51 protein-coding genes and 2 pseudogenes (2 of these 53 running past the window's edge) are annotated in these 57,671 nt (G+C 62.8%); 33 read left to right on the top strand and 20 right to left on the bottom strand.

Features of this window, described 5'->3' with window-relative positions; translation table 11 throughout:
• Window positions 1-584 carry the 5' end (the start) of an N-methyl-L-tryptophan oxidase gene (solA, locus tag DNK10_RS13170; protein WP_131179276.1) on the bottom strand. Its footprint begins 604 nt before the window's first position, so 584 of the gene's 1,188 nt are visible here — the first part of the coding sequence; its start codon is at window positions 582-584; its stop codon lies beyond the left edge, outside the window.
• A 10-nt stretch (window positions 585-594) separates the two neighbouring features.
• Window positions 595-1,257, bottom strand: a complete 663-nt coding sequence (locus DNK10_RS13165; RefSeq protein ID WP_131179277.1) for an HD domain-containing protein — start codon at window positions 1,255-1,257, stop codon at window positions 595-597.
• Between the two features lie 292 nt (window positions 1,258-1,549).
• Between DNK10_RS13165 and DNK10_RS13160 the strand changes: the two genes are divergently transcribed.
• The 10 genes from DNK10_RS13160 to DNK10_RS13115 all read left to right on the top strand — a co-directional run bounded on the left by DNK10_RS13160 (window position 1,550) and on the right by DNK10_RS13115 (window position 12,114).
• On the top strand, window positions 1,550-3,775 hold the full coding sequence (locus DNK10_RS13160; RefSeq protein ID WP_131179278.1) for a type VI secretion system Vgr family protein: 2,226 nt from the start codon (window positions 1,550-1,552) through the stop codon (window positions 3,773-3,775).
• A gap of 29 nt (window positions 3,776-3,804) precedes the next feature.
• Window positions 3,805-4,266: a DUF6484 domain-containing protein gene (locus DNK10_RS13155; protein ID WP_131179279.1), complete on the top strand. Its 462-nt coding sequence runs from the start codon at window positions 3,805-3,807 to the stop codon at window positions 4,264-4,266.
• Between the two features lie 13 nt (window positions 4,267-4,279).
• Window positions 4,280-5,389, top strand: a complete 1,110-nt coding sequence (locus tag DNK10_RS13150; RefSeq protein WP_131179280.1) for a DUF2169 family type VI secretion system accessory protein — start codon at window positions 4,280-4,282, stop codon at window positions 5,387-5,389.
• Window positions 5,389-6,426, top strand: coding sequence for a hypothetical protein (locus DNK10_RS13145; protein WP_131179281.1), 1,038 nt, complete (start codon window positions 5,389-5,391; stop codon window positions 6,424-6,426). The genes DNK10_RS13150 and DNK10_RS13145 overlap by 1 nt, the downstream gene beginning before the upstream one ends.
• Complete coding sequence (locus DNK10_RS13140; protein WP_131191857.1) at window positions 6,426-7,595, top strand: PAAR-like domain-containing protein; 1,170 nt, start codon at window positions 6,426-6,428, stop codon at window positions 7,593-7,595. The genes DNK10_RS13145 and DNK10_RS13140 overlap by 1 nt, the downstream gene beginning before the upstream one ends.
• A gap of 19 nt (window positions 7,596-7,614) precedes the next feature.
• Complete coding sequence (locus DNK10_RS13135; RefSeq protein WP_131179283.1) at window positions 7,615-8,523, top strand: beta propeller repeat protein; 909 nt, start codon at window positions 7,615-7,617, stop codon at window positions 8,521-8,523.
• Entirely contained in the window at window positions 8,523-9,779 is a 1,257-nt protein-coding gene (locus tag DNK10_RS13130) for a TIGR02270 family protein (protein ID WP_244216251.1), read from the top strand. The genes DNK10_RS13135 and DNK10_RS13130 overlap by 1 nt, the downstream gene beginning before the upstream one ends.
• Window positions 9,780-9,911: 132 nt before the next feature.
• Window positions 9,912-10,406 (top strand): DUF6795 domain-containing protein, encoded by a 495-nt coding sequence (locus tag DNK10_RS13125; RefSeq protein WP_131191856.1) that lies wholly within the window; start codon window positions 9,912-9,914, stop codon window positions 10,404-10,406.
• Between the two features lie 139 nt (window positions 10,407-10,545).
• The gene (locus DNK10_RS13120; RefSeq protein ID WP_244216250.1) at window positions 10,546-10,950 is read left to right on the top strand and encodes a DUF6795 domain-containing protein; all 405 of its coding nucleotides are present in this window, start codon (window positions 10,546-10,548) and stop codon (window positions 10,948-10,950) included.
• 21 nt (window positions 10,951-10,971) lie between these two features.
• Window positions 10,972-12,114 (top strand): lipase family protein, encoded by a 1,143-nt coding sequence (locus DNK10_RS13115; protein WP_131191854.1) that lies wholly within the window; start codon window positions 10,972-10,974, stop codon window positions 12,112-12,114.
• A gap of 42 nt (window positions 12,115-12,156) precedes the next feature.
• Here the strand turns inward: DNK10_RS13115 and DNK10_RS13110 are convergent, their stop codons facing one another.
• The 4 genes from DNK10_RS13110 to purE form a co-directional block, all read right to left on the bottom strand.
• Window positions 12,157-12,690, bottom strand: a complete 534-nt coding sequence (locus DNK10_RS13110) for a DUF3299 domain-containing protein (RefSeq protein WP_131191853.1) — start codon at window positions 12,688-12,690, stop codon at window positions 12,157-12,159.
• A gap of 66 nt (window positions 12,691-12,756) precedes the next feature.
• Complete coding sequence (locus DNK10_RS13105; RefSeq protein ID WP_131179288.1) at window positions 12,757-13,005, bottom strand: GlsB/YeaQ/YmgE family stress response membrane protein; 249 nt, start codon at window positions 13,003-13,005, stop codon at window positions 12,757-12,759.
• Window positions 13,006-13,103: 98 nt separating this feature from the next.
• The gene (locus DNK10_RS13100; RefSeq protein ID WP_131191852.1) at window positions 13,104-14,189 is read right to left on the bottom strand and encodes a 5-(carboxyamino)imidazole ribonucleotide synthase; all 1,086 of its coding nucleotides are present in this window, start codon (window positions 14,187-14,189) and stop codon (window positions 13,104-13,106) included.
• A complete protein-coding gene (gene purE / locus DNK10_RS13095; RefSeq protein WP_131191851.1) occupies window positions 14,189-14,680 on the bottom strand; it encodes a 5-(carboxyamino)imidazole ribonucleotide mutase in 492 nt (163 codons plus the stop codon). Before purE ends, DNK10_RS13100 begins: the two co-directional genes overlap by 1 nt.
• Before the next feature lie 222 nt (window positions 14,681-14,902).
• On the opposite strand from purE, the gene adhP reads away from it, so the two are divergent.
• The 8 genes from adhP (at window position 14,903) to aauR (ending at window position 23,757) form a co-directional block, all read left to right on the top strand.
• On the top strand, window positions 14,903-15,925 hold the full coding sequence (gene adhP / locus DNK10_RS13090) for an alcohol dehydrogenase AdhP (protein ID WP_131191850.1): 1,023 nt from the start codon (window positions 14,903-14,905) through the stop codon (window positions 15,923-15,925).
• A 90-nt stretch (window positions 15,926-16,015) separates the two neighbouring features.
• On the top strand, window positions 16,016-16,813 hold the full coding sequence (locus DNK10_RS13085; protein WP_131191849.1) for a hypothetical protein: 798 nt from the start codon (window positions 16,016-16,018) through the stop codon (window positions 16,811-16,813).
• 284 nt (window positions 16,814-17,097) lie between these two features.
• The gene (locus DNK10_RS13080; protein ID WP_131179292.1) at window positions 17,098-18,006 is read left to right on the top strand and encodes a glutamate/aspartate ABC transporter substrate-binding protein; all 909 of its coding nucleotides are present in this window, start codon (window positions 17,098-17,100) and stop codon (window positions 18,004-18,006) included.
• Between the two features lie 173 nt (window positions 18,007-18,179).
• Window positions 18,180-18,926: an amino acid ABC transporter permease gene (locus DNK10_RS13075; protein WP_131191848.1), complete on the top strand. Its 747-nt coding sequence runs from the start codon at window positions 18,180-18,182 to the stop codon at window positions 18,924-18,926.
• Window positions 18,923-19,591, top strand: coding sequence for an amino acid ABC transporter permease (locus DNK10_RS13070; protein WP_208738819.1), 669 nt, complete (start codon window positions 18,923-18,925; stop codon window positions 19,589-19,591). Before DNK10_RS13075 ends, DNK10_RS13070 begins: the two co-directional genes overlap by 4 nt.
• The gene (locus tag DNK10_RS13065) at window positions 19,588-20,322 is read left to right on the top strand and encodes an amino acid ABC transporter ATP-binding protein (protein WP_131179295.1); all 735 of its coding nucleotides are present in this window, start codon (window positions 19,588-19,590) and stop codon (window positions 20,320-20,322) included. The genes DNK10_RS13070 and DNK10_RS13065 overlap by 4 nt, the downstream gene beginning before the upstream one ends.
• Before the next feature lie 221 nt (window positions 20,323-20,543).
• Entirely contained in the window at window positions 20,544-22,445 is a 1,902-nt protein-coding gene (locus tag DNK10_RS13060; RefSeq protein ID WP_131179296.1) for a sensor histidine kinase, read from the top strand.
• Window positions 22,438-23,757: a two-component response regulator AauR gene (aauR, locus tag DNK10_RS13055; RefSeq protein ID WP_131191846.1), complete on the top strand. Its 1,320-nt coding sequence runs from the start codon at window positions 22,438-22,440 to the stop codon at window positions 23,755-23,757. The genes DNK10_RS13060 and aauR overlap by 8 nt, the downstream gene beginning before the upstream one ends.
• 115 nt (window positions 23,758-23,872) lie before the next feature.
• Here aauR and DNK10_RS13050 read toward each other — a convergent pair whose 3' ends face one another.
• Window positions 23,873-24,775 carry a LysR substrate-binding domain-containing protein gene (locus DNK10_RS13050; protein WP_131179298.1) on the bottom strand — a complete coding sequence of 301 codons (903 nt, stop codon included), beginning with the start codon at window positions 24,773-24,775 and terminating at the stop codon, window positions 23,873-23,875.
• Between the two features lie 177 nt (window positions 24,776-24,952).
• Between DNK10_RS13050 and aspA the strand changes: the two genes are divergently transcribed.
• Both aspA and DNK10_RS13040 read left to right on the top strand, forming a co-directional pair.
• Window positions 24,953-26,410, top strand: coding sequence for an aspartate ammonia-lyase (gene aspA / locus DNK10_RS13045; RefSeq protein WP_131191845.1), 1,458 nt, complete (start codon window positions 24,953-24,955; stop codon window positions 26,408-26,410).
• Window positions 26,411-26,534: 124 nt separating this feature from the next.
• Window positions 26,535-27,302, top strand: coding sequence for a substrate-binding periplasmic protein (locus DNK10_RS13040; RefSeq protein ID WP_131179300.1), 768 nt, complete (start codon window positions 26,535-26,537; stop codon window positions 27,300-27,302).
• Window positions 27,303-27,497: 195 nt separating this feature from the next.
• On the opposite strand, the gene DNK10_RS13035 is transcribed toward DNK10_RS13040, so the two are convergent.
• Complete coding sequence (locus DNK10_RS13035; RefSeq protein WP_131191844.1) at window positions 27,498-28,310, bottom strand: helix-turn-helix domain-containing protein; 813 nt, start codon at window positions 28,308-28,310, stop codon at window positions 27,498-27,500.
• Window positions 28,311-28,636: 326 nt separating this feature from the next.
• On the opposite strand from DNK10_RS13035, the gene DNK10_RS13030 reads away from it, so the two are divergent.
• Window positions 28,637-30,061: an alanine/glycine:cation symporter family protein gene (locus tag DNK10_RS13030; RefSeq protein WP_131191843.1), complete on the top strand. Its 1,425-nt coding sequence runs from the start codon at window positions 28,637-28,639 to the stop codon at window positions 30,059-30,061.
• A 129-nt stretch (window positions 30,062-30,190) separates the two neighbouring features.
• Window positions 30,191-31,180 (top strand): asparaginase, encoded by a 990-nt coding sequence (locus tag DNK10_RS13025; RefSeq protein WP_131179303.1) that lies wholly within the window; start codon window positions 30,191-30,193, stop codon window positions 31,178-31,180.
• A gap of 679 nt (window positions 31,181-31,859) precedes the next feature.
• Here the strand turns inward: DNK10_RS13025 and DNK10_RS13010 are convergent.
• The 6 genes from DNK10_RS13010 to DNK10_RS12985 all read right to left on the bottom strand — a co-directional run bounded on the left by DNK10_RS13010 (window position 31,860) and on the right by DNK10_RS12985 (window position 37,158).
• A complete protein-coding gene (locus DNK10_RS13010; protein WP_131191842.1) occupies window positions 31,860-32,666 on the bottom strand; it encodes an amino acid ABC transporter ATP-binding protein in 807 nt (268 codons plus the stop codon).
• Window positions 32,663-33,325: an ABC transporter permease subunit gene (locus DNK10_RS13005; protein WP_131191841.1), complete on the bottom strand. Its 663-nt coding sequence runs from the start codon at window positions 33,323-33,325 to the stop codon at window positions 32,663-32,665. The genes DNK10_RS13010 and DNK10_RS13005 overlap by 4 nt, the downstream gene beginning before the upstream one ends.
• Before the next feature lie 10 nt (window positions 33,326-33,335).
• Window positions 33,336-33,977: an amino acid ABC transporter permease gene (locus DNK10_RS13000; RefSeq protein WP_131191840.1), complete on the bottom strand. Its 642-nt coding sequence runs from the start codon at window positions 33,975-33,977 to the stop codon at window positions 33,336-33,338.
• A 40-nt stretch (window positions 33,978-34,017) separates the two neighbouring features.
• Window positions 34,018-34,887, bottom strand: coding sequence for a transporter substrate-binding domain-containing protein (locus DNK10_RS12995; RefSeq protein ID WP_131191839.1), 870 nt, complete (start codon window positions 34,885-34,887; stop codon window positions 34,018-34,020).
• A 100-nt stretch (window positions 34,888-34,987) separates the two neighbouring features.
• Window positions 34,988-35,746 (bottom strand): aldolase, encoded by a 759-nt coding sequence (locus DNK10_RS12990; protein ID WP_131176266.1) that lies wholly within the window; start codon window positions 35,744-35,746, stop codon window positions 34,988-34,990.
• A 110-nt stretch (window positions 35,747-35,856) separates the two neighbouring features.
• Window positions 35,857-37,158 (bottom strand): aspartate aminotransferase family protein, encoded by a 1,302-nt coding sequence (locus DNK10_RS12985; RefSeq protein ID WP_131191838.1) that lies wholly within the window; start codon window positions 37,156-37,158, stop codon window positions 35,857-35,859.
• 106 nt (window positions 37,159-37,264) lie between these two features.
• Here DNK10_RS12985 and DNK10_RS12980 point away from each other — a divergent pair, with 106 nt between their 5' ends.
• From DNK10_RS12980 to DNK10_RS12965, 4 genes and pseudogenes are all read left to right on the top strand, one after another.
• Window positions 37,265-38,122 carry a LysR family transcriptional regulator gene (locus DNK10_RS12980; protein ID WP_131191837.1) on the top strand — a complete coding sequence of 286 codons (858 nt, stop codon included), beginning with the start codon at window positions 37,265-37,267 and terminating at the stop codon, window positions 38,120-38,122.
• A 188-nt stretch (window positions 38,123-38,310) separates the two neighbouring features.
• Window positions 38,311-38,433, top strand: a pseudogene (locus DNK10_RS12975) (asparaginase); the annotation flags it as partial.
• A 67-nt stretch (window positions 38,434-38,500) separates the two neighbouring features.
• A complete protein-coding gene (locus DNK10_RS12970; protein WP_131191836.1) occupies window positions 38,501-42,100 on the top strand; it encodes an autotransporter outer membrane beta-barrel domain-containing protein in 3,600 nt (1,199 codons plus the stop codon).
• Between the two features lie 277 nt (window positions 42,101-42,377).
• On the top strand, window positions 42,378-42,773 hold the full coding sequence (locus tag DNK10_RS12965) for a hypothetical protein (protein WP_131179305.1): 396 nt from the start codon (window positions 42,378-42,380) through the stop codon (window positions 42,771-42,773).
• Window positions 42,774-42,839: 66 nt separating this feature from the next.
• Here the strand turns inward: DNK10_RS12965 and glsB are convergent, their stop codons facing one another.
• Window positions 42,840-43,748 (bottom strand): glutaminase B, encoded by a 909-nt coding sequence (gene glsB, locus DNK10_RS12960; RefSeq protein ID WP_131179306.1) that lies wholly within the window; start codon window positions 43,746-43,748, stop codon window positions 42,840-42,842.
• Window positions 43,749-43,953: 205 nt separating this feature from the next.
• On the opposite strand from glsB, the gene DNK10_RS12955 reads away from it, so the two are divergent.
• The 6 genes from DNK10_RS12955 (at window position 43,954) to DNK10_RS12930 (ending at window position 50,232) form a co-directional block, all read left to right on the top strand.
• Window positions 43,954-44,409 (top strand): GNAT family N-acetyltransferase, encoded by a 456-nt coding sequence (locus DNK10_RS12955; RefSeq protein ID WP_207389970.1) that lies wholly within the window; start codon window positions 43,954-43,956, stop codon window positions 44,407-44,409.
• Between the two features lie 252 nt (window positions 44,410-44,661).
• On the top strand, window positions 44,662-45,108 hold the full coding sequence (locus tag DNK10_RS12950) for an Lrp/AsnC family transcriptional regulator (RefSeq protein ID WP_070881064.1): 447 nt from the start codon (window positions 44,662-44,664) through the stop codon (window positions 45,106-45,108).
• 368 nt (window positions 45,109-45,476) lie between these two features.
• Window positions 45,477-46,586 carry a TRAP transporter substrate-binding protein gene (locus tag DNK10_RS12945; protein ID WP_131191835.1) on the top strand — a complete coding sequence of 370 codons (1,110 nt, stop codon included), beginning with the start codon at window positions 45,477-45,479 and terminating at the stop codon, window positions 46,584-46,586.
• Window positions 46,583-47,101, top strand: a complete 519-nt coding sequence (locus DNK10_RS12940) for a TRAP transporter small permease subunit (RefSeq protein WP_131179308.1) — start codon at window positions 46,583-46,585, stop codon at window positions 47,099-47,101. Before DNK10_RS12945 ends, DNK10_RS12940 begins: the two co-directional genes overlap by 4 nt.
• Window positions 47,098-48,423, top strand: a complete 1,326-nt coding sequence (locus DNK10_RS12935) for a TRAP transporter large permease (RefSeq protein WP_131179309.1) — start codon at window positions 47,098-47,100, stop codon at window positions 48,421-48,423. The genes DNK10_RS12940 and DNK10_RS12935 overlap by 4 nt, the downstream gene beginning before the upstream one ends.
• Before the next feature lie 225 nt (window positions 48,424-48,648).
• Window positions 48,649-50,232, top strand: a complete 1,584-nt coding sequence (locus DNK10_RS12930; RefSeq protein ID WP_131191834.1) for a gamma-glutamyltransferase family protein — start codon at window positions 48,649-48,651, stop codon at window positions 50,230-50,232.
• Between the two features lie 277 nt (window positions 50,233-50,509).
• Here the strand turns inward: DNK10_RS12930 and DNK10_RS12925 are convergent, their stop codons facing one another.
• The 5 genes and pseudogenes from DNK10_RS12925 to DNK10_RS12905 form a co-directional block, all read right to left on the bottom strand.
• The gene (locus tag DNK10_RS12925) at window positions 50,510-51,883 is read right to left on the bottom strand and encodes an alanine/glycine:cation symporter family protein (protein WP_207389966.1); all 1,374 of its coding nucleotides are present in this window, start codon (window positions 51,881-51,883) and stop codon (window positions 50,510-50,512) included.
• Between the two features lie 449 nt (window positions 51,884-52,332).
• Window positions 52,333-52,548, bottom strand: a pseudogene (locus DNK10_RS12920) (YeeE/YedE thiosulfate transporter family protein); the annotation flags it as partial.
• A 67-nt stretch (window positions 52,549-52,615) separates the two neighbouring features.
• The gene (locus tag DNK10_RS12915; RefSeq protein ID WP_131191833.1) at window positions 52,616-53,287 is read right to left on the bottom strand and encodes a hypothetical protein; all 672 of its coding nucleotides are present in this window, start codon (window positions 53,285-53,287) and stop codon (window positions 52,616-52,618) included.
• A 250-nt stretch (window positions 53,288-53,537) separates the two neighbouring features.
• Window positions 53,538-55,349 (bottom strand): sodium-extruding oxaloacetate decarboxylase subunit alpha, encoded by a 1,812-nt coding sequence (gene oadA, locus DNK10_RS12910; protein WP_131191832.1) that lies wholly within the window; start codon window positions 55,347-55,349, stop codon window positions 53,538-53,540.
• 10 nt (window positions 55,350-55,359) lie between these two features.
• The gene (locus DNK10_RS12905; RefSeq protein WP_131179314.1) at window positions 55,360-56,775 is read right to left on the bottom strand and encodes an acetyl-CoA carboxylase biotin carboxylase subunit; all 1,416 of its coding nucleotides are present in this window, start codon (window positions 56,773-56,775) and stop codon (window positions 55,360-55,362) included.
• Between the two features lie 187 nt (window positions 56,776-56,962).
• Here DNK10_RS12905 and DNK10_RS12900 point away from each other — a divergent pair, with 187 nt between their 5' ends.
• On the top strand, window positions 56,963-57,671 hold the 5' portion of the coding sequence (locus DNK10_RS12900; protein ID WP_131179467.1) for a LysR family transcriptional regulator. 242 nt of this gene lie beyond the right edge of the window; the window shows 709 of its 951 coding nt (coding positions 1-709); the start codon lies at window positions 56,963-56,965; its stop codon lies off the right edge, out of view.

The raw sequence follows: 57,671 nt of genomic DNA, 5'->3' as shown, positions 1-57,671 counted from the left end.
CTCGTCTGCACACGAACACCCTGACCGACCGACTCGATGGCGGTGACCAGCGTGTTCTTGTGCAGGGTCGCACCCAGGCTCTCGGCCAACCTCAGTTGCACCTCGATGGCCAGCTCAGGCCGTACATACCCGGCCCCCGGTTCGTGATAGCCGACAGCCTGTTCACCGAAACCGCCGAACTGTGGAAAACGCGCGCGAATCTGCGCGGCATCCAGCAGGCTGTGCTCGATGCCGAAGCGCTTGGCCAACGCCGCGGTCTCACCGCCGAAGTCCGGCGTGCCATGGCCACGGGTCGGCGCCTGGCTGCTGCTGAGCATCAGCATGCCGCAGGCCTCGAACAACGATTCACCACTCTGCGCCTCCAACTCGCGCCAGATGCGCTGGGCGTTCAGCGCCAGCGGCACATAAGCCGCGCCCTCGCCCACCGCCTGGCGGGTAATGCGCGTATCGCCATGGCTGGAGCCCTGGTCGTGGGGCGGCGCGTAGCGATCCACGCCGGCCACGCGCACGCCGCGCTTGGCCAGTTGATAAAGGGTGGCGGCGCCCATGGCCCCCATGCCGATCACGATGACGTCGTAGTGCATGCGCAGTCCTCTACAGATTCACAAAAGGCTGGGTTTCCTCGCGAAACGCATCGAGGAAAGCGACCATCCGAGCGTGCCGCTGCAGGGCCAGCCGCGCGCCGCAGGCGGTCTGAAAGCCAGAGGCCAGGCCCAGCAGCTTGGTGCGGAAATGATCCAGGGCGAAGCGCTGATCATCCAGCGGACGCTGCAGCGCATCGATGTCATCGGCGTCGTACAAGGCGCTGCCCAGTCGCCCGGACACATGGAAACAGCGCGCCACACCGATCAAACCAATGGCATCCAGGCGATCGGCATCCTGCAGGATGCGTGCCTCGAGGCTGGTCGGCGTGATCGCCGCGGAAAAGCTGTGCGCTTCGATGGCATGGCATGCGGCGGCAATGCGCTCGGCACGCCACCCCAGCCTGGCGAGCACTTCAGCGGCGCGCGCGGCAGAAAGGCGCGAAGCACTGGCGCGCAGCGGCGAATCCTTCTCCACCGCCACACAGTCATGCAACAGCACTGCCGCCAACAACAGCTCCAGGTCACCGCCCTCTTCCTGCTGCAATAAACGGGTGTTAGCCCAGACCCGCATCAGGTGCGACAGGTCATGGGCGCCGTCGTCGACCGAGGGCGAACAGAGAGCCAGCAATTGGCCGGCCAGCTGCGCAAAGGGAGCAAAACGATCCATGGGCATCGGCAAGAGGCAGTGTGCGGAAGCCGCACCTTAGAGCCAGGCGCCGCGCCTCGCAAGCCAGGCGGCGAAGAATGGCCCCTCGCCATCACTGGACAATATCGCACCGCTTGCGACACCTTTGGTGCTTCGCCGACTCGATCAGGCACTGATACTGACGTGCCCACACCAGCCAGAGCGGAAAACAAAACCAAAGAGGCCGGGCCCGCTCGAACGCACATTCCGAACGGCGTCTCAGCAGGTGACTGCATTCCCGGTTATCTTCGGTACAGGACGGCATCGCAGGGATATGGAAATGGCAATCACACAACAGTCGCGCATGGCCAAGGTCAGCAGCCCGCTCGGCGAAAACGCACTGGTGATGGAGCACCTGAGCGGAACCGAGTCCCTCGGTCGCCTTTTCCAATACGAACTGAGCCTGGCGTCCGAAAATTCATCGCTGAAGCTCAGCAATCTGCTCGGCAAGCCAATGGGCCTTGCCGTGCAACTGGCCGATGGCAGTGATCGCTACTTCCACGGCATCGTCGCCCGCTGCAGCCAGACCGCTCATCGCGGCCAGTTCGCCAGTTACCAGGTCAGCCTCAAGCCCTGGCTGTGGCTGCTGTCGCGCACCTCCGACTGCCGTATTTTCCAAAGCAAGACCGTTCCCGAAATCATCAAGCAGGTGTTCCGCGATCTCGGCTTCTCCGATTTCGAAGACGCCCTCACCCGCTCCTATCGGGAATGGGACTACTGCGTGCAGTACCGCGAGACCAGCTTCGACTTCGTCAGCCGGCTGATGGAACAGGAAGGTATCTACTACTACTTCCGCCACGAGCAGGAGCGTCACGTGCTGGTGCTCTGCGATGCCTACGGTGCGCACAGCACCGCGCCGGGCTACGCCAGCGTGCCGTTCTATCCGCTCGAGGATCAGATGCGCGAGCGTGACCATATCCATGACTGGCACCTGGCGCACGAGGTACAGCCCGGCTCCCTGGCGCTCAATGACTATGACTTCCAGCGCCCCAGCGCGCGCCTGGAAGTACGTTCCAGTATCGCCCGCGAGCATAGCAACGCCGACTACCCGCTCTACGATTACCCAGGCGAATACGTGCAGAGCAAGGACGGCGAGCAGTACGCGCGCAATCGTATCGAGGCGATTCAGGCCCAGTACGAGCAAATTCGCCTGAAGGGCAATGCACGCGGACTGGGCAGCGGCCATCTGTTCAGCCTGACCGACTACCCGCGCGACGACCAGAACCGCGAATACCTGATCGTCGACGCCGACTACACCATCACCCAGGATCTGTATGAAAGCGGCCGCGGCGATGAAGTCTTCCAGTTCGACAGCAACCTCACCTGCATCGACGCCGGCCAGGTATTCCGCCCGCTGCCACTGACCGTGCAACCGATCGTGCAGGGACCGCAGACCGCCATGGTGGTCGGCCCCAAGGGTGAGGAAATCTGGACGGATCAGTACGGCCGGGTGAAGGTGCATTTCTATTGGGATCGCCACGACCAATCCAACGAAAACAGCTCGTGCTGGATTCGCGTGTCGCAGAACTGGGCCGGCAAGAACTGGGGTTCGATCCAGATCCCGCGCATCGGCCAGGAAGTCATCGTCAGCTTCCTCGAGGGCGACCCCGACCGGCCGATCATCACCGGCCGCGTCTACAACGCCGAGCAGACCGTGCCCTACGACCTGCCCGCCAACGCCACCCAGAGCGGCACCAAGAGCCGTTCGAGCAAGGGCGGCACGCCGGCCAACTTCAATGAAATCCGCATGGAAGACAAGAAGGGCGAAGAGCAGCTGTTCATCCATGCCGAGAAGAACCAGGATATCGAGGTCGAGAACGACGAGACCCATTGGGTCGGTCACGACCGCAGCAAGACCATCGACAACGATGAGACTGTGCACGTCAAACACGACCGCACCGAAACGGTGGACAACAACGAGACCATTACCATCGGCGTGGATCGCACCGAGCAGGTCGGCAACAACGAATCCGTCACCATTGGCGTGAACCGCACGGAAAAGGTCGGCAGCAACGAGGCCATCAACATTGGTGCCAACCGTACGGAAACCGTCGGTAGCAACGAAACCATCACCATCGGCGCCAACCGCACGGAAAGCGTCGGCAGCAACGAAACCATCAGCATCGGTGCCAACCGCACGGAAAGCGTCGGCAAGGACGAACGCATCACCATCGGTGCCGACCGCACCGAACTGGTAACCGCCAATGAAAGCGTCTTCATCGGTGCCAACCAGACCATGGCCGTGGGCGGCAGCGAATCGCACTACGTACGCGGTGAGCGCAACACGCGCATCGGCAAGGATGACACCCTCCACGTCGGCAAGAACTTCGTACTCAAGGCCGGTGACTCGATCACCCTGCAGACCGGTGCCGCCAGCATCACCATGAAGAAAGACGGCACCATCGTCATCCGCGGCAAGAACATCAGCATCGACGGTTCCGGCGCGATCAACGCCAAGGCGAGCAAGAACATCGTCATGAAAGGCCAGAAAATCCTGCAGAACTGAGCAAGGCCCACGGCCATGGAGCGATAAGCATGACAGTCCAGCATCACACCTCCGCGTCCCCCGCCGCTACTCGCCTCGACGGCGTGGTCATCGGCGTCCTGCTCGACGTGCCGCAGGCGGCCAGCCCGGTGGTGGCCTTCCCCGGCTGCCCATCGGATACCGGCATCGCCGCGACCACCACCACGGCGCTCAGCCGTGAGGATATCGGTGCTCAGGTAGCACTGATGTTCGTGGCGGGCGACCCGAGCCAGCCGCTGGTGATAGGGCGTATCCAGCGCCTGCCGCAAACGCCGGCACCTGTGCCGGCAGCCGTGGCGCACATGGATGGCGAGCGTCTGGAGCTCAGCGCCGAACGCGAGATCGTGCTGCGCTGCGGCAGGGCCAGCATCACCCTGACCCGCGAGGGCAAGGTGCTGATCAAGGGCACTTATCTATCCAGCCGCTCCAGCGGCGTGAACCGCGTCAAGGGCGGTTCGGTGCAGATCAACTGAAGAAGTCCGTCCCATGGAACTACTCAATGCCACACGGATGGTTGCCGCCTACAACCAGGGCCTGGACGCTGACGGGCGCGAATATCTGGTGGTCATCGTCAAGGGCACCTTCGATCTACCCCTGGATGGCAGCGTGGCCCGCTTGCGGGAAGCCCAGCAGCCGCTCTTGATGAGTGACACCTTCGCAGGCGACCCCGGCTTGTCGGCGCCACTGCGTGAGTTCGACTTCGCGCCGTTCAAACCCCACTGCGACGTGCTGGTGAACGGTAGTGCCCATGCTCCGGGCGGCCGCCCCGTCAGCCAGCTCACCGTCGGCATCCGCGTCGGCCGGGTGAGCAAGGCGTTCAGCGTGTACGGGCCACGCCAATGGCAGCCGGGTGCACTCGGCACCGGCGCCGGTTCGCCACAACCTTTCGTGCGCCAGGATATTTCCTACGCCAGCGCCTTCGGCGGCAGCCACTCGGCTCCCGGTCATCCAGAACAGTTGCTATGCAACCCACGCAATCCCGCCGGCCGGGGCTGGTACCCGCGCAGCCTGGGCAGCGGCACCATCGTCGGCATGCCGCTGCCCAGTACCGAGAAGCTCGGCCAACCCATCGACACACCCCATGGCGATTTCGAACCCATGGCGCTCGGTGCCTTGGGCAAACACTGGCAAAGTCGCGTCGCCTTCGCCGGCACTTACGACCAGGCCTGGCAGGATGAGCAATTCCCTTTTCTGCCGAAGGACTTCGACGAACGCTATTTCCAGGCAGCACCGGCCGATCAGCAAACGGATCACCTCAAAGGCGGCGAAGACGTGTTGCTGCTCGGCCTCACGCCTACCGAACGTGCAGGCTTCCGTGTGCCCAGCGTACGCATGCCGGTGACCTACTTTCTCAGCAAGGGCGGCCACGAAACCGTCGAAGCCGTCATCGATACCCTGCTGGTCGACACTGACGCCGGACATGTGGAAATCACCTGGCGTACCCGCAGGCCGCTGAAGCGCAACATGTTCGAGATAGCCCAGGTGCTGGTCGGTGAGAAATCCCGGGCATGGTGGCGCGCTCGCGAACTGGGCAAGGATTATTACCCCTCGCTGGCCGCGCTGAGTCGCAGCCGCTCGACACAGGATGATGCGTGATGAGCGCCCTCAGCATCCTTTCCTGCGGCATGGTCAGCGCCGTTGGCCTGAGCGCTCCGGCCAGTTGCGCGGCGATCCGCTGTGCTATCGACAATTTTCAGGAAACCCGTTTCATCGACCAGGGCGGCGAATGGCAGATCGCGGCCAGCGTACCGCTGGAGGAGCCCTGGCGGGGCCGCAGCAAGCTGGTGAAGATGGCCGCCCGGGCCATCGCGGAAAGCCTGGAGACGGTGCCTGGCCTGGATTGTGCCGATACACCACTGCTACTCGGGATCGCCGAACTGGATCGCCCTGGCCGCAGCGATGGCCTGGATAACAGCCTGCTGCACGACATCGAGCGGGAGCTGGGTGTGCAGTTCCACGCGGCGTCCACCCTGATCCCCCGTGGCCGGGTAAGCGCTGCAGTAGCACTGCTCAATGCGCGCCGGCTGATCCACGAAGGCGGCCACCGACATGTACTGATCGCCGGGGTCGACTCGTTTCTCAACGCCACCACCCTGTCTGCCTTCGAGCAGCGCCAACGATTACTCACCAGCCGCCACTCCAATGGCTTCATTCCCGGAGAAGGCGCGGCGGCCGTGGTAGTGGGCGCCCCGGCGCGACAGAACGAAGAGCAGTTGATCTGTATCGGCCTCGGCTTCGGCCTGGAAAAGGCCACGGTGGAAGCCGACGACATTCCGTTGCGTGCCGACGGCCTGACCCAGGCCACCCAGGCCGCATTGAAGGATGCCAAGTGCGCCATGGAGCACATGGATTACCGCCTGGCCGATATCTCCGGTGAACAGTACTACTTCAAGGAAGCGGCCCTGGCACTGAGTCGCACCCTGCGCGTGCTCAAGAACGACTTCGACATCTGGCACCCCGCCGACTGCATCGGCGAATGCGGCGCGGCCATCGGCCCGGCGATGCTCGCCGTAGCCCTGACCGCCTCGCGCAAAGGCTATGGCGAAGGGCCGAACGTCTTCTATCAACTGGGCAACGACGCCGGCGAACGCGCCGTCGCCCTGCTCAGCTATCAACGGGTAGGAGCTGCCTGATGGCCAACGAGGTCTACGCCAACAACCGGGAAATTTCCTGCAAATCGGCCAGCGGCAAATCCATCGCGGCCTTTCCCGATGTCTGTTTTACACCGCCACAGACGCCGCCGATGCCCATGGGCATTCCGATTCCGTACCCGAATACCGGCCTGTCCAGCGACACCACCAAAGGCACCCGCACCATCCGCATCACCCGCAAGGAAGTGATGCTCAAGAACAAGAGCTACTACAAGACCAGCTACGGCGACGAGCCCGGCTGCGCACCGAAGAAAGGCATCCTTACCGGCAAAATCAAGGGCAAGGTGTACTTCACGTCCTGGTCGATGGACGTCAAGTTCGAAGGCAAGAACGTGGTGCGGCATATGGATCTGACGACCCATAACCATGGGTCGATGCCGGGGAATACGCCGCCGTGGATCTATCTGAATCAGATGGCGGTAGACACCAGCCAGGGGCAAGTTTGCAAGGACGAGGAACAAGCCGCCAAGGACAAGTGTGCAGACGCTAAGCCTCGCCCCAAACGCAAGACAGCTAAGGGCAACCTCGTCGCCGACGGGCTTGACTGCGACGACGCCTGCAAGAAGGCCAAGGCCTGTGTACTCAAGCCCAAGAAAGACGACAAGGGTTTCTGCTGCCATCCCGAGACCACGGGCCATCACCTGATCGAGGTGCATTGCTTCTCGGTGACAGGGAAACGTGGCACATCTCTGCCCGGCTTCGAGAAATACAACCAGCATGATGCGCCCTGTGTCTGCGCCTCGCAGTCACGCGCAGACGGCACTCACGGCATTCTGCATGCTGTACAGGGACAGATGGAAGCCGCACATAACGACGGTCCGGTGCTCAAGAGCTGGCCGGGAGCAGGTGCGAAGGTAAAAGCCGGAAGTCTTCAGCGACACCCGGCAGAAGCCAAATGGACTTACAAGAATGCACGGGAAGCTGGGACTCTCGCTCATAAAACAGCCTTTCCACACTGCAATGCCCAGTGCGTCAGTAATCAACTGGACGATTACCACAAGGGTTGCGGCATGAATGACAACACGCCGCTGCGCAGCGATCCGGGCTCGGCCAAACGCTCTTCCGGAACGCTAGACAATGCCCAACAAGCGACCGTCACACAGGCGATCATGAGTCAGAAAGCAACAGCAAGCGGCGCCTCAGCGTTCTAGATTTCAGGAACAACATCTCATGTCGAATGAACTTTCATTTCTATCCGGCTTCATGCAAAACCGCAGTATCGGTCGTGCCATTGCACAGATAGACACGCTAAAGGATCAGGGCTCAACTGCCTCAGTACTACTCAAGTGGGATAGAACTCAAGGCATGTGGTTTTATTTCAATCTCGAATGGCATGCCACGCGTGTGTGTTTCGTTGATCGCCCCGAAATGGCAGTGATTGCCATTGGGCCCGATGGATTTGCCTCCATCAGTACTGCAACAGGGGCCAGCGAAGAAGAAATCGATGCATCTCTGGATGGCCCTTCGCGCCGCGGCCCTATTCGTGACTTGCAGATGATCGCGGGTGTTCCCTACGTTACTGGCATGGGCCGTCAGGTCTATCGCCGAGAGGGTGTCGATAACTGGACACGCCAGGATCACGGGGTAGTGCTACCTCGAGGCGAGATCCAACTGTGTGGATTCAACTCGATCGATGGCCTGAGCGAGGATGCTATCTATGCAGTGGGTTTCAACGGCGAAATCTGGCTGCGCAGCCACAACCAATGGCAACAGCAGGACAGTCCAACCAACCTCGTGCTGCATCGGGTCAGGGTCGTACGTGAAGATCTTATCTATGCCAGTGGCCAGATGGGGACTTTGCTACGCAGTGACGGCACCCACTGGGAGATCATCGAACAGGACATGACCTCTGATGATCTATGGGGGATGGAGTGGTTCAAAGACGAACTGTACCTAGCGTGCGATAGCGGACTCTTCAAGCTCGACAGCAAGGACAGATTGATTGAAGTGGATATGCAGCTTTCGCCCAAGCCCAGCTGTCGACACCTCCACGCCGATGATGGCGTGCTTTGGTCATGTGGGCCCAAGCATGTGACCTGGACAGAAGACGGCCAGAATTGGACTGACGTAACGCCATGATGCACATGTCCCTAGGTGAGACGGTTTCAGTCATCCTCGAACAACATAGTGAAGAAGCCAGTTTTCTCGCAGGCCTGCGCAGCTATGCCGTTGGAGCACCGCATTACGACCTGGAGCACCTAGACGACCTAGACAGGCGTATCGAAGCGCATCTGGATGGGCTACAGATCGCCGGGCTGAAGGCTCTGCATCTGGTGCTTGAACAATTGAGCCTGTATTCCCAAGGCGAAGTGTTCGCCGCGGTGGCACTGGCTCTGCGGCTGAGCAACGACGCCGCACTGAACGACCTTTACCGGCACCTTGAAGAAAATCCCGATGGCGAACCATCCCTTGTCGCCGCCCTGGGCTGGCTCGACTGGCAGCAGATAGCCGCCCTGGTCGAACGTCACCTCAATGCGGCAAACACCCGGCAGCGCCGCATCGCCTTGGCGGCTTGTGGCCTGCACCGCCACGACCCTGGCCCGGCGTTGCTGTCTGCCCTGGGCCACGCTGACCCGAGCGTGCTGGCCTGCGCAGCCCGCACCGCCGGCCAGTTGCGTCGCCGTGACCTGCTGCAGGCATTGCGCACCCACCGTCTGCACGGTGATGACAGCGTGCGCTTCTGGATCAACTGGGCCAGCGCACAGATGGGCGACCAGGAAGCCCTCGGTACCCTGCGTCTGTTTGCCGAACAACCCGGTGCCTTTCGCCAGCCGGCACTGGAAGTGCTGCTTGCCTGGCAGCCACGCGAAGTCAGCATCGCCTGGCTACGCGGCCTGATGCAGAGCCCGGAACATCGGCGCATGGTCATTCAGGCTCTTGGGCTGTTCGGTGATCCGCAGACCATCCCCTGGCTGATCCGGCAGATGCACGAGCTGCCCTTCGCTCGCGTCGCCGCTAAAGCCTTCACGCTGATCAGCGGAGCCGACCTCGCGGAACTCGACCTTGAGTTGAGCGTCTATCCCGACTACGACAGCGGCCCGAATGACGACCCGGATGACCCCCATGTGGATATGGATCCGGATACCGACCTGCCCTGGCCCGATCCGCACAAGGTCGAGCACTGGTGGCAAGGCAGACAGCACAGCCTGCAAACGGGCGTGGGTCATCTGTTAGGGCAGCCGTTCAGCGAGCAGCAATGCCTGGCAGTACTGCACAGCGGCATGCAACGCCAACGGTTGGCTGCGGCCTGCCTGCTGGCCCGTTACCGGCCGGCCAGTGCGCTGTTTCCAACGGATGCACCAGCACACCGGCAGAAGCAATTGCTCAATCACTGATCAGCAGGCAAATCGACGGCACAAGGAGAGTGCGAACATGCTCAAACAATTCCCGCAGCACCCCTCGCTATACTCCATGACCTATTCATGGATCGAGCGCGTTGATCGCACTCAATCAGGCCAACGGCCGGCATGAACACCCATCAGAACGCAACCCGCTGGATGCTGGTATTGCTGGGACTACTGCTGCAGGGACAGGCCATGGCATTCACCCAACCGCTGTATCTGTTTTCCGAAGTAGAGGGCATCGTTCTGCTCGACGGGCAGCCGGTCGAAGGCGCCGAGGTGGAGCGGATTTGCCACTGGAAGGACGATTTGAAAACGGAGCGCACGCTGACCGACGCCTCCGGGCGTTATCACTTTCCCGAGATCACAGCCAAATCCCTTTTGTGGTCACTCCTGCCCCACGAACCAGTGGTCTTTCAAACACTACGCATACACCACCAAGGCAAGGTGCACAAAGGCTGGGTCTTTACCAAGCACAACTACGACAACCTGGGTGAAGTGAAGGATCGCCGATTGAAATTTTCCTGCGACCTGAACACCGAGCCTATCGCCCACCGTGAAACGGAAATCTTTGGAATCTGCATCCTGCAGGGTTCGGGGTCAGAAGAACACACTGATTGAGCTCAATTAAAACGCCAGATGCAGATTGCATCTCCACTGATAATTTTGCCTGTAAGCAAACAAGAGGGAAGTGACTGTGTACCGTAGCCTTTCGTGCTGTGCAGTGCTTTTAATCGGACTATTAACACAGGGGCAAGCCATGGCTTTTTCCAAAACGCTTTATCTGTTTTCCGAGGTCGAGGGCACCGTATTGCTCAACGGCCAGCCTGTAGAAGGCGTCGAGGTCGAACAGCAGTATCACTGGCGCTGGAAAGACGAACGCGGAACCAAGAAAACCATTACGGATAAATCAGGACGTTTTCATTTCTCAAAAATAACCGGAAAGTCGATGACTGCAGGCCTGCTACCCCACGAGCCCGTGATTATTCAAAACATCATTTTCCGCTATGAAGGCAAGGAATACGAAGGCTGGTATCAAAGCAAGCGGAACTACGAGGATCTAGGTGAGTTAGGCGGAAAGCCGTTGCGCCTCAGGTGCGAACTAACCGACAAACCCGGGCCTCATCCGGAAAGCAACAGCTACGGTATCTGTACGTCGGACTAACTCAGCTAAAAGGGAAAAAGGATGAACCCCCTATCACCTAAGTACGCAGCACTATTTGCCAGCAACGTTTACGACGCTCAGGATATGAACCCTTCCGCCGTTGCCAAAGGCGCATCAATCAACGGCCTAGGCAACCTTTTCGATATTGAGTCCGCAGTACTATCTTCCGCCACTAGCGGTGCAATTTTCAAAACCCGAACCGGTTTTGCTTACGCAGCCAATGGCGTTGGTGGAAGGCAAGGCGAGGTGCTTCTGGCGTTTCGCGGGACTGACATCATTGCCGACTGGGTGACGGATGCAAATGCTGGCCTGCAGCGTGGCCCTAGCACTTGGCCTGTACACGCGGGCTTCAATGAGACGTTCAAATCTCTGCGTGCCGACATCGATACCTTCATGCGCGGCCGTAATCCCAGTACCGTACATTGCGTAGGCCATAGCCTGGGCGGCGCACTTGCGACGCTAGCGGCCGACCACCTGAGCGAACTAGGCGTCGCCGGTATCAAGCTCTATACCTTTGGCTCCCCACGAGTCGGGATCTCCGGTTTCGCACGCAACGTCAGCAATAAACTGGGCGCAAACAATATTCATCGTGTGTACCACACTGCTGATCCGGTAAGCATGGTTCCCATCTTTCCCTTCAGCCATGTACCCGTCGATGGCAATGTTTGCATGCTTCCCTGGAATGGGGCCCTGCTCAATGGCTCTGCCCATAAGATGGATAACTACATGACGTCCATCGGCGACTCGGCCTGGGCCGGCCTGTACCGCAACCCGGAGCCGCCGCTCGCTCGCGATATCGATATCTGGCTGGAAAGTGCCAGCTACGGCGGCACGATGCATTCCGCCACTACGTTGTGGATGATTTCCAGAGCCATGCAGTATCTGTTGAAAAAGGCCGCCAACGTGGTGATAGGCAGCGTCATCACCACGGGAATGACGATTCTGGATCAGATCGCCGGCATTCTCGTGCAGGGTGCTCAGGTCTGTAAGGACATCAGCGATTCGCTGCGCAACCTGATCGCCAAGATTTTCAACTTTCTGGGGCGTGCCATACCGTCTACGGCGGATATCACCACGGCGTTCCTGCGTTGGGTGCTGGATCTGCTGGCCAGAACGGTGGTCAATATGGCCCGCCAGGCCATGCAACTGGTCTTCCGCGCCTGAGGCAACGAAGAAACGCGGCGCTGCACAGGCGCCGCAGTTCCCTCACAGATCGCTTTCCTCGACCATCCGCGCGCTGCTGGCATCCAGCGCATAGGCCGCATCGGCCAGATCGTTGCTGACCGGTTCGATCTTCAGCGTGCCGTTGACCCAGAGTGGTTCGTAGATATCGGCCAGGGCAATGCCCTTGGGATAGCGCACCAGTACCAACTGGTTGGGCGGTGGTGGTGGTACGTGGATGCAAGCGCCAGGATATGGCACCAGGAAGAACAACGTGCTGCGCCCGGCGTTATCGGTTTCCAGCGGTACTGGATAACCGCCGAGACGGATCTGTTTGCCGTCCATGGCCGGTACTGTCTTGGCCGAATACATGACCGCGGGCAGACCCTTTTCCTGCTGCTTGAGACCACCCTTGCTATCGAAGCTGCCAGCCGCTTCCGGGCCGTCGTGGGTGATCTCCGGCATCTGCTCCAGCGCGCGCTGATCCTCTTCGGGCATCAGCTCCAACCAGTCGGTTTCCGGTAGTTCGGCGCGGGCGATGCCGCAGATCAACAGCAGAACAAGGAGCAGGGAACGCATCGACGGAACTCATGGTGGTAATGGCCAACGGGGAGCAGCCAGTCGTCGATGCGTCCAGCTACCGGTTCAACTCTTCTTGGTGATCACGCCATAGATCACCAGCAGGATGATCGCACCAACCACCGCACCGATGAAACCAGCACCTTCACCTGCTCTGTAGATGCCCAGTGCCTGGCCACCGTAGGTCGCGGCGATGGAGCCACCAATACCCAGGAGGATGGTCATGATCCAGCCCATGCTGTCATTACCAGGCTTGAGAAAACGGGCGATCAAACCCACGATCAGGCCGATTAAGATAGTGCCGATAATACCCATGACGCCCTCCTGAATAGAAAAAAGGCGCCGCACGAATACGGCGCCTTTTATCAGACGCGATCAGCGCTGGAGAGGTTCAACCTCCGAGTCGCCCAAACTCAGGATGCGTCGATCAGCACGCGTACCTGGGCAATGCGGCTATCGAGAGTCGCACGATCGGCGCAGCGCAGTGTGGCATGGCCAACCTTGCGCCCGGCCTTGAAGGCCTTGCCGTAGTGATGCAGGTGGCAGTCGTCGATAGCGGCCACTTTATCCACAGCGGGTACGCTGCCGATGAAGTTGAGCATGGCGCTTTCGCCCACCTTGGCGGTCGAGCCCAGCGGCAGGCCGGCAACGGCACGCAGATGGTTCTCGAACTGGCTGCACTCGGCGCCTTCGATGGTCCAGTGACCGGAGTTGTGCACCCGTGGGGCGATCTCGTTGGCCTTGAGGCCACCGTCCACTTCGAAGAACTCGAAGGCCATGACGCCGACATAGTCGAGCTGGCTCAGCACCCGGCCGACATAATCCTCGGCCAGCGCCTGCAGCGGATGATTGGTGCTGGCAACGGACAGGCTGAGAATGCCGCTGTCGTGGGTGTTGTGCACCAAGGGATAGAAGCGTGTTTCGCCATCACGGCCACGCACCGCCACCAGCGACACTTCGCCGGTAAAGGGCACGAAACCTTCGAGGATGCACGGCACGCTACCCAGCTCGGCGAAAGCGCCGGTGACGTCTTCCGGCTTGCGCAGCACCTTCTGGCCCTTGCCGTCATAACCCAGGGTGCGGGTCTTCATCACGGCCGGCAGGCCAATGTTCGCGGCTGCCGCATCGAGATCGGCCTGGGACTGGATGTCGGCGAATTCCGGCGTGGGGATACCCAGCTCACGGAACATCGACTTCTCGAACCAGCGATCACGGGCGATGCGCAGCGACTCGGCGCCTGGATACACCGGCACGAACTGGGATAGGAAGGCGACGGTTTCAGCCGGCACGCTTTCGAACTCGAAGGTCACCAGGTCGACCTCGTCGGCCAGTTGGCGCAGGTGATCCTGATCGCCGTAATCGGCGCGGATGTGTTCGCCCAGCGCTTGCGCACAGGCATCCGGCGCAGGGTCGAGAAACGCGAAATTCATGCCCAGCGGTGTACCCGCCAGCGCCAGCATGCGACCGAGCTGACCGCCCCCGATTACGCCGATCTTCATTACTGCGCCCTCGGATCCGGGTTGTCCAGCACGGTATTGGTCTGCTCGTCGCGGAACTGCTTGAGCGCCGCGTGGAACTGCGGGTGCTGATGACCGAGGATGCTTGCCGCCAGCAGCGCGGCATTGATGGCGCCAGCACGGCCAATGGCCAGGGTAGCGACCGGCACGCCTGCAGGCATCTGCACGATGGACAGCAGTGAGTCGACGCCCGACAGCATGGACGACTGCACCGGCACGCCGAGTACCGGCAGGTGGGTCTTGGCGGCGCACATGCCCGGCAAGTGGGCAGCGCCACCCGCACCGGCGATGATCACCTGGATGCCACGGCCTTCGGCTTCTTCGGCGTACTGGAACAGCAGATCCGGGGTGCGGTGGGCGGAAACCACCTTCACTTCGTTGGGAATGCCTAATTTATCCAGCATCTCGACGGTATGGCTCAGGGTGCTCCAATCGGACTTGGAACCCATGATCACGCCAACCAGTGCGCTCATCGTCGTGCCTCTCTCGTCTCGGGCGCCTGGCGCCACGGCAGAAACAACAAACCACGCGGAAGGCGTGGTTTGCGGAAACCGGCAATTATACTGCAGTCGTGCGCAAATCGATAATCGGCCGCTCGTCGGAAGCCAGTGCGATAACGGCGACTATTGTCCTGAAGCAATGCGTGGCGTGGCAGACCTTCCATACTGAGGCTCTCCATCAAAGAGGATCGCGCCATGCAACAGACCATGAAAGCAGCCGTCGTGCATGCCTTCGGCGAGGCTCTGCGGCTCGAAGAGGTAAAGGTTCCACTGCCCGGCCCCGGGCAGATACTGGTGAAGATCGAGGCGGCCGGTGTCTGCCATACGGATCTGCACGCCGCCGACGGCGACTGGCCGGTCAAACCCAGCCTGCCGTTCATTCCCGGCCATGAGGGTGTCGGTTACGTCGCCGCCGTGGGCAGTGGCGTAACCCGGGTCAAGGAGGGCGACCGCGTCGGCGTGCCCTGGCTGTACACCGCTTGCGGCTGTTGCGAACACTGCCTCACCGGCTGGGAAACACTTTGCGCCGATCAGCAGAACACGGGCTATTCGGTGAACGGTAGCTACGCCGAGTACGTGCTGGCCGACCCCAACTATGTCGGCATCCTGCCGAAGAATGTCGAATTCGCCGAGATCGCGCCGATCCTCTGCGCAGGCGTCACCGTATACAAGGGTCTGAAAGTCACTGGCGCGCGTCCCGGTCAGTGGGTGGCCATTTCGGGTATAGGCGGCCTCGGCCACGTCGCGGTGCAGTACGCCCGCGCCATGGGTTTGCATGTCGTCGCCATCGATGTGGATGACACCAAACTGGCGCTGGCAAAGAAACTCGGCGCCAGCCTGACCATCAATGCCCGCCATGAAGATCCGGCCATGGTCGTGCAACGCGACATCGGCGGCGCCCACGGCGTGCTGGTCACGGCGGTGTCGAACAGCGCCTTCGGCCAGGCCATCGGCATGGCGCGTCGCGGTGGTACGGTCGCGCTGGTAGGGCTGCCGCCAGGCGATTTTCCGACGCCGATATTCGATGTGGTGCTCAAGGCCATCAGCATTACCGGCTCCATCGTCGGCACTCGCGCCGATCTGCAGGAAGCCCTGGACTTCGCTGGCGAGGGGCTGGTCAAGGCGACCATCCACAGCGACACGCTGGATAACGTCAACGGCATCCTCGAGCAGATGCGCGCCGGGAATATAGAGGGGCGTGTGGTGATGCAATTCTGAGAGCGAGAACCGGCAGCGGGGAACGGAGTCACATCGGCCGCTGTCGGACACCTCTAGAATTCTCGCTACATCCATCAAAAGGACTACGCCATGACACGGCTGTCGCTGCTTATCGCCTCCGTTTTCCTGACTGCTAACGCCAGCGCCCTGGAGCTGGCCAAATATCCCAAGGTCTTCACCACCGGCAAAGGCGTTAGCGTTATCGTCGCGCCCAGCAGCGATGAGGGCCAGGCGCTGGTGCAAGTCCGCGGCATCAACAACCCACTGGACGAGGTGGTGCTGCTGACCGATGTGAAACAACGCGGTCAACAGGAAAGCGACTACGCCACCACCCTCGACGGCAGCGCCTATGTCCTGCTCGGCCAGCGCCAATCCTGGGGCGGTGAGTCCTATCAGCTGTACCTGCCCGGCAACCGGGAACCGCTGTACCTGGGCTTCGACGAGCAAGCCAGCAAGGCCGTCAAGCCCACCGAACTGCTCGCCCTCTACGAAAAACAGAAGAAGGATGGTGTGCAGGACACCCTCGCTCGCTTCGATCACGACAAGCGTCAGCAGTATCACGTCGAGCGCCTGCAGCAGATGGACGCGGAGGCCTCCGCCAGTTGCGGTAGCCCTGTGAAGACCGAGGTGGACTGGAAAGGCCTCGACGAGCAACTGCTGAAGGAGCTGAGCATCTCGGGCTTCTGTGGCGAAGTGGTGAATCAGCTCGGCAACCTGTGCAGCAGCTCCTCCGAGTTCAAGAAGCAGGCCGCCAAACTCAATACCGTACAGTGCAGCTTCGGCTCTGAAATGAAGGTTCGCGAGCAGGACGGCCGCATCGTCTTCACCACCGAGCGCGGGGCCGCTAATCAGGGCGACTTCATCAACGCCTTCCTGCGCAATCGCTGAGTTCAGAAAAACGGGCGGCCAACGCGGCCGCCCGCCCCTCCGCATTCGGAATCCCGAACGCAAAGCTGTCGAAAAACCGAACAACCGAATCCCAAGCGTCTTTCGACAGCTCGCCATAAAAATAAATATGTATATTTATCAAACATTTAGGCATCGACTAGGTATGGACATCTGCCTGGCACACATCCTGCTCCTTATCTGCCCAGGAATGCGATAGCTCTTCCACATAGAGGCACGTACCACGCTGTACGGCTTCGATAACAACAACACCGAGGAATCGACCGATGCGTATTGTCCCCCGCGTACTGGCTGTAGCCATTACCGCCGCCCTGATGTCCACCCCGGCACTCGCCGCCGAACTTACCGGTACTCTGAAGAAGATCAAGGATTCGGGCACCATCACCCTGGGTCACCGCGACTCGTCCATCCCCTTCTCGTATTTCGGCGACACCTCCAAGCAGCCGGTTGGCTATTCCCATGACCTGCAGCTCAAAGTGGTCGAAGAGCTGAAGAAGGAACTGGAGCTGCCCGATCTGAAGGTGCGCTACAACCTGGTAACCTCGCAGACCCGTATTCCACTGGTGCAGAACGGTACCGTGGATCTGGAGTGTGGCTCCACCACCAACAACGTCGAGCGTCAGCGTCAGGTCGATTTCTCCGTCGGCATCTTCGAAGTCGGCACCCGCCTGCTGGCCAAGAAAAGCGGCAGCGTGAACGATTTCGACGACCTCAAAGGCAAGAACGTGGTGACCACCGCCGGTACCACTTCCGAGCGCCTGCTCAAGTCCATGAACGCCGAGAAGAAAATGGGCATGAACGTGATTTCCGCCAAGGATCACGGCGAGTCCTTCCTGATGCTCGAATCCAACCGCGCCGTGGCCTTCATGATGGACGACGCCCTGCTGGCAGGCGAAATGGCCAAGGCCAAGAAGCCGGATGACTGGCACGTGGTCGGTACCCCGCAATCCTTCGAAATCTACGGCTGCATGGTTCGTAAAGGCGACGAAAGCTTCAAGAAGGTGGTCGACAAGGCCATCAGCGCGACTTTCGCATCCGGCGAGATCAACGACATCTACAACAAGTGGTTCCAGCAGCCGGTACCGCCAAAAGGCCTGAACCTCAATTTCCCCATGAGCGACGAGCTGAAAAAGCTGATCGCCGAACCGACCGACAAGTCTGCAGAGCAGATCTAACGGTGTAATGCCGCGCCCCTTTCACGAGAAGGGGCGTGCGCGGGGGAAGGGGAAGCCTGCGGCTTCCCCACCTAATTTCTGACGAAGCCAACGCTCATCCGCCCACGCGGATGCGGGTGACTGTTGCCCGGCAACCGGCTTCGCCGCATGACTCCACCTGAGGGGAAACCCGCATGAACTACAACTGGGACTGGGGCATATTCTTCAAGTCCACCGGCATTGGCAGCGAACTCTACCTGGACTGGTTCATCACCGGTCTGGGCTGGACCATCGCCATCGCGCTGGTCGGCTGGCTGATCGCCCTGTCACTCGGCTCGTTGCTCGGTGTGATGCGCACCATGCCGAACCGCCTGATCTCCGGCATCGCCACGGCGTACGTGGAAGTCTTCCGTAACGTGCCGCTGCTGGTGCAGCTGTTCCTCTGGTACTTCCTGGTGCCGGATCTGCTGCCCGAACCTCTGGAGCTGTGGTTCAAGCAGGATCTCAACCCTGCCACCTCGGCTTACCTGAGCGTGGTCGTGTGTCTGGGCCTGTTCACCGCTGCCCGCGTCTGCGAACAGGTACGCACCGGCATCCAGGCGCTGCCCGCCGGCCAGACCGCCGCCGCCTACGCCATGGGTTTCCGCCTGCCGCAGATCTACAGCAACGTGCTGCTGCCCCAGGCTTACCGGATCATCATTCCGCCACTGACCAGCGAATTCCTGAACATCTTCAAGAACTCCTCGGTGGCTTCGTTGATCGGCCTCATGGAACTGCTCGCGCAGACCAAACAGACCGCCGAATTCAGCGCCAACCTGTTCGAAGCCTTCACCCTGGCAACGCTGATCTACTTCACCCTGAACATGAGCCTGATGATGATCATGCGTGTGGTCGAGCGTAAGGTCGCCGTGCCGGGCCTGATTTCCGTGGGAGGTAAATGATGGACTTCAGTCAGATCATCCCTGCCCTGCCGGGTCTCTGGGAAGGCATGGCCATGACCCTGCAGCTGATGGTCATGGGCGTTATCGGTGGCGTGGTGCTGGGCACCCTGCTGGCCCTCATGCGCCTGTCGAGCAACGTGCTGCTGTCGAAGCTGGCCGCGGCCTACGTCAACTACTTCCGCTCGATCCCGCTGCTGCTGGTGATCACCTGGTTCTACTTCGCGGTGCCGTTCATCCTGCGCTGGATCACTGGCGAAGACACACCGGTGGGCGCGTTCGCCTCCTGCCTGGTGGCCTTCATCATGTTCGAGGCGGCGTATTTCTGCGAAATCGTCCGCGCCGGCATCCAGGCCATTCCCAAAGGCCAGATGGGCGCCGCTCAGGCACTGGGCATGACCTACGGTCAGACCATGCGCCTGATCATCCTGCCCCAGGCGTTCCGCAAAATGACCCCGCTGCTGCTGCAGCAGAGCATCATCCTGTTCCAGGACACCTCGCTGGTGTACACCGTCGGCCTGATGGACTTCCTCAATGCCGCCCGCTCGCGCGGTGACATTCTTGGCCAGCCCCACGAGTTCCTGATATTCGCCGGTCTGGTCTACTTCACCATCAGCTTCGCTGCCTCGCAGCTGGTCAAGCTCCTGCAAAAAAGGTTAGCCGTATGATTTCCATCAAGAACGTCAACAAGTGGTATGGGGACTTCCAGGTGCTGACCGACTGCACCACGGACGTCAAGAAGGGCGAAGTGGTCGTGGTCTGCGGGCCGTCCGGCTCGGGCAAGTCCACCCTGATCAAATGCGTCAACGCCCTGGAGCCGTTCCAGAAGGGCGACATCACGGTCGATGGCACTTCCATCGCCGACAAGAAGACCAACCTGCCCAAGCTGCGCTCGCGGGTCGGCATGGTATTCCAGCACTTCGAGCTGTTCCCGCACCTGACCATCACCGAAAACCTGACCATCGCGCAGATCAAGGTACTGGGCCGCAGCAAGGAAGAGGCCAAGCAGAAAGGCCTGGCCCTGCTCGACCGCGTCGGCCTCAAGGAACACGCGCACAAGCATCCGGGACAGCTGTCCGGCGGTCAGCAGCAGCGTGTAGCCATCGCCCGTGCCCTGGCGATGGATCCGGTGGTGATGCTGTTCGACGAGCCGACTTCGGCACTCGACCCGGAAATGGTCAACGAGGTGCTCGACGTGATGGTGCAACTGGCCCACGAAGGCATGACCATGATGTGCGTGACCCACGAGATGGGTTTCGCCCGCAAGGTCGCTGATCGAGTGATCTTCATGGACGCCGGCCAGATCGTCGAAGACTGCCCGAAGGAAGAGTTCTTCGGTGACGTGAGCGCGCGCTCCGAACGCGCCCAGCAGTTCCTCGCCAAGATCCTGCAGCACTGATGCAACCCTGTAGGAGCGGTGGGGGCGCCTAGCCTTGCTGGCGATAGCGATGGCAAGGTTCATGGCGGTATCACACCGAAACCCGCATCGCTGGCAAGCCAGCTCCTACAGTCCGCAGGATGGCGACATCCATATTGCGCAACGGGTATAGCGGGTTCAATCCCAGCGAAGCCCCACGAACACCTCGCCGCCCCACAACTGGCCAGCCCCGGAGGACTGTGATGCAATGCGCTCCCGCCAGTCTTCGTGTGGTGTCGCCCGCCTTGTCCGCCAAACCGCGCTACGCCCGTCACCTGCTGCTGACCCTGCTGATGCTGATTCTGGTCGCCGCTTGCGGCTACGCCGGTTATTACCTCAGCGAAAAGACCGGCATCCGAAACCTGATCGAGAGCGGCGAACGCCAGCTCGAGCTCAACGCCCGGGCGGTGGAAAGCGAAATCAACAAGTACACCTACCTGCCCAGCCTGCTGGAGCTCGAATCCAACGTCAGCCGTCTGCTGCTGACGCCCGACGCCTACCGTCGCCAACGCGTCAACGATTACCTCGAAGGCCTCAACCGGCGCAGCGGCAGTCTGGCCATCTACGTGATGGACACCGATGGGCGCGTACTCGCCACCAGCAACTGGCGCCAGCCCGATAGTTACCTGGGTGAAGACCTGTCTTTCCGTGCCTATTTCCAGGATGCGCTGCAAGGCGAGCAGGGGCGCTTCTATGGTATCGGCAGCACCACTGGCGAGCCCGGCTATTACCTGTCCCACGGCCTCAAGGCCAATGGCCGAATCATAGGCGTGGCGGTGGTCAAGGTACGTCTCGACCCACTGGAGCAGCGCTGGCAGCGGGCACGCCTGGAAGCCTACGTCAGCGACGAGAACGGCATCATCATTCTCTCCAGCGACCCGGCCCGGCGCCTCAAGGCCGTACGCCCGCTGAACGCCGATATCAAGGAGCGCCTGGCGCGCAGCCTGCAGTATCACTGGTCGGCGCTCGACGAACTGATCCCGCTGGCGCGCACCCCCGTGGATACCGATGTCGAGCAGGTCAGCTTCGCCGCTACCGGCGAGCAGAAGGTCAGTGAAGCGATCAACTACCTGTCGCAAAGTCGCCCACTGGAAGACACGCCCTGGCACCTGACCCTGCTCAGCCCGCTGCAGGATCTGCGCCGCGAGGCGATCAGCCACGGCATGCTGGCGGCTGTCGCCTTCGCCCTGCTGGCCTTCCTGCTGATCGCCTGGAATGAGCGCCGCAAGGTAATCGCCACCCGCCTCGCCGCCCGTGAAGCGCTGCAGCAGGCCAACAGCGAGCTGGAACGCAAGATTACCGAACGCACCGCCGATCTGCGCGCCAGCAACGACCGCCTCAAGGCGCAGATCCGCGAACGGCGGCAGGCCGAGAACACCCTGCGCCTGGCCCAGGACGAACTGGTGCAGGCCGGCAAGCTGGCGGTTATCGGGCAGATGTCCACCAGCATCGCCCATGAGCTCAACCAGCCGCTGGCCGCGCTGCGCACCCTGTCCGGCAACACCGTGCGCTTTCTCTCCCGGGGCTCGTACGACGTGGCCACCACCAACCTGCAGACCATCAACGAGCTGGTCGACCGCATGGGCAAGATCACCGGCAGCCTGCGTGCCTTCGCGCGGCGCTCCAACGACGGCGGCGAAGCCAGCCTGAGCAAAGCCGTGGAAGCCGCACTGCAGGTGGTACAGCCGCGCCTGGAGCGCACCCCGCTGAACATTCACCACCAGTTCGACGACGCACGCCTGGCGATCAACCAGACCCGCCTGGAACAGATTCTCGTCAACCTGATCGCCAACGCCGCCGATGCCATGAGCACCCAGGCGGATCGCCACTTGTGGCTGCAGGGTAGCGCCGATGGTGATCGCTATCGCCTGCGTGTGCTCGACAACGGTCCCGGCATAGCCCCGGCGGATCGCACGCATCTATTCGAACCCTTCTTCACCACCAAGCCCGGCGAGCAGGGCCTGGGGCTTGGCCTGACGCTATCGGCCAGCCTCGCGGCAGCCGCTGGCGGCAGCCTCAGCGCCGATCATCCGCCCCAGGGCGGCACCGCTTTCGAACTCAACCTGCCTCAGGTTGCCGCTGTCATGGAGACACCCGATGAATGACGACCTCACCGTGCTGATCGTCGAAGACGACCCCCACGTGCTGCTCGGCTGCCAGCAGGCCCTGGCCCTGGAAGATATCGCCAGCGAGGGCGTCGGCAGCGCCGAACAGGCCCTGCAACGCATCGACGCGGACTTCGCCGGCATCGTCATCAGCGACATCCGCCTGCCGGGCATGGATGGCCTGAAACTGCTGGATGAGCTCAAGCGTCGCGACCCGGCGTTGCCCGTCGTGCTGATCACCGGCCACGGCGATATCGGCATGGCAGTGGGCGCGATGCACGACGGCGCCTACGACTTCATGGAGAAACCCTTCTCCCCCGAGCGCCTGGTCGATGTCACCCGCCGCGCACTGGAACAACGCAGCCTGGCCCGCGAAGTGTCGTCGCTGCGCCGTCAATTGGCCGGCAAGCAGGCCCTGGAGCATCGGCTGATCGGTCGCTCGCCGGCCATGCAACAGTTGCGCGAACTGATCGCCAACGTCGCCGACACCTCGGCCAACGTGCTGATCGAAGGCGAAACCGGCACGGGCAAGGAACTGGTCGCGCGTTGCCTGCACGACTTCAGCCGTCGGCAGAACAAGGCCTTCGTCGCGCTGAACTGCGGCGGCCTGCCGGAAAACCTGTTCGAGAGCGAAATCTTCGGTCACGAGGCCCACGCCTTCACCGGTGCCGGCAAACGACGCATCGGCAAGATCGAACATGCCAACGGCGGCAGCCTGTTTCTCGACGAGATCGAGAGCATGCCGCTGAACCTGCAGATCAAGCTGTTGCGCGTACTGCAGGAACACAGCCTGGAACGCCTCGGCTCGAACCAGCCGGTGCAGGTCGACTGCCGGGTGATCGCCGCCACCAAGGCGGATCTCGATGAAGCCGGCAAGAACGGCCACTTCCGTAGCGACCTGTACTACCGCCTCAACGTGGTCACCCTGGAGTTGCCGCCACTGCGCGAACGCCGCGAAGATATCGCCCTGCTGTTCGAACACTTCCTGCAGCTCTCCGCCCTGCGCTTCGACCGCGCCGCCCCCGAACTGGATCGCCATACCCTGGCGGCGCTCATGGCCCATGATTGGCCGGGCAACGTGCGCGAACTGCGCAACGTCGCCGAACGCTTCGCCCTCGGCCTGCCGGCCTTCAAGAAAAGCGGTAACAACGACGGCGCCGCGCCGAGCTTCGCCGAGGCGGTGGAAGCCTTCGAACGCAACCTGCTGGTCGACGCACTCGAACAGCACACCGGCAACCTCAGCCAGGCCGCCCAGGCCTTGGGCATGGCCAAGACCACACTGTTCGACAAGGTCAAGAAGTACGGGCTTTAAGCTGCAAGCTGCAAGCTGCAAGCTGCAAGCTGCAAGCTAGCATGGCGTGCGCCTCAAGATCGCGATCAAGCTTTTGCTCTTACTTGAGGCTTGTGGCTTGCAGCTTGAAGCTGCTCTACCGCCCCACGCCGCCTTCGAGCTTGCGCCAGAGCAGGCGCACCGCTGCCTTGCGCGACATGCTCCAGCGATACAGACGGATCTCCAGCGGTATGAACCAGTGTTCCTTGCCGCACACCACCAGTTCGCCGCGAGCCAGCTCGGCGTTCATCGACAGCCGTGGCACCCAGGCCACGCCCAGGCCTTGCAGGGCCATGGCCTTGAGGCTGTCGGCCATGGCCGTCTCGTGCACGGTGGTGGAACGCAGCGCGCGCTGGCGTAGCAACAGGTTCACCGAGCGGCCAAGAAAGGTGCCGGCGCTGTAGGCCAGCAGCGGCACGCTCTGCCCCGCGTCCAGGTCATGAAGCGGCGCGCCGTGCTCGTCCACCGCACACACCGGCAGCATTTCGCTGCGCCCCAGATACAGCGAGGGAAACAGATCCGGCGCCAGTTGCACGGCGGCGTCCTGGTCGTGGTAGGCGAGAATCAGGTCACAGGTGCCTTCACGCAGGGAATGCACGGCTTCCCCGACGTTGGTGGCCACCAGCCGGGTGGTCAATGGCAGGCCATCGCGCCGCAAGCGGGCGATCCACTCGGGGAAGAAGCTGAAGACCAGGGAATGTGCCGCGGCAATCTGCAAGGCCTCGCCCTGCTGCCCCTCCAGGTGATGCAGATGGCGCACCACTTCACCCAACTGTTCGACCAGGCTGCGTGCGGTCAGCAGGAACAGCTGGCCGGACTCGGTCAATTCCACCGGTGTGCGCGAGCGGTTGACCAGGGTCAGACCCAGTACTGCTTCAAGGCTACGAATGCGCCGGCTGAACGCTGGCTGGGTGACGAAGCGTTTTTGCGCTGCCTGGGAAAAGCTGCGTGTGGAGGCCAGGGTGACAAAGTCTTCCAGCCATTTGGTTTCCAGGTTCACGGGGCATCCTCTACTCGCAAGCGCCACGCACACGTTTGGTGCAGCCAGGCGGTCACATCTACATTATGCCGATTACGCATAGGACAGCAAGCAACAGCATTGGCCAGCATTAGGTCAAAGTCCTTATTCTAAAGGCCATCGCGGTATCTTCCGCGCCTTTATGAGAATCGAGACATCATGTCCGCTGCTGCATTGTTTCGCGTCGAGAAAGACCTGCTCGGTACCCTCGAAGTCCCCGCCGAGGCCTACTACGGCATCCAGACCCTGCGTGCGCTGAACAACTTCCGCCTGTCCGGCGTGCCGCTGGCCCACTACCCGAAACTGGTCGTGGCTCTGGCCATGGTCAAGCAGGCCGCAGCCGACGCGAACCGCGAACTGGGCCACCTGCCCGCCACCAAGCATGCAGCGATCAGCGAAGCCTGCGCACGCATCATTCGCGGCGACTTCCACGACCAGTTCGTGGTCGACATGATCCAGGGCGGCGCTGGCACCTCGACCAACATGAACGCCAACGAGGTGATCGCCAACATCGCCCTGGAAGCCATGGGCCATGCCAAAGGTGAATACAAGCACCTGCACCCGAACAACGACGTGAACATGGCGCAGTCGACCAACGACGCCTACCCCACCGCCATTCGCCTGGGCCTGCTGCTGGGCCATGACACCCTGCTGGCCAGCCTGGACAGCCTGATCCAGTCCTTCGCCGCCAAAGGTGAAGAATTCAGCCACGTACTGAAGATGGGCCGCACCCAGCTGCAGGACGCCGTACCGATGACCCTTGGCCAGGAGTTCCGCGCCTTCGCCACCACCCTGGGTGAAGACCTGGCGCGCCTGCGCAGCCTGGCGCCGGAGCTGCTCACCGAAGTGAACCTGGGCGGCACCGCCATCGGTACCGGCATCAACGCCGATCCTGGCTACCAGTACCTGGCCGTGCAGCGCCTGGCGCTGATCAGCGGCCAGCCGCTGGTGCCGGCCGCCGACCTGATCGAAGCCACCTCCGACATGGGCGCCTTCGTGCTGTTCTCCGGCATGCTCAAGCGCACTGCGGTCAAGCTGTCGAAGATCTGCAACGATCTGCGCCTGCTCTCCAGCGGTCCGCGCACCGGCATCAACGAGATCAACCTGCCGGCGCGTCAGCCAGGCAGCTCGATCATGCCCGGCAAGGTCAACCCGGTGATCCCGGAAGCGGTCAACCAGGTGGCTTTCGAAATCATCGGCAACGATCTGGCACTGACCATGGCGGCCGAAGGGGGCCAGTTGCAATTGAACGTGATGGAGCCGCTGATCGCTTACAAGATCTTCGACTCGATCCGCCTGCTGCAACGTGCCATGGACATGCTGCGCGAGCATTGCATCAACGGCATCACCGCCAACGAAGCCCACTGCCGCGCCCTGATGGAGAACTCCATCGGCCTGATCACTGCGCTCAACCCCTACATCGGTTACGAGAACTCCACCCGTATCGCCAAGGAAGCCCTGGTCAGCGGCCGCGGCGTGCTGGAACTGGTACGCGAGGAGCAACTGCTGGATGACACCACCCTGGCCGAGATTCTGCGCCCGGAAAACATGATCGCTCCGCATCAGCTCAAGCCGCTGACGCCACCGGCCAAAGAGGCGGTTGAGCTGCAACGTTAAGCGCCTGTGGCAATCCGAAGCCCCATACCGGTTCACCGTATGGGGCTTCGCTCTTTCAGGACACGTTGCCGTTTGCGCGCCAGCGCGATACAACGGCAGCAGCCCAACAAAGAGAAGTCCCCTCATGACCGTCAAAGCCGCATGGTTCGTCTGTTTGCTATCCGTTTCCAGCGTCTTCGCCCTGCCCGCTCAGGCCGAATTGCCGCCGGGTTACCAGGTCGTGTTACAAACGGAAAACTTTCCGCCATTCAACATGGCCGACAACGAAAAGAATTTCGCCCGTGACGCCAATATCCAGGGTGTCAGCACCACCATCGTGCGCGAGATGTTCAAGCGTGCCGGCATCGATTACACCCTGAGTCTGCGCTTCCCCTGGAGCCGTATCTACGACTCCACCCTCGCGAATGCCAGCTACGGCCTGTTCTCCACTTCCATGAACGAAGCCCGTCGCCCGCTGTTCAAGTGGGTTGGCCCGATCGCCAAGGTCGAGCGCGTACTGCTCGCCGCGCCGGGCTCCAACATTCCCAACCTGAAAGATCTCGAACAGGCCCGCCAGTACCGTATCGGCAGCTACAAGGACAGTGCCGCCAGCCAGACCCTGGAAAAGGCCGGCCTGCAGCCGATCAACACGCTGCGCGATCCGGAGAACATCAGCAAGCTGACTCAGGGGCGTATCGACCTGTGGGGTACCACCGACCCGGTATGGCGCCACCAGGCCCGTCAGGCGGACGTCACCGGCCTGCGCAACGTGCTGACCTTCGATCGTTCCGACCTGTACCTGGCCCTCAACCTCGACACCCCGGACGAGGTGATCGCACGGCTTCAACAGGCACTGGATGAGATGAAGACCGAGGGTTACGGCACCTGCAACAAACATCCGGAGCTGTGCTGATAGCCGCTGCGCGTTCGCATCTTTCGGAGATAAGACGTTAGCGGACGCCTGGTAGGGTGGATCGGGGCGCGTAGCTGACGCTCTTTTCATCCACCATTGCGATTGCAGCCCGTAGGATGAGTCGGGCCGCGCAGGTGAAACCCATCAATTGCCGATGGGTTGCACCCATCCTACGACCTGGTTGAATACGCCCCCTCACTCCACCTCGAACAACCCATCGCGCACCGGCGCGTCGGCGAGGCGCTGGCGGATGTCCTCGTCGATGCGCGGGTCATCCGGCTGATAGAGCATCACCTGGCGGTAGGTGCTGATGCGGTTGATTTCCGTGCCCAGGAATTCCCACACCACGCGGGTGCAGGCCGGTGTGCGCCGGTCGCCGCTGGAGACGCCGGTCTTCAGGCCGTTGAGCCGCGTGATACGGCTCTTGAAGCTGGGGATCAGGATGGTCTGGCTCATCTCGTTGACCGTCAGCGATTCGTAGTCGATGAGAAACAGCCGATCCTGCAACTGGAACGCGGCGCCCAGGTAGCGGCAGCGCGCCGAGTCTTCCGCGAGCCCGCCGGTGGCGATCACCTGCCGCTCCTGACGCTCGAACAGGAAGGTGCCGCCCTCTTCGCGCATATGGATCAATGACAGCAGGATGGTGCCCGGCACCGACATGCAGTTGGCGTATTCGAAGTAGTAACCGCAATAGCGCGAAAGATCGCCGGATTGCTCACGCAGCGGTTGTAACAACGCGTGTAATGGATCCTGCTCGGCAGATGCACCGATGTGGGTGCCGCGCGCACCGATCAAGCGGACGAACTGATCACTGGGCAATCCCAGCTCATAACCCTCGACGCCAAAAAAGTCCCCAATCCGCTTGAGGTTATAGGCCGTCGGCTGGCTCTCTCCAGACAGGTATTTGTTGAACTGCGCACGGTTGATGCCGAGCTTGCGGCACACCTCCGCAATCGAACGGTAGTGGCTGCACAGCAACCGGAGATTCTCACCGAGGTGACTGGACATGGGCGGCTCAGATGATGCGAGTGAAGTGAATATAGCATCAACTAGCGCCATATCGAATCGACCCGCGAAATTGTATGACAAACAAACTTCACCAACCATGACGCCCCAAGAGGCAACGACCCGATCCCGGCGAGCCGAACAATCTATAAATACTGTACGGCTGCCCGCACCAGATACGCCTCGCACACATGCCCGATAGCGACTCACGAAGCCGTCGCAGCCAGCAAAACACGCCGATCAGACCGCGCAGAACGATAGCCACAACCGCTGCCTGCGTAACACGGATCCTTTCCCACGAATCACCTAACAAAAACAGGAAGAGTGCCATGCTCGATCTACTCAATGACTTAATCTGGAGCAAAGTACTGATCGTCATGCTGGTGGGCCTCGGGCTCTACTTCAGCATCCGCTCGCGTTTCGTTCAGTTCCGCTATTTCACCAGCATGTTCCAGATTTTCAGCCAGGCCCTGGTGCGCAAGCCGGGGCAGCTCAGTTCGTTCCAGGCGTTGATGCTCAGCGTCGCCGGCCGAGTCGGTGCCGGCAACATCGCCGGCGTGGCGGTGGCCATCACCCTGGGCGGCCCTGGTGCGGTGTTCTGGATGTGGCTGGTCGCGCTGGTCGGCATGGCCACCAGTTACTTCGAGTGCTCCCTGGCACAGCTGTACAAGCGCAACGAAGGTGACGGCACCTACCGCGGCGGCCCGGCCTTCTACATTCTGCATGGCCTGGGCCAACGCTGGCTGGCGGTGGTGTTCTCCATCCTCCTGCTGGTCACCTTCGGTTTCGGCTTCAACGCTCTGCAATCGTTTACCGTGGCCAGCTCCATGCACGACACCTTCGGTATTCCCGAGTGGATCAGCGGTGTCTTTCTGGTGTGCATCATTGGTCTGATCATCTTCGGCGGCATCAAACGCATCGCCAAGTTTGCCGATGTACTGGTGCCGGTCATGGCCGGCTCGTACATCGCCATCGCTCTGTTCGTCATCGGCAGCAATATCTCCCAGGTGCCGGATGTCCTCATGTTGATCGTGCGCAGCGCCTTCGGCCTTGAACCGGCATTCGCTGGCGGCATCGGTGCGGCCATCATCATGGGCGTCAAGCGTGGCCTGTTCTCCAACGAGGCCGGCCTGGGCAGTGCGCCGAACGTGGCCGCCGTGGCCGCCGTGGCGCACCCGGCTTCCCAGGGCGTGGTGCAGTCGCTGAGCGTGTTCATCGATACCCTGATCATCTGCACCTGCACCGCGATGATCATCCTGCTATCGGGCACCTACGCGCCAGGCAGTGAAGTGGGTGGTGTGATCCTCACCCAGAGCGCTCTGGCCTCCATTGTCGGTGAGTGGGGACGGGTATTCATCAGCATCGCCCTGGCACTGTTCGTGTTCACCACCCTGATCTACAACTACTACCTGGGTGAGAACGCGCTGGGGTTCTTCAGCAAGAGCCGCCTGATGCTGCAAGTCTATCGGGTACTGGTGATCGTGCTGGTGATGTGGGGCTCGACCCAGGATCTGGGCACCGTGTTCGGCTTCGCCGACGTCACCATGGGCCTGCTGGCCATCGTCAACCTGATCGCCATGGCTCTGTTGTTCAAGACCGGTCTGCGTCTGATGAACGACTATGACGCGCAGATCAAGGCTGGTGTGAAGACGCCGGTATTCGATCCAGCCAAGTTCGCCGACCTGGAACTGGACAAGACCTCATGGCCTGCTTTGAGGCAGGAGCAAGCGATCCAGGACACTCAGCCACGCTGAGACACACGGCGCAGCGTGCCGCGCTCGCGTGGCACACTGCCTGATAACCGTACCCGATAGCGCTGCCCGCCTCAGGGTGTCTCGCCGCAGCGGATCGGACTTCGCCTTCGCTTGCACTTAAGGTGCCCTATGCCTTCCTTGAATGTCCTCGTGCTCTATACCGGAGGCACCATCGGCATGCAGATGAGCGCTGCCGGCCTGGCCCCGGCCTCCGGCTTCGAGGCGCGTCTGCGCGCACAACAGACAGAACAGTCCGAACAGGTGCCCACGTGGATTTTCCGTGAGCTGCTGCCGCCGATCGACAGCGCCAACATGAGCCAGGACAACTGGCTGGCGATGGTCGCGGCGATCCGTCAGGGCGTCGAGCAGCATGGCTGCGACGGCGTGCTGGTGCTGCATGGCACCGACACCCTGGCCTACAGCGCCGCAGCGTTGAGCTTCCTGCTGCTGGGCCTGCCGGTGCCAGTGCTGCTGACTGGCTCCATGCTGCCAGCAGGCGCCGAGAACAGCGATGCCTGGCGCAACCTGTTCGGCGCGATGCAGGCATTGCACGACGGTGTTCAGCCGGGCGTGCACCTGTACTTCGACGGAGCGTTGATGCATGGCGCTCGCGTCAGCAAACTGCGCAGCGATGCCTTCGACGCGTTCCAGATCGTGCCGCGCCTGCGCCAGGGCGAGCGCCTGGCCGAGCTGCCCGCGCACATCGACTTCCGCCAGCCGCGTCAGCCGGTCAACCTGCTCAGCCTGCCGCTGATCCCCGGCTTGCGCGCCAGCCACCTGCACGCGTTGCTGGGCAGCGGCGTGCAAGGCCTGCTGCTGGAATGCTACGGCAGCGGCACCGGCCCGTCCGATAACACCGAGCTGCTCGAGGTGCTGCGCGAAGCCCACGCACGCGGCGTGGTGCTGGCTGCCATCAGCCAGTGTCCCCAGGGACATGTGGAATTCGGTGTCTACGCAGCGGGCAGTCAGTTGGCCTCGGTTGGCCTGGTATCGGCCGGCGGCATGACTCGCGAGGCAGCGCTGGGCAAGCTGTTCGCCCTGCTGGGCGTCGGCCTGGCGCAGGCTGAAGTGGAACGTTTGTTCGCGCTCGATCTGTGCGGTGAGTGCGCCGAAGACTGACCGTCAACAACGAAAGCAGCGGCGTGATCAGCTCCAACAACGAGGCGGCCATCCCGCCTTGCCCACGCAAACGCGTCAGTACGTCATCAACAACGCGGGTACCATCGAGCAGGTCGGCCCCCTATCGGCGACGAATGCGCGATCAAGGCCGACCTCGATTACACCGGCCTGCGCAACGTGCTGACCTTCGATCGTTCCGACCTGTCCTGGCCCTCAACCTCGACACCCCGGACGAGGTGATCCACGGCTTCAACAAGCACTGGATGAGGGTTACGGCACCTGTAACAAACATCCGGAGCTGTGCTGATAGCTGCAAGCTAGAAGCGAGCCATAAATTATTTCTTATGGCTCCCCCCTCCTACTGCACCTCGAACAAGCCGTCGCGCACCGGGGCCGCCAGGCGCTGGCGGATGTCCTCACCGATGAGAAACGGGCGATCCTGCAACCGGAACAGCGCCCCCATATAGCGGCAGCGAACTCCTACCGGAAGTGTCGGCCGCGACCCCGAGAACTTTCGGGTATATGGAGTATCGGGCGACTGATCGTGGGGTGGTCAACTTCCCGCCCAAGCAGATCGGGCCCGCTCGCCCGGAATGCCTGATCACCGGCCTCCACTACGCCAAGGGGCCCGTGTCGCTGTGCGCCCCGACCACGACGACATCCCCTCTGCACCCGGCTACTATGAACCGACCCGGCATGCGTCCAGCAGCGGCTGGACGCTTTCGTCCTTCGACGGTAACCCGAGGAAGCGGCGTACCCGCTCGCTGGCAGGGCGCTCGAAGAAAGCGTCGGGAGTCCCGCGCTCCAGGATCACTCCGCGCTCGAGGAACATCACTTCGTCCGATGCCGCCCGGGCGAACGCCATTTCATGGGTCACCACGATCATGGTCTGCCCTTCGGCCGACAGCGCCTGCATCACCGCCAGCACCTCGCCGACCATCTCCGGATCCAGGGCGGAGGTCGGTTCGTCGAACAGGATGACTTCAGGGTGCATGCACAGTGCCCGGGCGATGGCGACCCGCTGCTTCTGGCCGCCGGACAGGGTGTGTGGATAGACGTCCTGCTTGGCGGCCAACCCCACCTTGTCCAGCAGCGCACGCGCTTCGGCCTGCGCCTGGCTGCGTGGCACGCCGAGCACATGGATGGGCGCCTCCATGACGTTTTGCAGTACCGTCAGGTGGGGCCAGAGATTGAAGCCCTGAAACACCATGGCGGTGCGTGCGCGCAGCCGTGCCAGGGCGCGATCGGGCATGCGCCGGCCATCGGCCTCGCGCACGCCCATGCGCTGGCCGGCGACGCGGATCACGCCGCGATCCGGCTCCTCCAGCCAGTTGATGCAGCGCAGCAGCGTGGACTTGCCGGAGCCGGAAGCCCCGAGCAGGCTCAGGGTGCGGCCGCGGGTGACCTGCAGGTTGATATCGCGCAGCACCTCCACGCCATCGAAGCTCTTGGACAGGTGTTGTATCTCGACCACGATGTCGCTCATGACGCCAGACCTCGTTTTGCCGCACAGCGACCCAGGGCGCGGGTCAGCGCCTCGATGGCCAGGCTGATCAGCCAGTAGAACCCGACCGCCACCACGAAGGCCTGGATCGGGATGAAGTGGGTGGATTGGATCGCTGTCGCCGCCCCGGTCAGTTCGATCACGGTGATGAAGGTCAGGAAGGCCGTGTCCTTCAGGCAGATCACCAACTGGTTGCCGAGCATCGGTGCGCTGCCCAGCACCAGTTGCGGCAGCAGGATGCGCCGGTACAGACCGCCGGTGGCATAGCCATGGGCGCGGGCGGCATCGACCTGTCCCTTGGGCAATACGCTGCGCGCACCGCGCAGGATCTCGGTGACGTACAGGCCGTGATAGGCGATCAGCGCCACGTAGCCGGCGACCCACGCATCCAGGCGCACGCCCAGCAGCGGCAGGCCGTAGTACAGCAGGTAGAGCAGCACCAGGAACGGCAGCAGGCGTACCCCATCGATCAGGATGCGCAGCAGGCGCCGGGCCGGCGTGATCCGCCCCTCCAGCAACGGCAGCAGGAGCGCGGCCAGGATGAAGGCGCCCACGGCGGCACCGACGAAAAGCGCCAGGGTGGTGGCGAAACCGGACAGCAGTTGAGCCCGTTCGGCCCACAGGATGTACCAGGCGTCCATGGAATCTCCTTTACATGGCCAAGCGCAGCGTGCGCTGCTCGGCAGCGCGTTGCAGCCGCACCAGGCCATAGATCAAAAGCATGTAGAGCACGGCGGCGGCCAGCAGCGGCGGCATGGGCTCGAACGTCGCAGCGGAGATGCGCTGGGTGGTGCGGGTCAGCTCGACCAGACCGATCACCGCCACCGCCGGGCTGGCCTTGACCAGGAAGGTCGCCTCGTTGACCAGCGCCGGCAACCCGCGCAGGAACATCTGCGGCAATGCGATGCGGCGCAGGGCCACGCCAGGCGTCATGCCGACGCTCTTGGCGGCTTCCAGTTGCTCGCGCGGAAAGCTCTCCAGGGCGGAACGCCAGATCTCCGCATTGAAGGCCGTGGTGTTCAGCGTCAGGGCCACGATGCCGACCACCGCGGGACTGAGATCCAGGCCCAGGTGCGGTGCGGCGATGAAGATCATCAGCACCAGGGTCACCAGCGGCGTGGCCCGGGTCAGGCTGACGTATCCGGCCAGGGCCTGGGCGACGAAAGGGACGCGCGCCGCGCGCACGAGCGCCACGACCAGGCCGAGGGCGATCCCCAGGACGATGGACAGGACCGATATCCAGAGCGTGACCCACGCGCCCTGCAGCAGCAACAACCAGGCATTGGCATCCATGTGCGGTTCCTCGTGCAGGTGCCTTGCGGCACCTTGTGGATCAATCGACGGTGGTCAGGCTGTGGAACTGCTCGGCCGAGGTGATGGCTTCGCGGGGCAGCTCCGGAAAGTCCTGCCCGAACCACTTCGCCTGCAGCTCGCCCAGCCGGCCGCTGTCGCGCAGGTGGTTGACGAAGTCGGTAAGGAAGGCGAGCACTTCCGGCCTGTCCTTGGCGATCATCCAGCCGTGGAAACCGGGGCCGGAGACCGGCAGGCCCAGGGCGAAGCGGCCCGGATGCTCCTCGACCACGGCGCGGGCGCCGATGATGGTGTTGATGGCGTAGTCGAGCCGGCCGCTGGCCAGGTCGGCGTAGACCTCGGGGTAGGACGGATACTCGACGACCCTGCCCAGCTTGCCACCCGTGCGCTCGAGCATGGCCTGCAACTCCGGCAGGCGGGCGAGCTGGGCACTACCGGCCTGGACACCGACGGTCTTGCCGTCCAGGTCGGCGATGCTGGCGAGACTTTCATCGTCGGCACGGCGGATGAAATAGTGGGTGGCCGCGGCGGTGGGTGCGACGAAGTTGAACGCCTTGAGCCGGTCGGTGGTGACGATGGTGCCGGTGACGGCGGCGTCGTAGCGGCCTGCGGAAAGCGCGGCCATCATGCCCGCCCAGGGAATGATGCTGCTGCGGATCTCGAACGGCGCGTACTGGCGCAGCTCGGCGATCATGTCGTGGTTGAAACCGCTGGGCTTGCCGTTGTCGACGAACTCGAACGGCCTGAAGTCATCCTCGGTGACGACATGCAGGTAGCCGCGCGCCTGAATCGCGTCGAGGTCGCCGGCCTGGAGCAGCGAGGTGAACGACAGGGTCAGTGCCAGAGCAAGGGTGTGCAGGATGGAACGTGGGTGAAGCTTGCAAATGCGCATCGTCGGTTCTCCCGGTAAGGACACGGAAGGCAGGTGCGAAGTCGGAGAGACGTTAGTTATGGGAACTGCAGGTGCCACCGTCTCTGTGGCGGGCCGGGCGTCAGTGCCGCCAGGTCGGGTCTTGCTTGTCGAGCAGGCGCTGGATTGCCGCGAAATGGGCCTCGGCATAGAGCTCGGCCTGTGCCTGAAAATCCGCACTGACGCGCTCGGCCTGCTGTTCGGAAATCAGCGCCAGCGGTCGCCCACAGGACTGCGCCAGCACCTGAACCTGGGCGGCACGCTCCAGGTAATAGAGGTTGTCGAAGGCCAGGGCCACGCTGGCTCCGATGACCAGGGGGCCATGGCACTGCAGCATCAGCACCGACTTGTCGTCCAGCAGCCCCGCCATGCGCGCGCCCTCGGCGTCGTCCAGGGCAAGACCGTTGAAGCCGCCGAACTCGTCGTCATAGGCGATACGACCATGGAAGCGCACCGCGTTCTGGTGGCACAGCTCAAGACGGCCCCGCTCGGTGCCAAGAATGGCGCAGGCATAAGGCATGTGGGTGTGCAGCACGCACACCGCCCGGGCATTGGCGCGGTGAATGCTGGAGTGGATGTGGAAGGCGCTGGCCTCGACCTCGCCCTGCCCGGCGACCACCCTGCCCTCGCCATCGAGCAGCAGCAGGTCGCTGGCACGCATCTCGGCGAAATGCACGCCGAAGGGATTGATCAGGTAATGATCCGCAAGACCCGGCGCCATCACGCTGAAATGGTTGCAGGTGCTCTCGTGCAGGCCGAGCTCGGCCGCCCAGCGGAATGCGGCAGCCAGTTGCTGGCGTCTTTGCTGGATCTCCGGTGAATCGAACAAGGATTGGCTCATGGATACCTCTACAACGATCGGTGGGTGAAACAGTTCAGGCGAAGAGCAGCTAGACGCCGCGCAGGTTGGGGAACTCGTACAGCGGCCTGGGCGCAGCGTCTCCTTGGTGTTCACTGCACTCGGCTGATGGCCTGATCCAGCAGATCCAGGCCGAGGTCGATTTCGGCCTCGCTCACGGTGAGCGGCGGGGCGATGCGGAATACCCCGCCCATGCCCGGCAGCTGGACGATGTTCATGCTCAGGCCGAGGTTCATGCATTCTCGCGTGATCGCCGCACCGAGATCGGAAGCCGGCTCCTTGGTTCGCCGATCCTTGACGATCTCCAGGCCCAGCAGCAGGCCACGACCACGCACATCGCCGATGCACTCATGGCGCGCCTGCAGGGCCCGCAGACCATCCTTCAGGCGCTTGCCCATGGTGTTGGCGCGGCCGACCAGGCCATCGCGCTCGACCACCTCCAGCACCTTCAGGCCGACCGCTGCCGGCAGCGGGTCGGAGACGTGCGTGGTGTAGAACAGGTAGCCCAACTCATGAGCACGCTCCTCGATCGCCGCCGAGGTGACCACCGCCGCCAGCGGCAGGCCGGCGCCAAGGGTCTTGGACAGGGTCAGGATGTCCGGGGTGACGCCCTCACGCTCGCAGGCGAACAGCATCCCGGTGCGGCCGATGCCAGTCTGCGCCTCGTCGAGGATCAGCAGCATGCCGCGCTCCTCGCACTTCTTCTTCAGCGCCGCCATGTAGCCGTCGGGCAACTCGATGATGCCGCCGGAACTGAGGATCGGCTCGGCGATGAAGGCCGCCAGGCTGCCGCTGGACTGGCGGTCGATCAGCTCGAAGGCGTAGTCCAGCTCGGCCAGGTAATCGTATTCGCCGTTGCGCTCGAAGCGTGGGCGGTAGGGGAACGGCGCCGGAATGGCGAAGGAACCCACCGCCGCCGGGCCGACACCGCGACGCCCGGCGCTGTACGTCGCGGAAGCAGCGGCGCCGGTCATGCCGTGCCAGGACTGGGCAAAGCCGACGATCTCGTACTTGCCGGTGACCAGCTTGGCCATGCGAATCGCCGCTTCGTTGGACTCCGCCCCGGTGCTCAGCAGCAGCGCGCGGTCGAGGCCCGCCGGGGTCTTCTCCGCCAGTTTCGCGGCCAGCTCCACCACCGGCCGCGAGAGCATGCCACTGAACAGGTGGTCGAGGCGGTGGGCGTACTCGCCGACCACCGCGGCAATGTCCGGATGGCTATGGCCGAGCACGGCACTCATCTGCCCGGAGGTGAAATCCAGGATCGGCCGATCGTCTGCGTCGAAGACAAAGCTGCCTTGCGCCCGCTCGATGATCAGCGGTGCGAATTGTCCGCCGTAGCGGATCAGGTGCTTGCGCGCATTTTCCCAGAATACCGGCTCCAGATTCCCCGACACGTCCATTCCCTCCACAAGTAATTACTCAAGAGCTTGCAGATTAGGCGCAGAAATGCATTTATTAAATCTAATACTTTTTATATGAGACTTAAGGAGTGTTTATATCTTGGGAGTATCTCTCGATATCGAACTGCTGCGTTCCTTCGTGATCATTGCGGAAACCCGTGCCCTGTCCCGCGCCGCGGATCGCGTGGCCCGCACCCAGGCGGCCCTGAGCCAGCAGATGAAGCGGCTGGAGCAATGCGTCGGCCAACCGCTACTGCATCGCACCGGCCGAGGCGTGGTGCTCACCCAACAGGGGGAGCAATTACTGATTCACGCCCACCGCATTCTGCGCTGCCACGACGAGGCATTGGCCGAGTTGTCGGATCGAGGCCTGAGCGGCACGCTCAGATTCGGTTGCCCGGACGACTACGCCACGATCTTTCTGCCCGCACTGCTGAGAGGATTCGCCAGACGCCACCCCCTGGCCCAGGTGGAAGTCGACTGCGCGCCCACGCCGCGACTGCGCGAGCGCCTCGCACAGCACACCGTGGATCTGGCCCTGGTGTCGTGGCCGGAGGGCGAACGTCCCGAAGCCGTCATCCGCCGCGAACCCCTGGTGTGGGTCGGCCACCCCACCACGTCCGCACTGGACTTCGATGTCCTGCCGCTGGCGCTGTCCCATCCCGACACCCTGGATCACCTGGCCGCCTGCCACGCCCTGCGCACAGTCGCTCGTCCTTTCCGTATCGCCTACGCCTCCAGCAGTCTGGCCGGCCTGACCGCGTTGGTGCGCTCAGGCCAGGCCATCGCGGTCATGACCCAGACGGCGGTTCCCGACGACCTGCAGATCCTGCAGACCGGCGCGGCCTTGCCACCATTGCCCAGCGTGGGCATTGCCCTGGAATACGATCATGAACCGCCCTCCCTGCTGGTCGAGGCATTCGCCCAACATGTGCAGGCGTCTCTGCCGGATCTCTAGACCATTCAACGGACAGCGGCCGGCGGCGCCAAACCTGCATGCCCGCAGTGCAAAAACGCCTCGTGCTCTATTACCAACGGTACCATCGGCATGCAAATGAGCTCTGCCGGCCTCCGGCTTCGAGGCGCGTCTGCGCGCACAACAGACAGGGCAACCCGAATAGGTGCCCGCGTGAATTTTCCGCGACTGGCGGCATGACTCGCGAGGCAGCGCTGGGCAAGCTGTTCGCCCTGCTCGGTGCCGGCCTGGCGCAGGCTGAAGTGGAACGTTTGTTCGCGCTCGATCTGTGCGGTGAGTGCGCCGAAGACTGACCGTCAAATCTCCGTAACATCATGTGGGCATAGTCGCTGGCCTTATTATTCCAACGACTGGTGCCCCATGCCTCGACTGAATCCGCTGTTGCGACCCCTTCCCCTGGTACTCGCCCTGCAGGCCGCTCTCGCCGGCCAGGCCGTCTGGGCCGATTTCACCGTTGGCGCAGGTACCACCCAGACCACCGGGCAAACACTGAACGATGGCAACACCGGCACCGTCGAACAAGGCGGCACCCTGAGCATCAGCGGTACCACCGTGGCGGTCGACGTCAAGACTGGCACCTCGGAGTTGAACAACGCAGGCACCATCGAGCAGACCGGCAACGCTCGTGCCATCGATGCCAACGCCGGCACGCCGAGCCTGACCATCAACAACGAAAGCAGCGGTGTGATCAATTCCAACAGCGCGGCGGCCATTCGCCTCGCCCGCGCGAACGGCCAGTACCTCATCAACAATGCGGGCACCATCAGCAGTGCCGAACGCGCCATCCATATCAACGGCGCCAGCTCGAGCCTGACCCTCAACAATACCGGCACCATCAGCACCAGCGGCACGGGCGAAAGCGCCCTCCACCTCAACGCAGAGAACGGCTCGTACGTCATCAACAACGCGGGCACCATCGCGCATACCGGCACACAACGCGCCATCGATGCCAACGCCAACGGGCAGACACTGACCATCAGCAATGAAAAAACCGGTGTCATCAGCTCCAGCGGCGCACAGACCATCCGCCTCAACAAGGAGGACGGCCAGTACATCATCGACAACCAGGGCACCATCGAGCAGGTCGGCACCGCTATCGGCGGCGAACGCGCGATCAAGGCCGACCTCAATTACACCAGCGAGCACAACCAGATCATCAACGGTGCCGTGGACAATCGCACGGCAGTGATCAGCTCCACCGGCAACGACGCCCTGCGCCTGGGCAGCAACTTCACCCTGACCAACTACGGTCATATCTTCTCCACCGGCCTGGTCAACACCAGTTGCCCTGACTACATGGCGGCCTCGGTAGGCTGCGGAGCCGACGTCTCCGCCGCCGATGGCGTGGCCATCGAGAACGAACGCGCCAACGTCGCCATCCTCAACCACGGCACCATCACCGGCCCGCGCCATGGCATCGACGGCGGCGACCCGCTGGCCGCCAACGCGGACAGCAACCTGATCGGCCTGGAGCGCCTGATCATCCGCAGCGCGGGCGGCGATGGCGTGACCTTCGACAAGGTGGTCGACGGCATCACCACCGAGAACATCCAGATCCTCAACCCGGTGGTGATCAACTACGCCGATGGCCAGATCATCGGCAACAACGGCTCCGGCGTCGGCTTCGACGGTCATGGCGTGGTGTTCAACTACGGGTTGATCAGCGGCAACTACGCCGGTGCCGGCAACGTCTACGACCACGAAGGCCTGGGCCTGACCATCGACAACGGCGATGGTGACGGCGTCGACATCGACGGCATCGCCTACGTCGAGAACTACGGTCGCATCGAAGGCACCGGTGCCGGCGGTTTCGACTCCGGCGGCAACCCCAACGGTGCGGACGGCATCGCCGCCGGCGGCGGCACCATCATCAACCATGCCGGCGCCAGCATCTTCGGCCAGTCCAAAGGCATCCTCATCGACGACGGCGCCGCCGGTACCGCGGTAGCGAGCGGTCGCGGCACCAGCACCGCCTTTGGCGGCGTGGTTCGCATCGAGAACGCCGGCAGCATCATCGGCGCGGACGAAGCCGCCATCGGCCTGGTCGGCAACTTCGACGACGTGCTGATCAACCATGCCGGCGGGGTCATCCGTGGCGGCCTCGACACCACCCGCGTCGACGAGGACAACAGCACCACCGCAGCTGCAGCCGTACAGATGGGCGGCGGTAACGACAGCCTGATCAACGCCGGCCTGATCGAAGGCCTCAACGGCCTGGCCGTGGATCTGGGCGATGGCGACGACAGCCTGACCGTGCTTTCCACGGCACGCTTCATCGGCAGTGTCGATGGCGGTGCGGGCATCGACAAGGTAGTGCTCGACGATGCCGCGGGGGGCCGTTTCGGCAACAGCCTCAACTTCGAAAATCTGGATGTACGCAGCGGCACCTGGAGCCTGGACAGCGACGACTTCAGCGCCAGCACGCGCATCTACAGTGGTGCCAGCCTGCTCAACCTGGGCACCCTGCAGGGCGATGTGCAGGTCGACAACGGCGCAACCTTCGGCGGCGGTGTCATCGGCGGCAACCTGAACCTGGCCAGCGGCTCGACCCTAGCGCTGACGGTCAGCCCCGGAGGCGCCAGCAATACGCTCAGTGTCGGCGGCGATGTCGCCCTGAACGGTGCCAACCTGCGCATCGATGCGCTTCCGGGAGACTACCCACTGCAGAGCAGCTATCAGGTGCTCCAGGCTGACGGTGCGATTACCGGCACCTTTGCCGATTTCAGCAGCAACCTGGCCTTCCTTACCCCAACCTTGCAGTACGGTGCTCACAACGTCGATCTGACCCTGGCACGCAACGACCGCAGCTTCGCCGACCTGGCGCGCAGCGCCAACGGCCGTGGCGTGGCCAATGTCCTGGAGGCCCAGGGTAGCGGTGCGCTATACCAGGCCCTGCTGACCAGCAGCACGGGCAGCGCCTCCAGCGCCCTCGATCAGTTGGCCGCCAGCAGCAATGCCAGCCTGATGACCGCCAGCCTGGCCGGCAGCGCCCTGGTGAGCAGCAGCATGCTTGGCGCCATGCAGCAGATGGGCGGCAGCGCCAATCTGCAGACCTCCCTGCTGCGCGAGAACGCTCCTCTGCTCGCCGCCAATGGCATCCCCAACGAAGCCCGCAACCTCAACGACCCACGCGCACAGGGCCGCCTGTGGCTGCAGGGCCTCGGCAGCCACGGCAAACTCGACGGTAGCGACGGTGCTCATGACCTGACCCAGGACACCCGCGGCGTCGTGCTCGGTGCCGACTGGGCGCTGGATTCGGTCTGGCGTGTCGGCGTGCTGGGCGGTTATGCGCGTACCGATGTGGATGCTGGATCCGGCACCTCCAGCGATATCGACAGCCTGCACCTGGGGATCTATGCCCTGCGCCAGAGCGGCCCCTTCGCCCTGCGCCTCGGTGCCGCCTACAGCCGCCACGACAACAGCAGCAAGCGGCAGGTGGAGTTCGCCGGCTTCAGCGATCGCCTGCGTGGCGACTACGACGCCAATAGCCAGCAGGCCTTCGCCGAGCTGGGCTATCAGGTCGCCAGCGGCCGCCTGCTTGCCGAGCCCTTCGCCGGTATCGGCTACCAGCGCTACAGCCACGAATCCTATGACGAGAAAGGTGGCGCCGCGGCACTGCATGTCGACAGCCAGAAGCAGGACAATCTCAGCAGTACGCTGGGGCTGCGCCTGGCCCATCTCGGCACCCTGGATAACGGCATGAGCCTGACTCCGCGAGCCAGCCTCGGCTGGCGCCACACCTACGGGAACCTCGACAGCAGCGCACGGCAGTCATTCCTCAGCGGCGGCAGTGCATTCAGCGTCGAAGGCAGCGCCCTGGATCGCGACAGCCTGCTGGTCGAAGCAGGGCTGGATCTGGGCATCAGCCCGACTCAGACCCTGGGCGTCGGCTATAGCGGTGAGCAGGGCAGCAAGGCGCAGAACCATGGCCTGGTGCTGCAGTGGCAGTCGCGCTTCTGATCGGTGGGTAGGCGGCATGCCCGGCAGAGGTTCGCTCTGCCGGGCATGCTCAGGTCAGATTTTCGACGTTTCGGCATGGATACCATGGGTGAGGCAGAAGCGGCCCTTCGCAGGCTGCGACGATGCTTCCCTGCCGCTATCTCCTCATAACAACACCCTGCCTGCATCGATCCGTGGAGCACGTCATGGAACCAGGCGCGCCTAGCCGGTATAGTTCCGCGCCGGCCGAGTAGCGGCCGTTTCCGTATCCACTCCCGCCCCACAAGGACGTCACTGCATGCCCCTGCTTCGCCCCAGCATTTTTCTCTTGCTCATCCTCGCCATCACCGGCTGCTCGACCAAAGCCTTCTTCAAACTGCCGGAGCACAGCACCGTCAGCATCAACGAGCGCAGCGAGCAACATTCGCAAGGGCTGGTCAAAGTTCGCCCGTTTTTCTGGAACCGCAGCAGCGGTGTGCCGTACAAGCTGACCAGCGCCACCGGAGAAACCCTCTCCGAAGGCAAGTTGCGCACACGCTTTCGCGTGGTCTCGATCTTCTGGCCGCCGTACAGCATCATTTACTGGCCGATGGGCTTTCGCGAAAGCTGCTATGACCTGACTGGCGTCACGCCGGGCAGCTGCCTGCCAAACGACCAGATGCTGCTGCGCAAAGAATATCGCGACACCCATTGATCTCCCGGCTGCCACCACGGCCGCCTGCGACCATCAGGGATCGAAGCGTGCTTCGATCCCGTCCCTTCAGAAAACCGACCAGCCAATACGCTCGCTGAGCAACTCCAGCACGGCCATGCCGACCAGCGAGTTGCCGGCGGCATTCAGCTCCGGCGACCACACGCAGATGGTGTACTGCCCCGGCACCACCGCAACGATACCGCCACCGACACCGCTCTTGCCCGGCAGGCCGACGCGGTAGGCGAAGTTGCCCGCCTCGTCGTACAGGCCGCTGGTGGCCATGATCGAATTGACCTGCTGGGTCTGCCGTGCGCTGAGCACCTGTTCGCCACTGTGTTTGCAGAAACCGTCATTGGCCAGAAAGCAAAAGGCCCGCGCCAGGTCGATGCAACTCATGCTCAGGGCACAGTGGCTGAAGTAGTTGCGCAGCACCGCCTCGACATCGTTGTGGAAGTTGCCGAATGACTGCATCAGGTACGCCATGGCCGCGTTGCGCGCACGATACTGGTACTCGGAATCGGCAATGCGCCTGTCCACCGATACATAGGCATTGCCCGACAGACGCCGGACGAAATCGCGCATCGATAGCGCCGGAGCGGCGAAACGCGACTGGTTGATATCGCAGACCACCAGCGCCCCGGCATTGATGAAGGGGTTGCGCGGCCGGCCGCCTTCCAGCTCCAGTTGCAGCAGCGAATTGAATGGTTGCCCGGACGGCTCATGACCAAGGCGCTGCCAGATATCTTCACCACTGTGCTGAATCGCCTGCACCAGGCTGAACACCTTGGAAATGCTCTGCACGGAAAACGCCGTCTGCGCGTCACCGGCATGGAATAGCTCGCCATCATTGCCATACACCGCAATGCCCAACTGATTGGCCGGCACATCGGCCAGCGCGGGGATGTAACTGGCCACCTTGCCCTGACCGATCAGCGGCCGGGCCTGCTCGAGAATCTCGTTCAACAACGCTTGCATGGGTGCACTCGCAGTTCTGTCCGGCGCTGCCGGATCGATGATGGCTAGACGTTTGCCAAGGCGCAGGAATCACGGCGGGATCAAGACGCCATGATGCACAGTGGACGCATCTCCCGGCAAACCTGGCGAGGGATGTGACGAGTCCTTGCGGTCCTCAAGCGGACGACGCAGGATGGACGCCAACCACCCACTGGAGGATCTGCCGATGACCATTCGCATCCCCGTCGAAATCCGCTCCGTCACTGCCGCTGATCACGCCGCCTGGCTGCCGCTGTGGCAGGGGTATCAGCGCTTCTACATGACCGAGATCGATGCCGAAACCAGCGCCGTGACCTGGCAACGCTTCCTCGACCCGGCCGAACCGATGTTCGCTGCACTCGCCTGGCGCGACGGCGAAGCCATTGGCCTGGTGCACTGGATCTACCACCGCTCCTGCTGGACGACCGGCGATTACTGTTACCTGCAGGATCTGTTCATCGCCAGGGACGTGCGCAGCAACGGCGTCGGCCGACAGTTGATCGAGCACGTCTACACCGTCGCCCAGGAAGCCGGTTGCTCCCGCGTGCACTGGCTGACCCACGAAACCAACGCCAAGGCCAAGCTGCTCTACGAGCGCATCGGCGAGCGCTCGGGGTTCGAGCAGTATCGCAAGCTGTTCTGACAAGAACGAAATTGCGGTCGCGCCACAGGTTCTGCTGATTGGCTGCAACCCTATCGCGCCGAGGTCGGCGCTCCTATACGGGCTTTGGCTTGCCGCGATCCCGTAGGAGCCTGCTCGCGGGCGATTGGTGGCCACGCTGCATGTTGTCCTGAAGGACTGCAATCACCTGGCACACGCCCAGCGGCCTCCCCGAGAATGTTGGCATGCAAAGCGCATCCCTTCTGCGATCATCGTTTCGATAAGTCTCTACCCATGAACAAACTGGACAATGCGCTGCTGAATATCCTGATCAAGGATTCACGCACCTCCTTCGCCGATATCGCCCGGCAACTGAACATCTCCCGCGCCCACGCCCGCACCCGGGTGCAGGCGCTGGTGGAGAGCGGGGTGATCGAAAAATTCACCGCCGTGGTGAACCCGGAGAAGCTCGGCAAGGGCATCTCCACCTTCGTCGATCTGACCGTGGCGCCACACGCCATCGAGGCTGTCGCCGAGCGGCTTTCCGCGACCATGGAAGTGGTCAGCCTGTACATCATGAGCGACCTGAAAAGCCTGCACATCCATACCCTGACCGACAGCTACGAAACCTTCGATGCCTTCGTCCGCCAGCACATCTTCAATCACCCGGAAATCCTTACGGTCGACTGCAAGGCGCTGATGACGCGGGTCAAGCATCGGCGTGGCGGCGCGCGCCTTTGAAGCGAAATGGCCAGGCCGGCGCACTGCGTTAAAAGCGTGCCGCCGGTACGTTTTGGTGCACAACTGACATTCGCACGCTCACCACGGCCCTGCTTACCGGAACGTACCCAGATAGCTGACATGACCTGACAAATGTTCAGTATTCCTGGCCCTGGCTGCCGTTTCGTCACCTCACCAGCATCACCTGCGCCTGTTTTTTGTGCGATCCATTTCTTTGAACACTACAAGGTAAAAATATTTATCCTTTTAAATCATATAGTTAAAATAATTTTCTCCTGGCATGGCAGTTGCTGAAGGGTCTCCTAAAGCGACTTTACATCCGGCAGGCAAACGCCCGCCGTAATAGCCACAGTGAAAGGAGAATCCCCATGAGCCTCAATCGACGTAATTTCATCGGCGCCGGCGCCCTCGCGGCAGGTGCTGGTTTGGCTCTGGGCGCCAGCGGCGTGGCCAGTGCGGCAGTCAGCGACAAGACCTTCAACTGGAAGATGACCAACGCCTACGCACCAGGCTCGCCGTTCTACGTGCAGGGCCCGGGCAGCCCCACCGACTTCTGCAAGCGCGTCGAGGAAATGTCCGGCGGCCGCCTGAAGATCCAGCACTTCGCCGCCGGTGAACTGATTCCCGCGCTGGAGGGCTTCGACGCCGTCTCCAGTGGCATGGTGGAAATGAACGCGGCGAACGCTTTCTTCTGGGCCGGCAAGATCCCCGCGGCCCAGTTCTTCACCGCCGTGCCGTTCGGCATGAACACCCAGGGCATGAACGCCTGGCTGTACAACGGTGGCGGCCTGAAGCTCTGGGAGGAACTCTACGAGCCCCACGGCCTGGTACCGATGCCGATAGGCAACACCGGCACGCAGATGACCGGCTGGTTCCGCCAGCCGCTGGAAAACGTCGATAGCCTCAAGGGCCTGAAGATGCGTATCCCGGGTCTGGCCGGCAAGGTCTACAGCGAGCTGGGCGTGGCCGTGCGTCTGCTGCCGGGCGGCGAGATCTTCCCGGCTCTGGAACGTGGCGTGATCGATGCCGCCGAGTTCGTCGGCCCCTACCAGGATCGACGCATGGGCCTGCACAAGGCGGCGAAGAACTACTACACCACCGGCTGGCACGAGCCGACCAACGTCACCGAGCTGATCATCAACAAGCAGGCCTGGGACAGCCTGCCCGCCGACCTGCAGGCGATCGTGCGCACCTGCGCCCAGGCCTGCAACAACGACAGCTGGTCGTGGTGCGACGCGGTCAACGCCGAGGCCCTGCAGGATCTGGTCAACAACCAGGGCGTCATCGCCCGACCACTGCCGGACGACATCATCAAACGCCTGCACGAGGTCACCCGCGACACCCTGTCGAGCATGGCCGCCGCCGACCCGGCGACCAAGAAGGTCTACGAGCACTTCTTCGCCTTCCGCAAGCAGTACATCTCCTGGGCGTCGGTGAGCGAGAAGGCCTTCATGAACATCGGGATGGACGAGGCATGATGTATTTCGTCACCCGTATCGAAGGACTGGTCGAGGCACTGGGCGCCATTGCCCGGGCCTGTGTGCTGTTACTGGTGCTGCTGGTGTCTTTCGATGTGCTGATGCGCTATCTGTTCGACCTCAGCCCGGTCGCCCTGCAGGAGCTGGAGTGGTACCTGATCTCGCCCATCGCCCTGCTCGGTATCGCCTACACCCTCAAGCACCGCCAAGACGTGCGCGTGGACTTTCTCTACGAGAAGTTCGGCGTCAAGACCAAGGCGGCGGTCGATCTGTTCAGTGGTATCGCCACCGCAGCGATCGGCTTCTACATCGCCCGCCTGGCGTTCAATTACACGATGCAGTCCTACAACATGGGCGAAGGGTCACCCGACCCAGGTGGCTTGCCCTACCGCTTCCTGATCAAGGCCTTCCTGCCCCTGGGTTTCGCCCTGTTCGGTCTGCAAGGTGTGGCCGACAGTCTGCGTGCCCTGTGCACCCTGCTCCAGCCCGCATCGCCCAGAGAGGTGCGCGCATGAGCCCCAACGAATGGCTGGCCATCGCCATGGTCATCGGCTTCTTCGCCATGATGATGGCGGGGGTGCCGGTGGCCATTTCCCTGGCCGTGTCCGGTTTCGTCGCCGGCATGATCGGCTTCGGCCCGATGCTCTTCGCGCTGTTGCCGGCACGCATGTTCGGCGTGGTCAGCAACTACACCCTGCTGGCGATACCTCTATTTACCTTTATGGGGGTGATGCTGGAGAAGTCCAGGGTCGCCGAAGACATGCTCGACACCATCGGCCGCGCCATGGGCGGCCTGAATGGCGGCATGGGACTGGCGATCATCCTGGTCGGCGTGCTGCTCGGCGCCTCCACCGGCATCGTCGGCGCCACCGTGGTGACCATCGGCCTGCTGACCCTGCCCACCCTGCTGCGCCGTGGCTACAACAAGACCATCGCCTGCGGCACCATCTGCGCTTCCGGCACCCTGGGCCAGATCATTCCGCCGAGCCTGGTGCTGATCCTGCTGTCGGACATCCTCGGCCAGTCGGTGGGCTCGATCTTCGCCGCGGCCTTCATCCCCAGCCTGGTGCTGGCGCTGATCTACGTGGCCTACATGCTGGTACTCGGCTGGCTGCGCCCGGACTGGGTGCCGGCGATTCCCGCCGAAGAGCGCGCCCTGACCAGCCGCAAGCAACTGCTCAAGGACATGGCGCGTAGCGTGCTGCCGCCCCTGCTGCTGGTGATGGCGGTACTCGGCTCGATCATCGGCGGTGTCGCCGCCCCCACCGAAGCGGCCTCCATGGGCGCTCTCGGCGCGCTGATCATCGCCGCCTGCGCCGGCCGTCTGAGCTGGCCGACACTCAAGGCCACCTTGCATGGCACCCTGACCATCAGCGCGATGATCTTTCTCATCCTGCTCTGCTCGCAGCCCTTCTCCCTGGCCTTCCGCGGCCTCGGCGGCGAGGCGCTGGTGCACGATATGTTCACCATGCTGCCAGGTGGCGAGCTGGGCGCGATCCTGTTCCTCATGGCGGTGCTGTTCGTGCTCGGTTTCTTCCTCGAGTGGATCGAGATTTCCTATATCGCCCTGCCGATGTTCCTGCCCGTATTCATCGCCTACGACACCAATCTGGTGTGGCTGGGCATCCTGGTCGCGCTGAATCTGCAGATGTCGTTCCTTACACCTCCGTTCGGCTGGGCGCTGTTCTTCCTCAAGGGCGTCGCGCCACCGGGCATCAGCACACGGGACATCTACATTGGCGCCTTGCCGTACGTGTTCCTGCAGATGCTCGCCGTGGCCGTGGTGTTCTGCTTCCCGGCCCTGGCCACCTGGCTACCTGCCGCCATCGGTTGGTAGTGCCCTCGCTGTAGCAGGCCATTGAAAAGCGTTGGCGAGGCAGCCAGCGCAAGGCAAAAATAGGCGAAAAAGCGGAGTTTACGTGTTGTAAATGAGCATTTTGATCGGACTCGCGCCCGAGCCTGTTTTTTAACGCCGCGATGGCAACGCAGGTAGTTTTTCAACGGCCTGGTAGCCGCGCCGGTATTATCGGCACGGCTATCACAACAACGACAAGGACATCCCATGCTGAAAAGCACCCACGCCACGGGCGGCCTGTTCGTCGCTCCCCACCATCTTGCAGCCCAGGCCGGGCGCGACGTGCTCAAGGCTGGCGGCAACGCCGTGGAAGCGATGGTCGCCGCAGCGGCGACCATCGCGGTGGTCTATCCACACATGAACGCCATTGGCGGCGATGGTTTCTGGCTGATCCACGAGCCGGGCAAGCCGCCGCTGGCCATCGATGCCTGCGGCAGCAGTGCCGTCTTCGCTGACCGCGACTTCTACGCCGGCCACGCGCAGATTCCCAGCCGCGGCCCGCTGGCCGCGCTGACCGTGGCGGGTACCGTCGGCGGCTGGGCCGAAGCGCTGGCGCAGACCGCCCACTGGGGGCCAGGCATTGCCCTGCCCGACCTGCTGGCCGACGCCATCGGCCACGCCCGTCGCGGTATCGTGGTCAGCCGCAGCCAGGCGCAACTGACCCAGAGCAAGCTGGCCGAACTGAAGGATGTACCCGGTTTCGCCGAGGTCTATCTGAACGACGGCCTGCCACCTCGCGAAGGCGATCTGCTGCGCCAGCCGGCCCTGGCCGAGACCCTGCAACGCCTCGCCGACGCCGGGCTGGACGACTTCTACCGTGGCGAGCTGGCGACGCGCATGGCCGCCGACCTCGAGCGCCTGGGCAGCCCGCTGCGCCTGGCCGATCTGCAGGCGTATCAGGCCCGCGTGGTCGAGCCGCTCAGCGTGCGCCTGCAGGACGCCACCCTGTACAACATGCCGCCGCCAACCCAGGGACTGGCCTCGCTGCTGATCCTCGGCATCTTCGAACAGCTCGGCATCACCCAGGCCGAGGGCTTCGCCCATGTGCACGGGCTGGTCGAAGCGACCAAGCAGGCATTCCTGATCCGCGACCGCGTGGTGACCGATCCCGGCCGCGTCCCGGAGGATCCACAAAGCCTGCTCGACATCGCCAACCTGCAACGCCTGGCTGCCGCCATCGATCCGCAGCAAGCGCTGCCCTGGCCGCAACCGGCCGCGCCGGGCGACACCATCTGGATGGGCTGCATCGATGACCAGGGCCGTACCGTCAGTTTCATCCAGAGCGTGTACTGGGAATTCGGCTCCGGGGTGGTGCTACCGTCTACCGGCGTGGCCTGGCAGAACCGTGGTATCAGCTTTTCCCTCGATCCCGCCGCGCTGCAGAGCCTGGAGCCAGGGCGCAAGCCGTTCCACACCCTCAACCCGGCCCTGGCGCTGTTCGACGATGGCCGCACCCTGAGCTACGGCACCATGGGTGGTGAAGGTCAGCCGCAGACTCAGGCGGCGATCCTCAGCCGCTACCGCCTGGGCAGCGATCTGCAGGCCGCGGTCAGTGCACCACGCTGGTTACTGGGGCGCACCTGGGGTGATGTCAGCACCACGCTCAAGCTGGAAAACCGCTTCCCCGCCGAGCTGGTCGAACGGCTGCGCCAGGCCGGGCATGTGGTGGACGTGCTGGACGAGGCCTTCAGCGACACCATGGGCCATGCCGGCGCCCTGCTTCGCCATCCCAACGGCGTGCTGGAAGGTGCCGCCGACCCGCGTAGCGACGGCAGCGTCTGCGGACTTTGATAAAGGACTCGCCAGACAGGCGACCGTTGGTTGCAGGCACGCGATAGGAAGGCCGATCAGCCCCGTTGCGGTGGACGTCGCTTTTCACGTCCACCGCAACGGTGGATCGGTGAAGCGTGATCCACCCTACACGCTTTGACGGATACCAAAGCCCCGTAGGAGCCGGCTTGCCGGCGAAGCGATTTCACCCTCGACACGAGGGTGAATTTCGCCACCGCCATCGCCAGCAAAGCTAGGCGCCCCCGCAGCTCCTACGTTGGTTCTCTATGTCGGGCGATCAGTCCTCGGTCTTCCAGTTCTTGCGGCTCATGTAATCGCGGGTTTCTTTGACCACGATGCCCGAGAGCAGCAGCAAGCCGATCAGGTTGGGCAGGGCCATCAGGCCGTTGGCGATATCGGAGAAGGTCCACACCACTTCCAGCGAAGTGACCGCACCCACGAATACCACCATCGAGAAGATCAGCCGGTACGGCATCACCGCCACCCGGCCCATCAGCCGCTCCATGCAGCGCTCGCCGTAGTACGACCAGCCGAGAATCGTGGTGTAGGCGTAGACCAGCACGCCGATGGTCACCGTGTAGATGCCCCAGCCGCCGCCAAGGCCCTGCTCCAGGGCCCAGGCGGTCATTGGCGCGCCTTTCAGGCCTTCCTGCGTCCAGGCACCGGTGACGATGATCGCCATGGCGGTGAAGGTCACCATCACCAGGGTGTCGAGGAAGGTCTGGGTCATCGACACCATGGCCTGGCGCACCGGCTTGTCGGTCTTGGCCGCGGCGGCAGCGATGGCGCCGGTACCCAGGCCCGACTCGTTGGAGAAGATACCGCGTGCCACGCCCATCTGCACCGCCAGGATAATGCTGGAGCCGAGGAAGCCACCAGCCGCTGCACTGCCGCTGAAGGCATCGGTGAAGACCAGGGTTATCGCCGCCGGCAACTGGTCGGCGAACACCACCAGCACGGCTATGTTGCTGATGATGTAGAGCACGATCATCACCGGCACCACCGCCGCGGCGAAGCGGCCGATGCTCTTGATCCCGCCAATGATCACCACTGCCGTGGCAATGGCCAGAACCAGACCACTGACGGTCGGCGAAATGCCCCAGGTGTCCTGCAACTGGTGCGCCGCGGTATTGGCCTGAACCATGTTGCCGATGCCGAAGGCGGCGATAGCGCCGAAAATCGCGAAGGCGATGCCCAGGCTCTTGCCCAGGGTGCCACCGACGCCACGGGTCAGGTAGTACATCGGCCCGCCGCTCTGCTCGCCCTTGGCATCGGTGACCCGGTACTTCACACCCAGCAGCGCTTCCGAGTACTTGGTGGCCATGCCCACCAGGCCGGTCATCCACATCCAGAACAATGCGCCGGGGCCGCCGATACCGATGGCCGTGGCCACCCCGGCGATATTGCCCACACCAATGGTCGCCGCCAACGAGGTGGCCAGGGCCTGGTAGTGGGAGACGTCACCCGGTACGTCGCCCTTTTCCTTGCGTTTGACGAAGGCCAGCCAGAAGGCATGGCCGAGCACGCGAAACTGCAGGCCACGCAGGCGAATGGTCAGGTACAGGCCGGTGAGCAGCAACAGGGGGATGAGCAGGAATGGCCCCCAGATAAAGCCACTGATGGCCGAAAGCACAGCGAGAAGTTGTTCCATCGAGGATGTCCTTTTTGTTCTATCCATTGCGGCTCGTGGCCGGCAGGAACGGCGCCAGGGCTGGTAAGCACCAGTACCGAGAGAGTGAACGCAGATGCGTCCGTGCAACGTCAGATGGTGTCGTTACGATCACCTGGGACGTAACAAAATGTTTGGCGAATCAACCAATTGCGACGCGGGCGATTGTCGCCAGGACAGCAAGGCTATAACAACTTGCTCCCGAAGGGATCCGAAAAAACGGGAAATTTCGCTGCTGGGTTGCACTGAATCAGGCATTCACCTCGCTTATCCGCCCTATGCCAGGCGTTCGTCAGCAGGGCTACGGCGCTCCACCGGAGTAGTCGATCAGCCCAAAGTCGCAGTCGCCGTTGTTACAGTGACTGGCAGCCGCTCAACCAAAGCCCCCAGCACGCCAAGGAGTAGCGCCGCGGGCTTTGCACGGCTGGCCATCAGCATCCCGTCAGCTTCGCCTCACGGCGCTCGCCCGGAAAGAAGAATGGCCGCAGGCGCACACCCACGCCATTACCGATGAACGCTGCCACCAGCCACAGCCAGCCGTGCAGACTGCCGGAGGCGATGCCACTGAAGTAGGCGCCGATATTGCAGCCATAGGCCAGGCGCGAACCGTAGCCGAGCAGCAGGCCACCGATTACTGCACACAGCAACCTCAGTGGCTACCCTACCACCCCACCAGCCTTCACAAACCAACTGAGCCGCGGGGACAAAGTGTCCTCAGAACACCCCGTCACGGGCCATCGGCGGAGTGAACAGACCCGCAGGGTCACGGCGCACCGAGCCTTCTTCGATCTCGGCCGCCTCGACGACCTCGATCTGCTCACCACTCAGGGCTTTCTGTACGCCTTGCTGGGTCAACACGCTGGACAGAATGGCTTTGCCGGAATCGGTGAAGTCATAAACGCTGGACGAGCCCTGTAGCGGCACCGATGCCAGGCGCTGGCCCTGGCTGTCGAACACTTCAACCGTGAGAGCGTGGGTCAGCACCACGCCCATGAAGCGCTCGCTTTTCCACTCGCGCACCCGAATCGACAGCAGCATGGCATCCGCGGACGATGCCTGACGTACCCCGGCAGCGACACCATGGGCGGCCACGCCCTTGCGTTCGAAACCACCCAGCAGCGACTGCTGCAGCTCCTGCGCCAGCGGATCGCCGGAGCGGGTATTGACGTCATAGGGGATGTAATAGCTGCCGCGGGTCAGTCCCACGAAATGGCCCTTCTTGTTGCCGGAGAGTACATAGGGGCGGTCATCGATCACCTGCACTTCGACGGTCTTGGCGAACGCCTGGGGAACTGTCGGGTAGGCATGGGCATAGTCGATCTTGCGGCCGTTGGAGCAGGCAACAAGGCTGAGCAACAGCATGAGAAGAGTGCAGCGACGCAACATGGAATGTCCTTATAGAGAAGGTCGACTCGGCACCCGATCACAGGCGCCTTTTGGCGGATAGCCAACCGCTATCCGGGAATGCTCGCGGTGGCCGTGCCACGCGCGCGGCGCATGGTGCAAAAGCCTCCTGGACATTGCAAGCGACCTCGACGAAGCGGACGACGGCATGCAGAAAATTGCGATGCACGCACCAATTGCCGGGCAAAAAAAGGGAGCCTTGCGGCTCCCAGAGGTAAACGGTAGCTGGCTGTCAGCCTTCGATCTCGATCAGCACTTCACCCGGGTTGACGCGGTCGCCCTTGGCCACGTGTACCGTCTTCACGGTACCGGCGATCGGCGCCTGCACTTCGGTTTCCATCTTCATCGCCTCGGTGATCAGAACGGCCTGACCGGCCTTGACGGTGTCGCCCTCCTTGACCAGCACATCGACGATATTGCCCGGCATGCTGGTGCTCACATCGCCCGGCGCGCTGGCGGTGCGACGCTTGCCTCCACCGCCGCCGGCGACGTAGTCGTTGAGCGCTTCGAATACCACCTCTTCCGGCATGCCGTCGATGGACAGGTAGAAGTGCCGCTTGCCCTCGCCCTTCACGCCGACGCCGGTGATATCCACGCGGTAGCTTTCGCCATGCACATCGATGATGAACTCGGTCGGCACGCCCGCACCGCCCACCGCCGCCACGCCGCTGCCATCGAGAATCGGCAGCAGCACTTCCGGCTGCAGGCTGCCGGCTTCGCGCTCTTCGAGGAACTTGCGGCCGATGTCCGGGAACATGGCGAAGGTCAGCACATCCTCTTCGGATTTGGCCAAGGCGCCGATCTGCCCGCGCAGCTTGTCCATTTCGGGCTTGAGCAGGTCGGCCGGGCGCACGTCGATTACCTCTTCGTTGCCGATGGCCTGCTTGCGCAGTTTCTCGTTGACCTTGCCCGGCGCCTGGCCATAACCGCCCTGCAGATACAGCTTCACCTCGTTGGTGATGGTCTTGTAGCGCTCGCCAGCGAGCACGTTGAAGAACGCCTGGGTGCCGACGATCTGCGAAGTCGGCGTGACCAGCGGCGGGAAGCCGAGGTCTTCGCGCACCCGCGGAATCTCCGCCAGCACTTCGTTCATGCGGTTCAGCGCGCCCTGCTCCTTGAGCTGGTTGGCCAGGTTGGAAATCATCCCGCCGGGCACCTGGTTGACCTGTACCCGGGTGTCGACCGCGGTGAATTCGCTTTCGAACTGGTGGTACTTCTTGCGCACCGCGTGGAAGTACATGCCGATCTCCTGGATCAGCGAAAGATCCAGGCCGGTGTCGTATTCGCTGCCCTTGAGCGCGGCGACCATCGACTCGGTACCGGGATGACTGGTGCCCCATGCGAAGCTGGATATGGCCGTGTCGATATGGTCGGCGCCCGCCTCGATGGCCTTGAGCTGACACATCGAACCCAGACCCGCCGTGTCGTGGCTGTGGATAAATACCGGCAGATCGATCTCGGCTTTCAGCGCCTTGACCAGATCGGCCGTGGCGTAAGGCGTGAGCAGACCGGCCATGTCCTTGATGGCGATGGAGTCGATACCCATGGCCTGCATGGCCTTACCCTGGGCGACGAAGGCCTCGATGGTGTGCACCGGGCTGGTGGTATAGGCGATGGTGCCCTGGGCGTGCTTGCCGGCAGCCTTCACCGCCTCGATGGCGACGCGCAGGTTACGCACGTCGTTCATGGCGTCGAAGATGCGGAACACGTCGATACCGTTCTCCGCCGCCTTGGCGACGAAAGCGCTGACCACATCATCGCTGTAGTGCCGGTAGCCGAGCAGGTTCTGCCCGCGCAGGAGCATCTGCAGGCGGGTGTTGGGCAACGCCGCACGCAGCTCGCGCAGACGCTCCCACGGGTCTTCCTTGAGGAAACGCACGCAGGCGTCGAAGGTCGCGCCGCCCCACACTTCCAGCGACCAGTAGCCGACCCGGTCGAGCTTTTCGCAGATCGGCAACATGTCTTCGGTGCGCATGCGTGTGGCCAGCAGTGACTGGTGGGCGTCGCGCAGGATGGTGTCGGTAACCGTGATCTTTCTTGTCATGGTGCGTTCCTCACAGGCCGGCATGGGCGGCGATGGCGGCGGCGATGGCCAGGGCCAGTTCGCCCGGCTTGCGTTTGATCGAGTAGTTCAGCAGCTCGGGATGGTTATCGACGAAGCTGGTGTTGAAGCGCCCACTGCGAAATTCGTCGTTGGCGAGAATCTGCTGGTAGTAGGTGGCGGTGGTCTTCACGCCCTGCACGCGCATGTCGTCCAGCGCACGAGAGCCACGGGCCAGGGCTTCTTCCCAGGTCAGCGCCCAGACGATCAGCTTCAGACACATGGAATCGTAGTACGGCGGGATGGTGTAGCCGGTGTAGATCGCCGTATCGGTGCGCACACCAGGCCCGCCGGGCGCGTAGTAGCGGGTGATCTTGCCGAACGATGGCAGGAAGTTGTTGCGCGGATCCTCGGCATTGATGCGGAACTGCAGGGCGAAACCGCGATACTGGATGTCTTCCTGCTTGACCGACAGCGGCAGGCCCGAGGCAATGCGGATCTGCTCGCGAACGATGTCGATGCCAGTGATTTCCTCGGTGATGGTGTGCTCCACCTGCACCCGGGTATTCATCTCCATGAAGTACACCTCGCCCTCGGCGAGCAGGAACTCCACGGTACCGGCATTCTCGTAGCCCACCGCCTGGGCGGCGCGCACGGCCAGGTCGCCGATGTAGGCGCGCTGCTCGGGCGTCAGTTGCGGGCTGGGCGCGATCTCGATGAGCTTCTGGTTGCGCCGCTGGATCGAGCAGTCGCGCTCGTACAGGTGCACGGTATTGCCGTGGCTGTCGGCGAGGATCTGCGCCTCGATGTGCTTGGGGTTGACGATGCACTTCTCGAGAAACACCTCGGCCGAACCGAAGGCCTTGGTCGCCTCGGAAATCACCCGCGGGAACGCCTGTTCCAGTTCCTCACGGCTGTTGCAGCGCCGGATGCCGCGGCCACCGCCACCGGAGGTCGCCTTGAGCATCACCGGATAACCGATACGCTCGCCTTCGAGCAGCGCCTCCTCGATACCCGCAACATTTCCCTCGGTGCCCGGCGTTACCGGCACACCGGCCTTGATCATGCTGCGGCGGGCTTCGGTCTTGTCGCCCATGCGGCGGATCACCTCGGCACTCGGGCCGATGAACTTGATGCCGCGGGCGGCGCATATTTCCGCCAGTTCGGCGTTCTCGGAGAGAAAGCCATAACCGGGGTGCAGCGCGTCGCAGCCGGTTTCCACAGCCAGGTTCACCAGCTTGCGCGGGTTGAGGTAGCCGGCCAGGGGATCGTCGCCGATGCCATAGGCCTCGTCGGCGCGCTTGACGTGCAGGGCCTGGCGGTCGGCGTCCGAATAGATGGCCACCGAACGAATGCCCATCTCGGCGCAGGCTCGCACGATGCGCACGGCGATCTCGCCACGGTTGGCTATCAGGATTTTCTTGATCACGAGCCAGCATCCTCGATCACGTGAACAGGCGACCCGAAGCGGGTCGGCGTATGGCCGCGGTACGTCCTCTCGGCCTTGCGCTTCACCCTACGCCCGCTAATGGATTAACCAAAATCAATAATTATTGGGTTAGGCATTAGTAAAAGCTTATGCTTGACGAAAATCCATCGCGAAAGAGGTGAATGAAATTCGTAAGTCATTGCTGCGCATGACATTTCGTCAGCTTCAGGTATTCCGCTCGGTATGCGACAACCGTTCGTACAGCCGCGCCGCCGAGGAAATGTCCCTGACCCAGCCGGCGGTCAGCCTGCAGATTCGCCAGCTTGAAGAGCTGCTTGGCCAGCCGCTGTTCGACTACGTGGGCAAGAAGCTGTACCTGACCGAAGCCGCCGAAGCGCTGCAGCGCGCCAGCGCCGACATCTTCGGCCGCCTGGAGAGCCTGGACATGCAACTGGCGGATCTGCAGGGTTCGCTGCAGGGCCAGTTGAGCCTGGCGATCGAGTCCAGCGCCAAATACTTCATGCCCCACCTGTTCGCCGCCTTTCGCCGCGAACACCCGGAGGTCAGCCTGCAACTGACGGTGGTCAATCACGCGCAGGCGGTCAGGCGCCTGAGCGCCAACCGCGACGACCTGCTGATCATGTCCCAGGTACCGGCGGATATGCCTCTGGAGTTTCTGCCCTTTCTCAACAATCCGATCATCGCCGTGGCACCACCCGATCATCCGCTATGCGCGCAGACCACGCTGCAGTTGCAGGATCTGTGCGCCTGGCCATTGCTGGTACGCGAGCCCGGCTCCGGCACGCGGCGGGCCTGCGAAGAATATTGCCATCAGAAACGCGCGCATTTCGCCCAGCTGCAGGAAGTCGGCTCCATGGAAGGGCAACGCGAAGGAG

The organism is Phytopseudomonas daroniae (assembly GCF_004327275.1).
Classification (GTDB): Bacteria; Pseudomonadota; Gammaproteobacteria; order Pseudomonadales; family Pseudomonadaceae; genus Aquipseudomonas; species Aquipseudomonas daroniae.
The sequence above is the reverse complement of the archived record's forward strand: the minus strand, read 5'-3'. Positions and strand labels throughout refer to the sequence as shown.

Coding starts and splice junctions, on each gene's coding strand:
- DNK10_RS13165 (WP_131179277.1), bottom strand. CDS start 1,257: ATGCCCATGGATCGTTTTGCTCCCTTTGCGCAGCTGGCCGGCCAATTG.
- DNK10_RS13160 (WP_131179278.1), top strand. CDS start 1,550: ATGGCAATCACACAACAGTCGCGCATGGCCAAGGTCAGCAGCCCGCTC.
- DNK10_RS13155 (WP_131179279.1), top strand. CDS start 3,805: ATGACAGTCCAGCATCACACCTCCGCGTCCCCCGCCGCTACTCGCCTC.
- DNK10_RS13150 (WP_131179280.1), top strand. CDS start 4,280: ATGGAACTACTCAATGCCACACGGATGGTTGCCGCCTACAACCAGGGC.
- DNK10_RS13145 (WP_131179281.1), top strand. CDS start 5,389: ATGAGCGCCCTCAGCATCCTTTCCTGCGGCATGGTCAGCGCCGTTGGC.
- DNK10_RS13140 (WP_131191857.1), top strand. CDS start 6,426: ATGGCCAACGAGGTCTACGCCAACAACCGGGAAATTTCCTGCAAATCG.
- DNK10_RS13135 (WP_131179283.1), top strand. CDS start 7,615: ATGTCGAATGAACTTTCATTTCTATCCGGCTTCATGCAAAACCGCAGT.
- DNK10_RS13130 (WP_244216251.1), top strand. CDS start 8,523: ATGCACATGTCCCTAGGTGAGACGGTTTCAGTCATCCTCGAACAACAT.
- DNK10_RS13125 (WP_131191856.1), top strand. CDS start 9,912: ATGAACACCCATCAGAACGCAACCCGCTGGATGCTGGTATTGCTGGGA.
- DNK10_RS13120 (WP_244216250.1), top strand. CDS start 10,546: ATGGCTTTTTCCAAAACGCTTTATCTGTTTTCCGAGGTCGAGGGCACC.
- DNK10_RS13115 (WP_131191854.1), top strand. CDS start 10,972: ATGAACCCCCTATCACCTAAGTACGCAGCACTATTTGCCAGCAACGTT.
- DNK10_RS13110 (WP_131191853.1), bottom strand. CDS start 12,690: ATGCGTTCCCTGCTCCTTGTTCTGCTGTTGATCTGCGGCATCGCCCGC.
- DNK10_RS13105 (WP_131179288.1), bottom strand. CDS start 13,005: ATGGGTATTATCGGCACTATCTTAATCGGCCTGATCGTGGGTTTGATC.
- DNK10_RS13100 (WP_131191852.1), bottom strand. CDS start 14,189: ATGAAGATCGGCGTAATCGGGGGCGGTCAGCTCGGTCGCATGCTGGCG.
- purE (WP_131191851.1), bottom strand. CDS start 14,680: ATGAGCGCACTGGTTGGCGTGATCATGGGTTCCAAGTCCGATTGGAGC.
- adhP (WP_131191850.1), top strand. CDS start 14,903: ATGCAACAGACCATGAAAGCAGCCGTCGTGCATGCCTTCGGCGAGGCT.
- DNK10_RS13085 (WP_131191849.1), top strand. CDS start 16,016: ATGACACGGCTGTCGCTGCTTATCGCCTCCGTTTTCCTGACTGCTAAC.
- DNK10_RS13080 (WP_131179292.1), top strand. CDS start 17,098: ATGCGTATTGTCCCCCGCGTACTGGCTGTAGCCATTACCGCCGCCCTG.
- DNK10_RS13075 (WP_131191848.1), top strand. CDS start 18,180: ATGAACTACAACTGGGACTGGGGCATATTCTTCAAGTCCACCGGCATT.
- DNK10_RS13070 (WP_208738819.1), top strand. CDS start 18,923: ATGATGGACTTCAGTCAGATCATCCCTGCCCTGCCGGGTCTCTGGGAA.
- DNK10_RS13065 (WP_131179295.1), top strand. CDS start 19,588: ATGATTTCCATCAAGAACGTCAACAAGTGGTATGGGGACTTCCAGGTG.
- DNK10_RS13060 (WP_131179296.1), top strand. CDS start 20,544: ATGCAATGCGCTCCCGCCAGTCTTCGTGTGGTGTCGCCCGCCTTGTCC.
- aauR (WP_131191846.1), top strand. CDS start 22,438: ATGAATGACGACCTCACCGTGCTGATCGTCGAAGACGACCCCCACGTG.
- aspA (WP_131191845.1), top strand. CDS start 24,953: ATGTCCGCTGCTGCATTGTTTCGCGTCGAGAAAGACCTGCTCGGTACC.
- DNK10_RS13040 (WP_131179300.1), top strand. CDS start 26,535: ATGACCGTCAAAGCCGCATGGTTCGTCTGTTTGCTATCCGTTTCCAGC.
- DNK10_RS13035 (WP_131191844.1), bottom strand. CDS start 28,310: ATGTCCAGTCACCTCGGTGAGAATCTCCGGTTGCTGTGCAGCCACTAC.
- DNK10_RS13030 (WP_131191843.1), top strand. CDS start 28,637: ATGCTCGATCTACTCAATGACTTAATCTGGAGCAAAGTACTGATCGTC.
- DNK10_RS13025 (WP_131179303.1), top strand. CDS start 30,191: ATGCCTTCCTTGAATGTCCTCGTGCTCTATACCGGAGGCACCATCGGC.
- DNK10_RS13010 (WP_131191842.1), bottom strand. CDS start 32,666: ATGAGCGACATCGTGGTCGAGATACAACACCTGTCCAAGAGCTTCGAT.
- DNK10_RS13005 (WP_131191841.1), bottom strand. CDS start 33,325: ATGGACGCCTGGTACATCCTGTGGGCCGAACGGGCTCAACTGCTGTCC.
- DNK10_RS13000 (WP_131191840.1), bottom strand. CDS start 33,977: ATGGATGCCAATGCCTGGTTGTTGCTGCTGCAGGGCGCGTGGGTCACG.
- DNK10_RS12995 (WP_131191839.1), bottom strand. CDS start 34,887: ATGCGCATTTGCAAGCTTCACCCACGTTCCATCCTGCACACCCTTGCT.
- DNK10_RS12990 (WP_131176266.1), bottom strand. CDS start 35,746: ATGAGCCAATCCTTGTTCGATTCACCGGAGATCCAGCAAAGACGCCAG.
- DNK10_RS12970 (WP_131191836.1), top strand. CDS start 38,501: ATGCCTCGACTGAATCCGCTGTTGCGACCCCTTCCCCTGGTACTCGCC.
- DNK10_RS12965 (WP_131179305.1), top strand. CDS start 42,378: ATGCCCCTGCTTCGCCCCAGCATTTTTCTCTTGCTCATCCTCGCCATC.
- glsB (WP_131179306.1), bottom strand. CDS start 43,748: ATGCAAGCGTTGTTGAACGAGATTCTCGAGCAGGCCCGGCCGCTGATC.
- DNK10_RS12955 (WP_207389970.1), top strand. CDS start 43,954: ATGACCATTCGCATCCCCGTCGAAATCCGCTCCGTCACTGCCGCTGAT.
- DNK10_RS12950 (WP_070881064.1), top strand. CDS start 44,662: ATGAACAAACTGGACAATGCGCTGCTGAATATCCTGATCAAGGATTCA.
- DNK10_RS12945 (WP_131191835.1), top strand. CDS start 45,477: ATGAGCCTCAATCGACGTAATTTCATCGGCGCCGGCGCCCTCGCGGCA.
- DNK10_RS12940 (WP_131179308.1), top strand. CDS start 46,583: ATGATGTATTTCGTCACCCGTATCGAAGGACTGGTCGAGGCACTGGGC.
- DNK10_RS12935 (WP_131179309.1), top strand. CDS start 47,098: ATGAGCCCCAACGAATGGCTGGCCATCGCCATGGTCATCGGCTTCTTC.
- DNK10_RS12930 (WP_131191834.1), top strand. CDS start 48,649: ATGCTGAAAAGCACCCACGCCACGGGCGGCCTGTTCGTCGCTCCCCAC.
- DNK10_RS12925 (WP_207389966.1), bottom strand. CDS start 51,883: ATGGAACAACTTCTCGCTGTGCTTTCGGCCATCAGTGGCTTTATCTGG.
- DNK10_RS12915 (WP_131191833.1), bottom strand. CDS start 53,287: ATGTTGCGTCGCTGCACTCTTCTCATGCTGTTGCTCAGCCTTGTTGCC.
- oadA (WP_131191832.1), bottom strand. CDS start 55,349: ATGACAAGAAAGATCACGGTTACCGACACCATCCTGCGCGACGCCCAC.